The sequence below is a fragment of the Caballeronia sp. LZ001 genome (assembly GCF_031450875.1).
In the GTDB taxonomy this organism is placed as follows: domain Bacteria; phylum Pseudomonadota; class Gammaproteobacteria; order Burkholderiales; family Burkholderiaceae; genus Caballeronia.
Window position 1 is genome coordinate 1 of record NZ_JARTVX010000006.1, and the last position, 56,373, is coordinate 56,373.

55 protein-coding genes and 1 pseudogene are annotated in these 56,373 nt (G+C 59.1%); 22 read left to right on the top strand and 34 right to left on the bottom strand.

The genetic code is table 11. The features are described 5' to 3' along the window. Positions 1–419, bottom strand: a 419-nt coding sequence (locus P9292_RS40600) for a hypothetical protein (protein ID WP_309965449.1), incomplete at its 3' end; no start/stop codon positions are given. A 27-nt stretch (positions 420–446) separates the two neighbouring features. Here P9292_RS40600 and P9292_RS40605 point away from each other — a divergent pair. From P9292_RS40605 to P9292_RS40630, 6 genes are all read left to right on the top strand, one after another. Beyond that, a complete protein-coding gene (locus P9292_RS40605) occupies positions 447–776 on the top strand; it encodes a hypothetical protein (RefSeq protein WP_309965451.1) in 330 nt (109 codons plus the stop codon). Further along, positions 757–1,965 carry a DUF1173 family protein gene (locus tag P9292_RS40610; protein ID WP_309965454.1) on the top strand — a complete coding sequence of 403 codons (1,209 nt, stop codon included), beginning with the start codon at positions 757–759 and terminating at the stop codon, positions 1,963–1,965. Before P9292_RS40605 ends, P9292_RS40610 begins: the two co-directional genes overlap by 20 nt. 59 nt (positions 1,966–2,024) lie before the next feature. Next, positions 2,025–2,540 (top strand): hypothetical protein, encoded by a 516-nt coding sequence (locus tag P9292_RS40615; RefSeq protein ID WP_309965456.1) that lies wholly within the window; start codon positions 2,025–2,027, stop codon positions 2,538–2,540. Between the two features lie 334 nt (positions 2,541–2,874). Continuing rightward, a complete protein-coding gene (locus P9292_RS40620; RefSeq protein ID WP_309965459.1) occupies positions 2,875–3,303 on the top strand; it encodes a hypothetical protein in 429 nt (142 codons plus the stop codon). Between the two features lie 122 nt (positions 3,304–3,425). After that, complete coding sequence (locus P9292_RS40625; RefSeq protein ID WP_309965462.1) at positions 3,426–4,091, top strand: Lar family restriction alleviation protein; 666 nt, start codon at positions 3,426–3,428, stop codon at positions 4,089–4,091. An 82-nt stretch (positions 4,092–4,173) separates the two neighbouring features. After that, on the top strand, positions 4,174–4,314 hold the full coding sequence (locus P9292_RS40630) for a hypothetical protein (RefSeq protein WP_309851064.1): 141 nt from the start codon (positions 4,174–4,176) through the stop codon (positions 4,312–4,314). Positions 4,315–4,414: 100 nt separating this feature from the next. Here P9292_RS40630 and P9292_RS40635 read toward each other — a convergent pair whose 3' ends face one another. Beyond that, a complete protein-coding gene (locus P9292_RS40635) occupies positions 4,415–5,587 on the bottom strand; it encodes an integrase domain-containing protein (RefSeq protein WP_309965465.1) in 1,173 nt (390 codons plus the stop codon). 1,987 nt (positions 5,588–7,574) lie between these two features. Between P9292_RS40635 and P9292_RS40640 the strand changes: the two genes are divergently transcribed. Together P9292_RS40640 and P9292_RS40645 are read left to right on the top strand one after the other, a co-directional pair. Further along, positions 7,575–8,606, top strand: coding sequence for a PRTRC system protein D (locus P9292_RS40640; protein ID WP_309965468.1), 1,032 nt, complete (start codon positions 7,575–7,577; stop codon positions 8,604–8,606). Between the two features lie 448 nt (positions 8,607–9,054). Continuing rightward, positions 9,055–9,207 carry a hypothetical protein gene (locus P9292_RS40645; protein ID WP_309851076.1) on the top strand — a complete coding sequence of 51 codons (153 nt, stop codon included), beginning with the start codon at positions 9,055–9,057 and terminating at the stop codon, positions 9,205–9,207. 292 nt (positions 9,208–9,499) lie between these two features. Here the strand turns inward: P9292_RS40645 and P9292_RS40650 are convergent, their stop codons facing one another. From P9292_RS40650 to P9292_RS40675, 6 genes are all read right to left on the bottom strand, one after another. Beyond that, positions 9,500–9,724, bottom strand: coding sequence for a hypothetical protein (locus tag P9292_RS40650; protein ID WP_035968637.1), 225 nt, complete (start codon positions 9,722–9,724; stop codon positions 9,500–9,502). Between the two features lie 110 nt (positions 9,725–9,834). After that, positions 9,835–10,926, bottom strand: coding sequence for a primase-helicase zinc-binding domain-containing protein (locus P9292_RS40655; protein ID WP_309965471.1), 1,092 nt, complete (start codon positions 10,924–10,926; stop codon positions 9,835–9,837). 255 nt (positions 10,927–11,181) lie between these two features. Continuing rightward, positions 11,182–11,724 carry a single-stranded DNA-binding protein gene (ssb, locus tag P9292_RS40660; RefSeq protein ID WP_309966462.1) on the bottom strand — a complete coding sequence of 181 codons (543 nt, stop codon included), beginning with the start codon at positions 11,722–11,724 and terminating at the stop codon, positions 11,182–11,184. Between the two features lie 11 nt (positions 11,725–11,735). Then, positions 11,736–12,284 (bottom strand): hypothetical protein, encoded by a 549-nt coding sequence (locus P9292_RS40665; RefSeq protein WP_309965474.1) that lies wholly within the window; start codon positions 12,282–12,284, stop codon positions 11,736–11,738. 247 nt (positions 12,285–12,531) lie between these two features. Next, positions 12,532–12,966 (bottom strand): hypothetical protein, encoded by a 435-nt coding sequence (locus tag P9292_RS40670; protein ID WP_309965477.1) that lies wholly within the window; start codon positions 12,964–12,966, stop codon positions 12,532–12,534. Between the two features lie 108 nt (positions 12,967–13,074). Then, a complete protein-coding gene (locus P9292_RS40675; protein ID WP_309965480.1) occupies positions 13,075–13,374 on the bottom strand; it encodes a hypothetical protein in 300 nt (99 codons plus the stop codon). A gap of 380 nt (positions 13,375–13,754) precedes the next feature. On the opposite strand from P9292_RS40675, the gene P9292_RS40680 reads away from it, so the two are divergent. From P9292_RS40680 to P9292_RS40705, 6 genes are all read left to right on the top strand, one after another. After that, entirely contained in the window at positions 13,755–14,435 is a 681-nt protein-coding gene (locus tag P9292_RS40680) for a nuclease-related domain-containing protein (RefSeq protein WP_309965483.1), read from the top strand. A 292-nt stretch (positions 14,436–14,727) separates the two neighbouring features. Continuing rightward, positions 14,728–15,963, top strand: a complete 1,236-nt coding sequence (locus P9292_RS40685) for a hypothetical protein (RefSeq protein ID WP_309965487.1) — start codon at positions 14,728–14,730, stop codon at positions 15,961–15,963. Positions 15,964–16,031: 68 nt separating this feature from the next. Next, positions 16,032–17,216 carry a FlhC family transcriptional regulator gene (locus P9292_RS40690; protein ID WP_309965490.1) on the top strand — a complete coding sequence of 395 codons (1,185 nt, stop codon included), beginning with the start codon at positions 16,032–16,034 and terminating at the stop codon, positions 17,214–17,216. A gap of 29 nt (positions 17,217–17,245) precedes the next feature. After that, positions 17,246–17,416 (top strand): hypothetical protein, encoded by a 171-nt coding sequence (locus P9292_RS40695; RefSeq protein WP_244818499.1) that lies wholly within the window; start codon positions 17,246–17,248, stop codon positions 17,414–17,416. Positions 17,417–17,419: 3 nt separating this feature from the next. Beyond that, positions 17,420–17,791, top strand: coding sequence for a hypothetical protein (locus P9292_RS40700; protein ID WP_309965494.1), 372 nt, complete (start codon positions 17,420–17,422; stop codon positions 17,789–17,791). A 213-nt stretch (positions 17,792–18,004) separates the two neighbouring features. Next, positions 18,005–18,988 carry a CAP domain-containing protein gene (locus tag P9292_RS40705; RefSeq protein ID WP_309965497.1) on the top strand — a complete coding sequence of 328 codons (984 nt, stop codon included), beginning with the start codon at positions 18,005–18,007 and terminating at the stop codon, positions 18,986–18,988. 850 nt (positions 18,989–19,838) lie between these two features. Here the strand turns inward: P9292_RS40705 and P9292_RS40710 are convergent. Genes P9292_RS40710 through P9292_RS40775 form a run of 14 tightly spaced genes read right to left on the bottom strand, consistent with a single transcriptional unit; the run spans position 19,839 to position 34,934 of the window. Then, positions 19,839–21,161, bottom strand: a complete 1,323-nt coding sequence (locus P9292_RS40710; protein WP_309965501.1) for a hypothetical protein — start codon at positions 21,159–21,161, stop codon at positions 19,839–19,841. A 15-nt stretch (positions 21,162–21,176) separates the two neighbouring features. Then, complete coding sequence (locus P9292_RS40715) at positions 21,177–21,821, bottom strand: hypothetical protein (protein ID WP_309965505.1); 645 nt, start codon at positions 21,819–21,821, stop codon at positions 21,177–21,179. Between the two features lie 10 nt (positions 21,822–21,831). Continuing rightward, entirely contained in the window at positions 21,832–22,950 is a 1,119-nt protein-coding gene (locus tag P9292_RS40720) for a type II secretion system protein (RefSeq protein WP_309965508.1), read from the bottom strand. Positions 22,951–22,961: 11 nt separating this feature from the next. Beyond that, positions 22,962–25,424 carry an ATPase, T2SS/T4P/T4SS family gene (locus tag P9292_RS40725; protein WP_309965511.1) on the bottom strand — a complete coding sequence of 821 codons (2,463 nt, stop codon included), beginning with the start codon at positions 25,422–25,424 and terminating at the stop codon, positions 22,962–22,964. Positions 25,425–25,427: 3 nt separating this feature from the next. After that, entirely contained in the window at positions 25,428–25,988 is a 561-nt protein-coding gene (locus P9292_RS40730; protein ID WP_309965515.1) for a hypothetical protein, read from the bottom strand. A 34-nt stretch (positions 25,989–26,022) separates the two neighbouring features. Beyond that, positions 26,023–27,303, bottom strand: coding sequence for a hypothetical protein (locus P9292_RS40735; RefSeq protein WP_309965518.1), 1,281 nt, complete (start codon positions 27,301–27,303; stop codon positions 26,023–26,025). Between the two features lie 19 nt (positions 27,304–27,322). After that, on the bottom strand, positions 27,323–28,954 hold the full coding sequence (locus tag P9292_RS40740) for a type II secretory pathway protein (RefSeq protein WP_309965521.1): 1,632 nt from the start codon (positions 28,952–28,954) through the stop codon (positions 27,323–27,325). 5 nt (positions 28,955–28,959) lie between these two features. Then, positions 28,960–29,628 carry a toxin co-regulated pilus biosynthesis Q family protein gene (locus P9292_RS40745; RefSeq protein ID WP_309965524.1) on the bottom strand — a complete coding sequence of 223 codons (669 nt, stop codon included), beginning with the start codon at positions 29,626–29,628 and terminating at the stop codon, positions 28,960–28,962. A 5-nt stretch (positions 29,629–29,633) separates the two neighbouring features. Beyond that, positions 29,634–30,056 (bottom strand): lytic transglycosylase domain-containing protein, encoded by a 423-nt coding sequence (locus tag P9292_RS40750; RefSeq protein WP_309965527.1) that lies wholly within the window; start codon positions 30,054–30,056, stop codon positions 29,634–29,636. Further along, positions 30,053–31,312: a TrbG/VirB9 family P-type conjugative transfer protein gene (locus P9292_RS40755; RefSeq protein ID WP_309965530.1), complete on the bottom strand. Its 1,260-nt coding sequence runs from the start codon at positions 31,310–31,312 to the stop codon at positions 30,053–30,055. The genes P9292_RS40750 and P9292_RS40755 overlap by 4 nt, the downstream gene beginning before the upstream one ends. Further along, on the bottom strand, positions 31,309–32,109 hold the full coding sequence (locus P9292_RS40760; RefSeq protein WP_309965532.1) for a transglycosylase SLT domain-containing protein: 801 nt from the start codon (positions 32,107–32,109) through the stop codon (positions 31,309–31,311). The genes P9292_RS40755 and P9292_RS40760 overlap by 4 nt, the downstream gene beginning before the upstream one ends. Beyond that, entirely contained in the window at positions 32,102–33,352 is a 1,251-nt protein-coding gene (locus tag P9292_RS40765) for a TrbI/VirB10 family protein (RefSeq protein ID WP_309965535.1), read from the bottom strand. Before P9292_RS40765 ends, P9292_RS40760 begins: the two co-directional genes overlap by 8 nt. A 2-nt stretch (positions 33,353–33,354) precedes the next feature. Further along, positions 33,355–34,227 carry a TrbG/VirB9 family P-type conjugative transfer protein gene (locus P9292_RS40770; protein ID WP_309965538.1) on the bottom strand — a complete coding sequence of 291 codons (873 nt, stop codon included), beginning with the start codon at positions 34,225–34,227 and terminating at the stop codon, positions 33,355–33,357. A gap of 2 nt (positions 34,228–34,229) precedes the next feature. Further along, a complete protein-coding gene (locus P9292_RS40775) occupies positions 34,230–34,934 on the bottom strand; it encodes a type IV secretion system protein (protein ID WP_309965541.1) in 705 nt (234 codons plus the stop codon). A gap of 1,473 nt (positions 34,935–36,407) precedes the next feature. On the opposite strand from P9292_RS40775, the gene P9292_RS40780 reads away from it, so the two are divergent. Beyond that, the gene (locus tag P9292_RS40780; protein ID WP_309966465.1) at positions 36,408–37,712 is read left to right on the top strand and encodes a RepB family plasmid replication initiator protein; all 1,305 of its coding nucleotides are present in this window, start codon (positions 36,408–36,410) and stop codon (positions 37,710–37,712) included. 14 nt (positions 37,713–37,726) lie between these two features. Here the strand turns inward: P9292_RS40780 and P9292_RS40785 are convergent, their stop codons facing one another. Further along, positions 37,727–38,761, bottom strand: a complete 1,035-nt coding sequence (locus P9292_RS40785) for a ParB/RepB/Spo0J family partition protein (protein ID WP_309965545.1) — start codon at positions 38,759–38,761, stop codon at positions 37,727–37,729. A gap of 3 nt (positions 38,762–38,764) precedes the next feature. Then, complete coding sequence (locus tag P9292_RS40790) at positions 38,765–39,418, bottom strand: AAA family ATPase (RefSeq protein ID WP_309965548.1); 654 nt, start codon at positions 39,416–39,418, stop codon at positions 38,765–38,767. Between the two features lie 1,065 nt (positions 39,419–40,483). Between P9292_RS40790 and P9292_RS40795 the strand changes: the two genes are divergently transcribed. Further along, the gene (locus P9292_RS40795) at positions 40,484–41,392 is read left to right on the top strand and encodes a hypothetical protein (protein ID WP_309965550.1); all 909 of its coding nucleotides are present in this window, start codon (positions 40,484–40,486) and stop codon (positions 41,390–41,392) included. 955 nt (positions 41,393–42,347) lie between these two features. Then, positions 42,348–42,647: a DUF4148 domain-containing protein gene (locus P9292_RS40800; RefSeq protein ID WP_309965552.1), complete on the top strand. Its 300-nt coding sequence runs from the start codon at positions 42,348–42,350 to the stop codon at positions 42,645–42,647. 158 nt (positions 42,648–42,805) lie between these two features. Here the strand turns inward: P9292_RS40800 and P9292_RS40805 are convergent, their stop codons facing one another. The 4 genes from P9292_RS40805 to P9292_RS40820 all read right to left on the bottom strand — a co-directional run bounded on the left by P9292_RS40805 (position 42,806) and on the right by P9292_RS40820 (position 46,397). Further along, a complete protein-coding gene (locus tag P9292_RS40805) occupies positions 42,806–43,105 on the bottom strand; it encodes a type II toxin-antitoxin system RelE/ParE family toxin (protein ID WP_309965556.1) in 300 nt (99 codons plus the stop codon). Then, entirely contained in the window at positions 43,102–43,551 is a 450-nt protein-coding gene (locus P9292_RS43410) for a type II toxin-antitoxin system ParD family antitoxin (RefSeq protein ID WP_409015575.1), read from the bottom strand. The genes P9292_RS40805 and P9292_RS43410 overlap by 4 nt, the downstream gene beginning before the upstream one ends. Before the next feature lie 428 nt (positions 43,552–43,979). Beyond that, positions 43,980–45,803: a site-specific integrase gene (locus P9292_RS40815; RefSeq protein ID WP_309965559.1), complete on the bottom strand. Its 1,824-nt coding sequence runs from the start codon at positions 45,801–45,803 to the stop codon at positions 43,980–43,982. A 378-nt stretch (positions 45,804–46,181) separates the two neighbouring features. Then, positions 46,182–46,397, bottom strand: a complete 216-nt coding sequence (locus tag P9292_RS40820) for a hypothetical protein (RefSeq protein WP_309965561.1) — start codon at positions 46,395–46,397, stop codon at positions 46,182–46,184. A 337-nt stretch (positions 46,398–46,734) separates the two neighbouring features. Between P9292_RS40820 and P9292_RS40825 the strand changes: the two genes are divergently transcribed. Beyond that, positions 46,735–47,013 (top strand): HU family DNA-binding protein, encoded by a 279-nt coding sequence (locus P9292_RS40825; RefSeq protein ID WP_309965565.1) that lies wholly within the window; start codon positions 46,735–46,737, stop codon positions 47,011–47,013. A 39-nt stretch (positions 47,014–47,052) separates the two neighbouring features. Here the strand turns inward: P9292_RS40825 and P9292_RS40830 are convergent, their stop codons facing one another. Further along, positions 47,053–47,253, bottom strand: coding sequence for a hypothetical protein (locus P9292_RS40830; protein ID WP_309965569.1), 201 nt, complete (start codon positions 47,251–47,253; stop codon positions 47,053–47,055). Positions 47,254–47,350: 97 nt separating this feature from the next. On the opposite strand from P9292_RS40830, the gene P9292_RS40835 reads away from it, so the two are divergent. Both P9292_RS40835 and P9292_RS40840 read left to right on the top strand, forming a co-directional pair. Further along, a complete protein-coding gene (locus P9292_RS40835; RefSeq protein WP_309965572.1) occupies positions 47,351–47,788 on the top strand; it encodes an SET domain-containing protein-lysine N-methyltransferase in 438 nt (145 codons plus the stop codon). Positions 47,789–47,964: 176 nt separating this feature from the next. Next, a complete protein-coding gene (locus tag P9292_RS40840) occupies positions 47,965–49,161 on the top strand; it encodes a hypothetical protein (RefSeq protein WP_309965576.1) in 1,197 nt (398 codons plus the stop codon). Positions 49,162–49,219: 58 nt separating this feature from the next. Here P9292_RS40840 and P9292_RS40845 read toward each other — a convergent pair whose 3' ends face one another. The 5 genes from P9292_RS40845 to P9292_RS40865 all read right to left on the bottom strand — a co-directional run bounded on the left by P9292_RS40845 (position 49,220) and on the right by P9292_RS40865 (position 54,019). Further along, the gene (locus tag P9292_RS40845) at positions 49,220–50,584 is read right to left on the bottom strand and encodes a hypothetical protein (protein WP_309965579.1); all 1,365 of its coding nucleotides are present in this window, start codon (positions 50,582–50,584) and stop codon (positions 49,220–49,222) included. A 488-nt stretch (positions 50,585–51,072) separates the two neighbouring features. Then, a complete protein-coding gene (locus tag P9292_RS40850) occupies positions 51,073–51,684 on the bottom strand; it encodes a hypothetical protein (RefSeq protein ID WP_309965581.1) in 612 nt (203 codons plus the stop codon). A gap of 47 nt (positions 51,685–51,731) precedes the next feature. Then, positions 51,732–51,968, bottom strand: a complete 237-nt coding sequence (locus tag P9292_RS40855; RefSeq protein WP_309965584.1) for a hypothetical protein — start codon at positions 51,966–51,968, stop codon at positions 51,732–51,734. Positions 51,969–52,257: 289 nt separating this feature from the next. After that, positions 52,258–53,025, bottom strand: coding sequence for a hypothetical protein (locus P9292_RS40860; RefSeq protein WP_309965587.1), 768 nt, complete (start codon positions 53,023–53,025; stop codon positions 52,258–52,260). Positions 53,026–53,149: 124 nt separating this feature from the next. After that, a complete protein-coding gene (locus P9292_RS40865) occupies positions 53,150–54,019 on the bottom strand; it encodes a hypothetical protein (protein WP_309965590.1) in 870 nt (289 codons plus the stop codon). Positions 54,020–55,002: 983 nt separating this feature from the next. On the opposite strand from P9292_RS40865, the gene P9292_RS40870 reads away from it, so the two are divergent. Together P9292_RS40870 and P9292_RS40875 are read left to right on the top strand one after the other, a co-directional pair. After that, positions 55,003–55,680, top strand: coding sequence for a DUF6880 family protein (locus P9292_RS40870; protein WP_309965593.1), 678 nt, complete (start codon positions 55,003–55,005; stop codon positions 55,678–55,680). Positions 55,681–55,778: 98 nt separating this feature from the next. Then, a pseudogene (locus P9292_RS40875) lies at positions 55,779–55,993 on the top strand (NAD(P)H-dependent oxidoreductase); the annotation flags it as partial. Positions 55,994–56,373: the final 380 nt, after the last annotated feature.

A 56,373-nucleotide genomic window follows, 5' to 3' on the forward strand; every position in this document is an offset into this window, starting at 1 on the left:
CCACTGTTGCCGTCCTCATCGCTTCGTGCGCGACCTCGGTTGCGGCGATCGGCCTTGTTGTGCACGGATTCAAACTCGAGCGAACAGCCGTACCGGTCGTTGCGGGCACAGGCCTCGTAGAGCGCATGCAAGGCGTCGCTGATGCGCTCCAGCATGTTCCGGCCAACGCGCAGGCGACTGTGCTCCAAAACTATGGGTTTCGCGACCGTCAGTCGTTCGACGACGCGCTGGATTCGCAGCGTGTCGAACTCGCGAGAGCGCAGAGCGTCCGCGCCGAAGCGCTCGCAAGCAACGAAAAAGGGTTGGCCGCACTGCTCATCGCACTCGTATTCACAGGAGTCGTCGCGGCGATGGGCGCGCTCGTCCTTTGCGACAAGGCTTTGGCGAAAGCACCAACTTGCAACTGAGGCAGCTCGCATCCGCCTCTTCGCCCGTGACTAAGGACGATGGACCTCATCATTATCAGCTTCGAAGACGTCAGAGATGACCCGGCAGGCGCACGCGCAGATGCAGAGCCGGCCGCTGGATTCCCGGACTCATGGCTGGACGCACTGATCGGCGCTGGCGCGGTATTTTCCCGTGACTATGCCGCTCCTGGCGCCGTATCGACCGTCGGCGTGCAGTTTCCCAGCACTTTCCACGCAGAGCAGTTCTGCTCGAGCGTGCGCCAGATGGCCAGTCTGCTGGGCACTCGCGCCCATGTTCACAAGGTCCCCAGCCACCAGGCGCGTTCCACCCTGCGCGAGGCCGAAAGACATGGTTCACGTCTCCTTTGACAACCTCACCGTTTCACTTGAGGACGTTCAGAACAGCCCCGCACGCTACGCGCGCCAGCTTGAGCGTGCCAAGAAGTCGCCGGGCTATGCGGTGTGTCGATGCAACGCTGCGGGTGCGGACCAACCGCTGCGTCTCGTGGTTCGTAGCTACGGCGCGCTCTTTCATCTTGCGCGATGGCCCGACGAAGGGCCGCACCACAACTCGATGTGCCCTTTCTATGCGGCGGCGGCTGCGATCGGCAAGAGCAAGTCCGACGCCGCTGATGCAATTCAGCACACTCCTGCGGGTTTGAACGTCAAGCTCGACGCCTCCCTATTTGTCAAAACAGTCGAAACCTCTCCCCGCCTGTCAGCGAACACTTCAGGCACCGGCAGGACGCGCCGTGCGGCGCCGCTGCTCGGCTTCCTGCAGCGTCTTTGGATCGAGGCGGATTTGCATACCTGGACGGGTGCCTCTGCGCGCAGTTGGGGACAATGCAACGCTCACCTCGTCGCCGCACTTGGAGACGGCAAACTCAACGGTAAGTCGATGCAGAGCGTCCTGCATGTCATGCGTCGCTATGATGAAAACGAAGCGCGATCCATCGTCGCGGAGTTCGATGACTTTCTCGGGCGGATTGAAACGACGCCCACGGCGTCGCAACGTGGCTTGGTCCTTGGCGAGTTGGGCACGGTCGATGCTTCCAAGTATGGCTTCGTCGTCAAGCTTCGCCAGACGAAGCGCACCTTCTTCGCCTCAAAGCAGTTGATTGCGATGGCGGCCGCATCATTTCGATCTGCATGGGCCATGGTCGGCGACGCGAGCGCGCGGATCGCGGTGTTAGCGGTCATCGAGCGGACCAAAGAAGGGAATCTTCGAATCCTCGACATCGCCCTGCAGTTGTGCAACAGCAGCTTCTTACCTTGCGACTCCAGCTACGAAGTCGCGATGGCCAACCGGCTGGTCGCGGAGCGCCGTCGGTTCACCAAGCCGCTCAGGCTGGAGAACGGCGATGCACTGCTGCCGGACTTTGAACTGACGGACACCGAGGCCCTGACCGCGATCGAAGTCTATGGCATGCAGGGCAACCCGCAGTACCTTGAGCGCAAAAAGGAAAAGCAGGTGCGGTACGCGCGCACCGCAGCGCCTTGTGTCGAGTGGATACCACCGGCAGAACTAGCGTCCGTACGACTGCCGGCCGCCGCTTGACTTGACAGCGGGCATCACCGCGATACCTTGTCCCAGTCTTCAACTTCCTGAGACAACACGTGAGCTCGAACTCTTTCTTTTTGAAACACGCGACGGCTCGCGATGCCGACTGGCAGGTGAGTTACCCCGCGCTCGCAATGGCAAGTTCGATCGACCCGGTCGATGAGCGGCGCAAGCAGATCGTTGTCGCGGCCGCCGACGACACCCATGTGCGCATGGTGTTCTTCAGCACGCTTGGCGCGATCCTCGACTTCCGGGCGTCGTGGGCAGAGATCGATAGCTCAGCGCGTAGCTGGCTAGCCTTTACCGTTCGTTGGAACAGGTGGTGGCTGCCGGATGGCGGACACGCGCGTGCACTTGAACAACAAGCGTCGACGCCGACCGATTTACGGCTCGCGCATTGTTCGATTGAGGGGCGTCTCATCGACGACGCGGCCTTTCGGCGATATCTCGATAATGTTGAGCGGCACTATCGGCGAGATGCGAGAATTGCTCGGGTTTTGTTCTCCGACAACCTACGCGGCGAAATCGAGGGTGGCCCGCTTACCGGCGCGGCGCCACTCGTTGACTCCTGAATGAGCACCATCCTTCCATTTACGCGTCTCTCTACCAACGATGCGCGCAGTGACGGCAACGACTGCGCGCATCGTCATATTCGGCTGGCCAAACACGGCGGCACCGTCTCTTGCTCTGACTGCGGCACGGCCGTGGCGCCCTTCTCCGCGCTTTCAATGCTCGCTGAGTAGTATGGTCTCGCTCTCTCGCAGATCGAGCACCTCAAGAATCGTCTGGCTCTTGCTGATGCCCGGATTCTCGAGCTTTCCAAAACCCTCGACGCCATCGATAACCTGAAAAGAGCACCGAAACAGCCTTCAACGGAGACTTGACCGAGCGTCAATCGGTGGTGCAATGGGCTATCAGCAACAACAGAGCACCAGCACCATGAAGCAGACGTTTGCATGCGGCCACACCGGCAAGGGGAAGTTCTGCCACACCTGCGCCAACGCAGAAAAAGAGAATGCGGAGCAACGCCTCGCGATGGAACAAAAGCGTGCGGCGAAAAGAAGTTTGACTGCCGACGACGCCATCGACCTGTCGATGGTTCGCCATCTGTCGTCCGTTCAACGCGAGGCACGCGATCTCCTCGCGAAGGTCAGCAACGGAATCCATCCCTTCTCGCTCGACGGCAAATTCCTGAAGTCGTCCGCCGGCAGGCTCCTATCGGTCCCCGTTGGCAGATCGTATCGGTTACTTTTCGACGCCCCATCTTTGAGGCCTATCCGCTTGGTCAGCCACGAGGATTACAACGCAATCGCCGCCAATCGCGTCGCCGCGTAGTCTGAAAGGTGTTGTAAAGTTCGGGGTTGTTTCCTAATTTGGCCGGGAAACGAGCGTCGTTATAATGCATCCGCCCACACCCTTTTCGCCGACGATCGGCGAACGCCCCGGACCACGCTGCCATGACTGACGAGCTCTTCCCCTGCGACCATTGCGGCGGAAAATGGGCCTTTGGCTACTCGCACCGACTATTAAAGCGCCTATCAGCGCCCGCGAGTGACTATCTGAGCGCCGACGACCGAGCTGCTCCGCAGATGAACGACCTCGAAGCGCGCTCACTCTTTGCGATCCCGCAAGAAAAGGTTTGCTGCATCTTTTGCGAAGACTGCGGCATGCAAACGCCTTGGATCGCAATCGGCGACGACCGGCACGCGGCCCTAGAGAAGGCGGGCGCGATCTGGAACGCTCGGACGCGGCGCCCCCCTGCCAAGGAAGGCGATCTCCTCAAGCTGATCAGGAAAGAAGTCAGCGCCCTCGATGCCCCGTTCCTGATCAACCTATTGGCACGGACGGACGGCGACTGGGAGAAGCGCGGCCCAATTTTCGCCATGCTGGCTGCGAAAATCGTCGACAGCAAGATCACCTTGAGCGATTTCTGGCCTGTCGACACAGTGCTCAACGATGCTGCGAGATACCGGAAGCTCCAGCAACTTGCGAAACGCGTCTACATCGACGGCATAGCCTCGATTCAGTTTCCGCGCATTCCTGCGACGGGCGGTGATGAGGGCAGTTTCGAAAACAGCGTGAACCTCGCAGTTGACGATATGCCGGACCGCAATCGCTGGTAACTTGACTTGCGGCTTATGCGTCCATACTGGTTTGGTGCTGGCCAGTTCGGCGCCAGCAGCAACCCACCACCACAGGAAACGCATGTCCCCCATCGACTACCTTCGCGCCGCTTACCGCCTGCGCGCAAAGCTCGCACCGCAGCTCACGGTGGCGCTCGCCTTGGCCGCCATTCTCACCTATCACGCTATGACAAGCCGGTCATTGGATTGGCTGTTAAATTGAGCCAAAACGCGGGACCGGACACGGGGCATTATCAGTAATAATTCACTTTGCGCGAGACGTTTCCGTTCAAGTCATTGAAAACAAATGACAATCACGAATTTTACGCGTGTGACAACCCGGGTCTTTTTGCATTGGCACACTCGCGGCTACGTTCCAGGATTCGATAGACGCTCTGCCTAGAGATCTGAAGGAAGTTCGCAGCAGCTTTTTTGTTGCCGTTGAACTTAGCGATGGCATCACACACCTGATCGAATGTGACGTCGGGCGCCTTTTGCTGCTGCACTCTATGGGTCGACAGGTACGCGTTCGCTATCGATGGACGGCTATGACCGGCCGCCTCGACCACCTGCCGCCTGGCCTCCTCGTGCTTCTCCTTCGGCGCAATCTCGCCTGTCCCCTTAACCGGCGCTTTCACGCCTGCCAGCGCTTCGTACATCGTGTGGAAGTTCTGATGTCGTAGGCCGTGGGCAGTTATTCCGAGCGCGCTCTTGCGTACGCCGTGCTTGCGGAGCACTCGGTAAAACCGGTCTTTCCACTGCTGCTTCGTATATCCCAGAGGGATCGTCGTCTTGGAAACCGGATTGATCAGGGCTGCCGCCTCCTTCAGTACGTCTAGGCCGTCACCGATCGGAACGACCCGGTTCCGACCGCCTTTCGTCCCCCGAGTGACGCGAAGAAGCATACCGTCATCGCCGACTGACTCAAGAGGGCGCAAGAGGAAGCTTTCCTCGACGCGCAAACCGAAGGTCAACTGCAGGCGGAGTTGTACAGCCACATACTTGTCGGTATGTGCGATCTCCGCCATCTTCTCGATCGAATCGACTCCGTTGCCCTCCCACGACTTGTCTTCGGCGGCAATGTACGAGCGCACGAGACCGTGCTCTTTGCGGTCAACGTAACTCTCCAACGGGCCGATCAGGTTTGGCTTGTGCATCCACTCGGCGAGTGCGCGAAGATAGGTCAGCTTGTTTTCGATTGTTCCGCCCGTCAGCTTCTTACGAACCCAGATGTACACAAGTGCCTCGACGTGCTTCTGCTTCACGGCCCACGGAGATTTCAGTGCGTATCCGTTCTCGCGAAGCTCCACGAATGCGTGGCAGATCTTCTGAATCCGATATGCCTGCGTCTTCAACGACAGCGAGTTTTTACTAACGCGAGTCCGGCTGTGCACGCGAGCGACGTTGTCCTCAAGAAGCCGTTCCAGTTCGATTTTGAAGTCCTCTGGCAAACTGTAGCGGCGAAGTTCAGAGCGGACGTTGACGGTGACCGACATTAGCAATTCCCCTGTGCGTTCCTGATCAAGTGATTAGTTGCATAGCAGAGCGCCCGTCCTGTCTCGAACGATTGGCGCAACTCAGGCGACCGCGCAATATGGCCGGATATATCAATCACGCCTGCCGCCGCAGATTCCCAACCGGCCGCCGCTGCGTGCCTAAGCGCAGCTCGTCTCGCGCTCACATCGTCAAAACCGTATCGCACGGACAACTGCCACATGGACCACGCTAGGTCAGCCTCAAGCGGATGATTGACCCACGGCTCCTGGGCGGCTTTGTGCGCAACTGTGGCGGTGCCGCCACCCGCCGTCAGCGAGACGAACCGTCCGTGCGGCTCGATCCGCCTGAGCGACGGCTCGAGCAAGATATCTCGGGCACTGAAGCGGTGTGCCTGCGAAACGTCTGTCGTCCACGGAGAACCACGCTCGATCGCTGCTCCGAATGCACGCAAAAACAGCGGCGGCGCAGGCGCTAAGACCTCTATCCAAGGTGTGGCTATTGTCCACGCAGCCAAACTTTCCGGCGAGACGGAGGAGTGCTTACACAGCGAGGTAAAGGCGCCCGCAGGCACGCCCGACGCGTGATTACATTCGTCGAGCTTCGCTAGAAAGCCATCTATGTCGACCGTATGGCGCTCAAAGCGATGGGCCCGGTCTAGGTTTAGCGTCAGCCCATAATGCCGTTCGGCCGAGTGGAATACGTCTAGGAAAACTGGTCCCATTACGCGGTGGTACGAGCCGACAACATATGAGCCCGTAACTGCCTTCCGAAGCACGAATTCGTCCAACTGCTCCTGCATCGTTTCCTCGCTGTATTGCGCTTGGTCCGCGGACACTGACATGCGCCCGATCCCTTTGTCGCCGGGCGAGAACCGCAGGGAGCCTATCTCCTCGTCTCTTCGCGCAGCGCGCCGCGTCACCCCGCCGGGTCCACCCTTCCTCGCCTTCAGCGATTCCATTCGATCAGCCCCGCACGTGGAAGAAACGTGCATCGACCGTCCGTGTTGCTGCGTGCTGCCGGTCTCACGCTTCGCGTGTTGACCGCCGCCGACTAGCTGCCGGTAGACATCAACGCTGGTCCGCTTCGCGGAACCTCTCGCCGTTGATTGCTCTCCCCGCTGCTGCCGGCAGTCCAACCGCGAGCATTTCGCTTCGCGATCGGGCTGTGCCGCTGCTACGGCTACCGCGCCGGCCTTAGCACTGATGCGCTGAGGCCAATTGCTCGGTAATTGCCCTTGCGCTGTTTTGTTCCGGTTGCGCCGACCGTTCGTCTTCCGTACAGGGAGCAGTCGCCTTTCTGGCTTGCTCGCTCCCCCATCCCCAAGCGCGTTGAATCCGCCGCGGTGTGTCGGGCCTCATGCAACGTACCCAGCTTCGTGTGCTGTAAGGATGCGTCCATGCTCGTTGAATGCGTCGGTGATCGCAGCAGCAGACTGTGTCCGTGTCCGCTCGCACCTCGACTCAACTTGCTTTCTCGGGCTGAACTGCCCGCAAACCCAATGGATATCGCGTGTCCGTGTTCCTCAACTTGGCTCACGGTGCGTTTGATTTGATTGAGAAAAAGGCCGCATGATTTTGCGGCCTGTGACAGAGGGGATTTTCGCTAGGCAAAGCGGTCCCCTCGATGGTCCGTATAGGAGGTCGATGCGCTGGTCGCGCGGTTGGTGATTGGAATATTAGCCGCTCGGAAGCCAACGCATTTTTCGAAAGCTGCCTAAATGTAGCGAGCTTTTGCTTCCTTGACTCTCTGTGGCGATCTGTAGAGTTGGACGCGTGTGAGGTGGACTTTTCTCACCGAATTCGTCCCGATAACTAACAGATTGAGGCAAGGCCCAGCATCCGTTCTTGCTTCTCACCGTTGAGGTGGAGATATCTGACAGTTATCCAAACGTTGGTAGAGAGAACGCCATCATCACCGCCTATCTGCCACTTTTCTGTCAGATAACGGGCAGATGAGTGCGGCCTATTGAAATGCTCTGGAGAGAGAATGAACGCAATGAAAGTACATGCACCCGTCCTTGCTGTCGACGTTGGATATGGCAACACCAAGGTCGCCTTTCGCAATGGTTCAGACGTCTCAACATTTATGTTTCCGTCGCTGACGCCGCCGTACAAGGCACATACGATCGCCAAGGAGAGCGCCGGATTGATCACGACGCCGAAGACGATCGCCGTGGAGGTCGAAGGTAAGCGCTATCAGGTTGGTCCGGGCGTCTTGTTGAGCTCGCGCAACGGCGATGCGGGCGCGACGCTCAACGACGACTACTGCACGACTTCCAGCTATGCCGCGTTGCTGGCAGGCGCGTTTAATTTCGCCAACATTGCATCGGTCGACCGCTTGGTCCTCGGTCTGCCGATGCGCAACTTCCACACCCACGTTGCGCACCTGCGCAGTGCCTTCGCCGGCAAAAATGCGTTCGGCGAGGTGGATTTCGATGTCGGGAGCGTCATCGTGCTGCCGCAGCCTCTGGGTGCATTGGTCAACTTCTCGCGGTATCACGAGTTCGACAAAGAGGACCCGCACCTCATTATTGACGTTGGCTACTTCACCACGGACTGGGTAGTCGCGACGGGGCTGACGATCGACGAAGAGCGCAGCGGAGGTCATCACAGCGGCGCTTCTCACTATTACGAAGCTATCGCGGCTGTCATCAAGGAGAAGCTGCATATCGACACTCAGGGAATTGAGCGGATCGATAAGGCGTTGCGCACCGGGTCCACGTTGCTGCTCAACGGGAACGATTACGACCTTCGCGAGTTTCTGCCCGGAGCGCAAACGGTCATAGACGCTGCGGTAAAAGCGATCCAAGCGGGTGTGAAAAACACCGTGGATATTCGCTCAATCGTTCTCACGGGTGGGGGTGCGGCTCTCTACAAGTCCGAGATACAAGCGCGTTTTCCGCATTTGAGGATCGACCACATGCCAGATCCGTGTTTCACGAACGTCAAGGGGTTTCTTGCCGCTGGCGAGGCAACGATGCTGCGCGATAAGAAGCGCAAGGAAGGAGTGCCCGCATGACAGGCGCTTTGGAGATCAAGGTAACAATCAGCGAAGTAGTGACGCCAGCGTTGTTCGACGCTCTGGTTGCGATCTCCAACCCGAGGCAGCGTGCGGCGCTGTTGAAGCGCCTTGCCGAAGATGCGCTGCGGGGCAACGTTTCGGTCAGTTACCAGCCGGGGACGCGTGCTGCGCCTGGCTGCGACCGGGCAGCCAATCGCCTGCCCAACGATTCTTACGTCCGCTCGCGACGCGGTCGTTACAGCTGCACCGAGTCAACCCGTCGGCGACGGCGAGCCAGACTTCGACTACGCATTCCTGGCTGAAAATCTGAACCTGGGATGACGCAGCGATCGGCAAGGGCGTCGGTGCTCTTCACGATCGCTTTCTTCGCGACCGCTTGACAATGCGAGAATGCTGACAAGATAGGAACGTATAGTTCAGGCCTGCATAGGCGACGGAGGGAGAAATGGGCTTTTTAGAAATGTTGGCTCACGCCGACTGGACGCGCGGCGTTCGCATGTGGATCTTTGTGGCCGCCGCGCTGGCTGCGTGGGAGGCTGCTTATCTGTTTCATCGCGCCTTGTCCCGCTCAGCCGAAGGAGCCGATGATGTACGCTAGATTCATGGCGCTGCCGTTTTTCACGCGACGCATCATTATCGTGATGGCGTCTTTCTTCGTGATGTGGGTTTGTGCGTACCTGCCAAAGAGCGGCTTTACTCAGGTGTTGATTGGGTCCAGTGCGTTCGTGATGTGTTGGGCAACTGGCATCCTCGTTCCGTTCCTGAAGGTTACGTTTTTCGTCTTACGGTGGCGTTTGTGGTACGTGGTGCGCTACAAGTAGTCGCTGATTCCTAGCCGCCAAATAAAAAAGCCCCGACCAAACGGTCGGGGCTTTTGTCTTCACGGGGCATCAATGCAGCAGAGATACACCTTGTGCGCTCGCCTGTCGACGAATGCAGTAAAACCAAGCAGTGTCCAGCGTGACGCCCTGCTTCTCCAGTCGGGCATGACCGCCTCGTTTGCGGTCGATCACATCGTAGGCTTCCGCCTCAGACTTTCCAACTCTGACCGAGCCGTTCTCGACACCGGACGTTGCGACGATTTCATACCGGCCAACAATCATGCTAAAGCTCATTTCCTCTTCTCCATTGGAAAAGCTCGGGCGGATTGCGGCCCCGGCTGGGGACGAATCCCCACCGGGCAAAAAGTTACTGTTAGCGGCCAGGCGGCCGCGGAATCAAATACTCAAACGTGCAGTGCTTCACGTTCGTCGCGGCGCACCACCATTGGAACGGACGGGCGATGCGCTGCCTGAGATGCACACCACTCGTCGGCAAAATCGGTTTCCCGCTTTTTAGGCCGGTGAACCATAGCCGTGTAGCCTTCAGCTCGCAGCCGCTTCGCAAGCTTCAATGCGGCATCGACCCCCGGCGATTTACCGGTGCGGGGATCGACCGCATCGAAGTCCGCGAAAATGTGGACGACGCGGATGCCGAGCCCGTCCGGCACAACGAAATCGGCGAGAAGGATTCGATTCAGGCAGTACCAGACCGGCACACCGAAGAACATGTGCGCGGCATACGCCGTCTCGAGACCTTCCGCGACGCCGATTTCCCCATCGACTGGATCCATCAGCCGGACTGCGCCGCCGTTGAGCTTATGAAGCGTCACGTCGTTCAGCTTGGCCGGAAGGATCTCGCCATCGTTAGTGACGATCGACGCCTTCGCCGGTTTCGTGCGTTCAAGGAACGTGCGGTGCAGCGTTCCGAGTCGGCCGTCCGGCAATGTGAATCGAGCAAGGATGCCGGGCCACTGACCGATGACTTTCTTCTCGTGCCGGTAATCGAGCATCGCCATACGTAGCGCCGCGGACGGCGCTACTGTCAGACCCGGCACTCGTTCGCGCAGGTACCGCGGAACGAGACCATCGGAACCGACCAGCGTCGCTCGATCCCACATTGAGTCGAGGCGCTTGCGCGCCCACTCGGGATCCACCTTTCGGCCGGGCGCCGGGGCTGCCGGGGCTGCCGGTTGTGCTCGGTTCTGCCGCGCATCGGCCAGGCTGCCGCCTTCGAATTTGATCATGAGTTCGCGGAAGGTCATTCCGGCGGACTTGCAGATGAGCTCGAAGCCGTCGCCGGCTTTTCGGTCGCCGTCGTTGCATTTGCGGCAGACCCAGTCGCCGCGACCGCGGTTGTTGTCGTAAGTGAAGCGGTCATTTCCACCGCAGATGGGACAGGGTGCGCCCTTCCCGGTCAATGAGCTTGCGGGCACTCCATACTTCTGGAGCAACGCAACCCACTGTTCCGGGGACAGCTTGATGTCCTTGATATTCATTGGCACTCCAGTAGTGGTGTGGTTGAGGTCGATGCCTGAACAGGCGGTGAAACCGTGCTGAAAAAAGCCGTCCGCCTCGCGCATGACGAGCACGGCGGGCGGCTTTTTTCAGCAGGGGAAGCGAAACGTGGGTGTGGCGACGTCTGAGGTCGCGTCGCGCAGGGAAGAGATGCTTCGCGGCTCCACCGACCGTTTCCGGGTCGACGAAGCAACGAAGGTGAGAAGAAACAGGAAGAGAGGTGAGCGGTTACGGGATCAAACGGCGGACCATTCACGTCCCTTTAAGTACGGTCGGAACGGAATATCATCGTCCATATCTCCGAAGCCTCCGCCTCCACCATACGACGTCGATTGCGGTTCGCGATTCGCCGACGTCGGGTTGCTCGGTCGCGGCTGCCGCGACCGTTCTTGACGTGCGGGGCGCTGGCTATCGAAACCGTCATTGGACGAACGATCACCGGTAGAGCGGCCGCCGAGCATTTGCATCTGGTCTGCGACGATTTCCGTCGAATACCGTTCTTGCCCGGCTTGGTCCGTGTACTTGCGCGTGCGGATTCTGCCTTCGATGTACACCGACGAGCCCTTCTTGAGATACTCGTTGACGATTTCAGCCAGCCGACCGAAGAACGAAACGCGATGCCACTCGGTCTGCTCCTTCATTTCACCCGAGGACTTGTCCTTGTAGCGATCCGTCGTTGCCAGTCGAATGTTTGCCACCGCGTCGCCGCTCGGCAGATAACGCGTTTCCGGGTCGGCTCCGAGGTTGCCAACGAGGATGACCTTGTTTACTGATGCCATAAAAAGCTCCTTTAAGATTTCTTGGAAATCGCCCAAAGCCACTTGTCCCAGAGCACTTGCGCGCCGCTGGCATCGAGCTTGGGTCGACCACGTTTATCGACGGCAGGTACCTTGATCTTGCCAAGGCGCCTGACCTCTATGCGATCGCCGACTTTGCAATGTGCCTCTGCAATCGCGTCGCGAAGACCCTCGCCTTGCAGCACGTCCACACCTGTACGGTGCTCAAGTGTGATGCAGAAGGATTCGTAGGTCCGCCCCGGTCGCTTGCCGTCCGGGAACTCCCGCTCGCCCCACTCTTTCAGCACGCCATATCGCGCGCGCTCACTGGGTCGATGCGATGGCTCGGCGGCCCGCGCTGGCGACGACGCTACGGTCTCGACGATTTGTCTTGTCGGTCGCGCGTCGCTCGCGGCGGCTGGACGGGTTGGCGCAACCGAACGCTCGGAAGGCGCCTCTGTCGGCTGAACGTCCCGGACGGCAGCCGCAATCGCTTCTGTGAGCGGACCCTGGTGCTCTCGCAGCACTTCCCAGTGCGGAGCGAGCGCCGGAATCAGCTTCATTCCGACTGCGGTTGGCCGTAGCTCATAGTCGAACGCCGGGCGAAACTGCACCACGACAACTCCCTCGTCGCGAAAGAGCATCGGTTGACCAGCGATCGCGATTTGCCGCTCGTTCGCTCCGCCTTTTCCGACTTCGACGGGGGATGATTGCTTTGCGGGGTAGCTATTCCGGGCCTGCGTCGCCGACCGCACTCCGAAGAGCGTTCCCAGCAGCCGGCCGAATGTTGATGTGCTCATAGTCGACCTCCTAGAGCAGCGTGCCGAAGCACTCGCGACGCACTTCTTCCATGTCCCGTTTGAGCAAAGGGTTGCTCGAAATGACGTCCTGCAGGATCTCGGGATCGACGCCGTTGATCTGGCACACGAACCGATACGGCAAGGCGCCCATCCAGAACTCCATGACCCATCCGAGCGTGGCCCGGTAGTCTTCAAGTTCCATCTTTTTTCGGTTTTTGAGTCGCTCGCTGAACAACGCAGCGCAGTCCATTAACGACTCGGGCATGTTGTCGCCGCGTCTGCTGTCAGTCGCGAGACTGATCAACGCGTCGACCATCTTGTCTTTAACGGCCCCGCTCCACAGGTGCGGATCCGGCAGCGGATCGGGCTTGGCCTGGACGCGTGTGATCGGTGCTTCGGGAGCGCCAAACATGTCCAGTTGCCATGCGGCTACTTCTGCTTGCATGGGAATCTCCGAATGAACGGGAACCCATGCCCGCAACGGGATGGTTTCCCGTTGGGGTGAGGGGTCAAGTCCGCCCGTGCGGGCAGTCTTGACATTCAGGCGTAGCGACTAGTCGTCGGTGCCTGTCTTAAGTGGAACGACCACTGCGGACTTGGCGTACTGACGTTTGATGGGCGTGACGTTGGCGTCGGCGGGAGCCGGAGCGACAACGGCGTGCGCGGGCGCCTTCGAATCCTCAGCTTTCTCCTCTTTCAGCGCCGCCTTGATGGATCTCTTGATCCAGACAGCGACGGCGGCAGAGACAAACAGAAAGGCGAAGAACGAATGCGCCGCAAACCACAGGGCGAAGCAAACAGCGACCAACCAGCCGGGCGACTTCATCGCCTTCATAACCAACTGCTTCGGCATTTTTCTCTCCAGAAAAAGACGCACTAAGGGATGTCCAGCCAATACGGCGCTGGATGATTTTCGATGCTCGGGTGAGCAGGGAAAAACGGCGCGCGGAGAGACGCTTTCGTCACGGCTCGAATGAAGGCGTGGCGGAAGCCGCTCAGAGCAGGGGAAATGGATGCGAGCGCGCGGCCTCGGTATGCGCAACTCGGGTCGATGCGTCGTGGACGCGGGGATAGATGCGAATTTACGCCCTGCCTGCGAGGTGCGTGCCTTCGAAAGCTCGCGATTTCATACCGCCTTTTGCTTTTTTCGACGCATCTGTGACTGCGAGCGGGCGGCCTTGACTTCGCGCATGCCCTGCCATGCTTGCAGCATTCATACCAGGGAGCCAGCACATGCTTATCAAACTACTGATCGCCGTCGGCGGCTACCACCTATATAGACGGTCTAAAGGACGGCGTCGCTCGCGCACTTCGCATTCGGCGCGCACAGCGCCACGTTGGGTGGACGCGATCGGCGCTGCTGGCGAGGCTGCGACGGAGGCGAAGCTGCGCAAATCCCTCCGCTGCCTGTGTGGCGAGGAGTTTTATCTGCACGATGGTCCGTTGGTGATCGAGCACGCACCGGGGACGGCCTTTCCAACGGCAGAGATCGATCACCTTGCGATCACGCCCTTCGGCATCTTCGTTTTTGAGATGAAAAACTGGTCCGGGCACATTGCGCCATCACTTATGCCCGGAAATCTCACTCGAACTTCGCAACACGGCGAACCGGAGAACAGGCGCTCCCCAATAGCGCAGAACCGCACCAAGCTCCGATTCGTTCGTGAACAACTGCCAGGCATGTGGCCGGTTGCCGGCGCGGGCGTTTTCACATCGCCCACGGCCGTGCTCGATTGGGACTTGCCGATCGATCTGCTATCGCTGGAGGAGTTGCCCTACTGGCTGCGACTCAAGCGCGATTCGTTCAAAGAAAGACCGCCCATAGACATCCGTCGCGCCACGGCGGCCGTGCTGATGTACGCCGACAACTTAGCAAACGCTCATATTGCCCGCAAAGCATGGGTGGCTGCTTAACCAAAACTTTCGAACGAAATCAAGCCCTACTTTAGGAAATTTATTCCACATAAACGTTAAAGTGTCACACATCTGAACCGTTAAACGATTGCTTACACGCGCTTGTAGGGCTTTTGTCTGCAACGGCTTGCGCGAAAGAGGGGGCGAAATATACGTCTTTCACCCCCAGAAGGTGTAACGAAGAATTTACGATTGGTTACTTAGATGATCGATCGTTCGATAGGTGGCGGGGATGAGAGCCCTGCTTATGAAGGGCAGCGCCCGTCAGCGCTGCACACAACGGAGAGAAAAAATGCTGTCAGGCGAGACGTCCGGAAACGTTCCGAATAAGTTCAATCCCAATCTACCGGTTCCGTTCGGTGACGATTCCATGTCCGACTTCATCGTCCCGCGCGACGATAACAAAGGGATCACCCGGGCCACCATCGAAAAAGCCGCTAAAGACTCGTTTGGCGGAGAGGACGAGCTCGTCGCGAAGCTGACGGACTCCATGATGGCCGTTTCCGAGTCGCGGGAACGCATCTCCGCCGAGATGATTGCGCTAGGCAATCAACTTTTTCACGCCCACTACCTCATCCGTAACAATATGGTGGCTAAGGGCGGCGACTCGATTTCGATCCACCGCAAAGCCGCGCGCATGGCGTACAACTTCTTTGAGAGCTCGCTGAAGATCAAGGAGTCGGCAGCCCGCCAGTACATGCGATGCTGGGAACGCTTCGGTAACAACGAAGAGGCAATCCGCATCTTTAACGTAGGCGAGCTCGACATGCTAGCCGCAGCACACGTCACCGACGCGCAGATCAACGAGATCATGCTGGCGAAGGAAAGCAAGCCCGACATGAGACGCGCAGACGTGAAAAAGCTCCTCGACACGCTTCAAAAGCAAGAAAAGGCGCTCGTTGATAGCCAAAAGCAAGTAGACAACGTGACGTCCGTCCTTGAGGACACGAAGACCGCACTCGACCTTGCGCAGCGCGAGGCGCAGCATCTTAAGGATGAACTGGACACCAAGGCCCGGGCCCTGGCCGCAAAGCAGCAGCAACTGGACGGCCTGGACGACCTCTACAACCGTCGCACCGCGGGGATGAGCGACATGCAGAAAGACCTCGCAGATAAGGACAGGGAGATCGCCCGCCTGCTCGATGAGGTCATGAACAAGAAGCCGGAAGTTCAGGTGAAGGAGGTTCTTGTAACCCCTCCCGGATTCTCATCGCTGTCGGAAGCGTTGGAGGCGAAGACAGCCGAATTCAAGAAGACGACGCAAGCCTTGGACGCACTGAAGCACGAAGTAACCGAGGTCGAGAAGAACCGCGAGAAAGCCAAGGCTGCGCTCGCTGCCGCGGAAAAGGTGCAAAAGACGATGGAAGGCGTTTCCGCCGCATTTGAATCCTTCGCTGGAAAGCTCACCGCAGCGCAGCTGGCCGTTCAGGCAAGCGACAGCCCTGCCGAGCACCGCCCGATGTTCGAGACGTTGTCCGCGATGATGCGCAAATCGCAGAGCGAACTCGACGCATGGCTCGCTAAGTAAAAGGGCTGAGGCCGACCACGTGGACGTGCGCCGCAAGGCGCACAGGAATAGAAATAATGAAAACGACAATGTCGAAGAATACTCTGGACGCGATTGAGACCAACATCGCCTTACCGGCTTTCTTGGCCGAAAAGATCCAGCGCGAAAACTATTCGCTCACTGACGCCATGCACAAGGTGCTTGCGCGGTATCCCGACGCGGAAGGCGTGCTGGGCCTATCGCTGGACAACATGGAACTGTTCGACACGCACGCCGATCCGAAGGCGACGCTGATGAACATGCCGTTCCTCGCCTTGTCCCCTACCCTGCCGGACCCTAGAGACTGGGATACGTTTGTCAACGGCGTCCTGCGTTCGCGAAAGGTGGAAGAGCTGACGGATAAGATGCCCGAAGTCGATGGCATGACCGACCGGGACATATTTCACAACAACAGCTCTTATGTGACGCTGCTTAAGGACGTGCTGCACATGAACGTCCTGGCGGCACCGCTGCTAGGTCTCTCGCTCGAACTCGCGCACTACCTCAAGGGCCTGCCGATGCGTCGCATCCAATCGGCGATCGGCGAGATCAAGTTCCCGCTCTATAGATGGCGGTTCGACGACAACATGTTCTGGACAGAATACCGCACGGGATGGCTGTCAAACGAGGCGGTCGCCCATTACCTCATGCGTACGGCTCAGCTCCCGCCGTCCACCTTGCCATTCAAGCACGCGTGGTCAGACCTCCGGCTGGACCGGGCACAACGCGATGTCTACGCGCGGGCGCTTATGACACAAGGCTGCCGCGCTGCAACTGCGACCAATCTGTTCACGCTGAACGCAACAAAAGCACGGAACACCTACCGGGAGATCCACGGCGTCAGTTCACCGTGCGGTTGCAACCCGACGTCGCTTATCTGGTACGTCGAGCACCCGACACATCGCCTGCAGGGAACGTTCTTGGCATGGCTTTATCGCGCGGCGCTGGCCAACGGCGGCAACATCCCTGAAGCGCTTATCGCCTCTATCGACGTCGCCGAGAAGATGTTCGGCAACGAGTTGGTCATTAGCCCCGACCGCGCGATCCACCTCACCCGAGCAATGGCGATCCACTCCCGGCTAACGATGACCCCGTGCCGGACCTGTAAGACGGAGTACATCCTCTCCAACGAGCAAGGAAGGATCGAACTGGCGAAAGACTTCTTCTGTCCGGGCTGCAGCTACAGTCTTAAGTCGCGCTCCGCCAAAAAGCAGGCGAAGTCAAAGAACGAGTAACGATAACCACAACGGAGGTAGTTCGATTAATGTCCGAACAGTTTAGCGTTGAAGCTGGACTCGTCGTTTTCTCACGCGACGGCCGTGTGCAGTTTGGCTGGCTGGACCTTCAAACCGGCGCGTACTACGGCGAGGCCGATGGTCTGTGCATTGCCGATGCGATCGGCGCGATCGAATTTCACTCTGACGTGACGCACTGAGCCATGCAGGACTTCGCTTACCTCTTTCCAGACAGCGTCGCCGCATGGCTTGAGGGCCGCGGCGACGCCCGATTCCAACGGTACGAAAGGCACTACCGCGCAGATCGGGCAACGGTGCAGTCGCAGGACGCGTTCGACCTTGAGCAAAGCAACGTTCGCTTCGCGCAAAGATTCGGGTCAGGCAGGCGGCAGTTCGCGGCCGTGTCGAAAAGCAAGGCATTCGGCGCGCTCGCGACCTTCCTCATTCTCCTTTGGGGCGGGTCCGCACTTCTCTCTTCCGTCGGCGCGACACAGCCCGTCGACGTTGCTGCGGTCCTCGGTGTCGTCTTCATCGGCTTGCGGATGAAGCACCTTCGAGCCCGCAGACAGCAGTGATAGCAAACGGTTGCGATCAAGCAACGGTGCGGAATTGCAACCCGTTGCTGGGGTATTACAATGCCCGCGCCGCCATTGGCCAACGGCAATTCCCTAACGAGGAAAGCGGTTTCGAGACGGACTTCCAAGACGCCTTGACTTCGAACACCGCTCAATAAGATGAAAGTAAGCAGATCGCGGGGGCGACTGCAACAACTAGATCGGAAACAACAAATGATGATTCAGAAAAACTTCAAACTCTCGATGGCCGCGATCGCTGCATCGCTGCTGGTGGCTGCTTGCGGTGGTGGTGGTGGCGGCAGCAGCAATGCGTCGTCTGCAACCGGCGCAAGCACACCCGCGCCGACAACTCCGGCGAACTTGACGACGCCCCAGTACCCGGCTGGCAGCTTCCAACTGGCCGCGTTCAACCTGCTCAACCAACAGCGCCAGCAATGCGGTTTCCCGGCCCTACAGGAAAATACTGCGCTCGATCAGGCGGCGGCAGCACACGCGCAATATGAAGCAACAAACAACGTAGTTAGCGACACGGAGATCGCGGGCAATCCCGACTTCACGGGCGCCGGCTACGTTGAGCGCGCAGCGCACTCCGGTTATACGCAGAATAGTGGGTTTGTTGGTGTGTCGGGCGGAATCTATACGAGTCAGAGCTGGTCCGAAACGGAGTACGGGCAGCAATCCATCTACAGCCTGGTTTCGGGTGTCTATCACATCGACGTTGCTGTCGCGCCGACTAATTCGATTGGTATCGGAAAGGCTGCAACGACGTATAACGGTTATCCAAACGTGTGGTACTCCATGACGCTGGCAAAATATCAGCCGGTCACGACGAATGGGCCGTTGACCTTCCCCTGTCAAGGGACAACCGGTGTTGCATACTCAGCCTCCGGAGAGATGCCGACGCCGCCCGCTACCTCCGGCAACTGGGGTACGCCGGTCGCAGTTGCTGGCAACCCCACTGACACGGTTGTCATGCAGACAGGCACGATGACCGATTCGTTGTCGCACGTGATTGCCTTGCAGGTTCTCGACGCGGCCAAAGACCCGAACAAGATACTGCCGCCGTGGATGGGTGTCGCGTACCCGGCGACGCCCCTGTCCCCGAACTCGCAATACACCGTCTCGCTCGTGGGTACGATCAACGGCGTCGCGTTCTCGCGTACCTTCAACTTCGTGACCGGAAACATCGTCGGCTAACAAGAACGTGGCATGAAATGGAAAGCCGCTAGTTGATCTAGCGGCTTTTTTACTTTGCTGCGCTTGATACTGGCGCTGAGCATTCCGAACCGTATTCTGTCACTGCGTCCCAATCGTTGCCACGAAAACGCCTCGCAATACAGCAGCGCGAGGCGTCGGATACTACTGCCTTGCATGGCGAGCCACGGTCTCTACCCTCCACCAGCGCCGTCATAAGGCTGGTTAATGGCGCGTACATACGGATTATTCGCTGCGGGCACCCAATTAGCCGTGGCGATGACGAAGCTACAAACGACCGTCCAACTATTTCCAGAATACCCGCCGACCTCCCAATAAGGCCCCGCGGACGAGTCGTAGTAATACGATGTTGCCGGGCCAGCGTACGAATTGTATGTATGCCTTCGTGACACGTTCTCGGGCGAAAGCGTTATACCGTCTTGCTGAGCGCGGGCCGCACACTGGCTTCCAGGCGGGGGCAATTGCGTGGCAGTCGGTCTGCACACCTGTCCGACCCAGGCCGAGCCGTTCCACGATGGAGCAACTTGTTGTTCGGACCCGCTCGGGCAGGCCGGAGGTGGTGGCGGTGGTGGCGGCACATTGCACGAATAGACCCATGTACTGCCGTTCCAGGAAGGTCCGCTTGCAAAGCCATACGCACAGGAAGGCTGCGGCGTCACGCACTGATACCGCACGCCGATCTTCTGCCATGAATAGCCAGCGTTACAGCCAGGGGCAATCGGCACTCCGATCGGCAAATAAACGTCGGCGGCCTCGGCCCCGTTTCCGATACTGGCGGCGCACGCGACAGCGAGCACCGCACATGCAATCCCGGTGTTTCTCATTTCTTCTCTTATTGATTGGGATAAGAACAACCAACGTCGATCTCCGCCTGAAGTCCCAACTGGTCGGGTACCAAGCTGTTAGCACCGTCCGCGAGCACGTTGTAGATTTGAAGCACCCACTGACTGCCGTTCCAGCCCATTGTGAAGCGCGCACCAGCAAGCGGAGGATTGTGATTTGCATAGTCGGTCGTCATGGTCTGCGGAGTGATCCGATACCAGGCCGTTCCGCCTGCCCCGCATGCAGGAGGATTGACACCCCATCCGTTGTAGTAGCCGCTGTGGTGGGCGTCACTGCTGTGATTAGTGACCAACGTGCTGACCCCCACCCAGTCGCCCCACTTATTGCACACGTACATGAGGTTGTTGCGGATCGTGACGCTATTCCAGCCGCAATTGCCCGCGCCTGCGTTTATGTTCGCGACGTTTATGTTGGCAACGTTCGCGCCTGCCGTATTCACCGTCAAAGCGTTGCCGTTCAAAGCTCCGCTCGAGTTGACGTCCCCAACATTGAGCGGAGCAGGACCCGTCCCTTGGTAGTTCTGGATAAACAGGGTTCCCCTTGTGCGCACCGCCGCATTCGTGTCATCACCGTAGTAGATTGCACCATTGGCAATTTGCACGCTGTTGCCTGCCTGCAGTTTTAGCGTCTTGGCGCTCACGTTGCCTGCGTTCTGGATGTCCTGATTGTTGGCGTTCATCGTGCCAGTCAACGGCAGCGCACCATCACGCCGGTAATACGGCGAATTACCATCCGCGCCGAAGCCGTTAATCGCCAATACCATCCCGGCTTTACTGCCTACCGGATTAGGCAACGTCCACCCGCCGTGAATACCAGTCACCGTCGCAGGCGCTCGGTTTGTCGAGTAGCCGAACTGCGCACCTCCGGCCGCAGCGAGAACACCGGCACCGGCGATGTCGGCAGTCTTATTCTTCATGCTCACCAGCGGCAAGCTCGGATAGATCTGCGAGGCGATATGGCAATTACCTGCAGAGGTCGAACAATTGTCGGGTACGATGGATAGAGCGATCTGGTAGGTGCCACCCCAGGATGGACCGTTCTTGAAAGCAACCTTGTTATTCGACTGCGCGCTCAGTTGCGCCAGCGTCGGCGCAGCGATTAGCGTAGACGTCGTCTGCGAAAACCCCGCTGGAATAAGCGCGGCATAGTTGTTGGTGATATAGCTGCCAAGCGCCGCATTGATCGACGCAATGTTTTGCCCTTCGATCTGCAAGAGGTTCTGGCGCTTCGCAGCGATGTCTTCCTTGATTCCCTGTACTGTCAGCAAGGCCGCGCCAACCAGGACGATCAACATCTCAAGAATGCTTCCCATGTCGGCGGCCCGCGCTTAAGTACGGGTGGTCCAGAGGCCCATCGACGCCATTGAGCCGTTCGACGCGCAGGCGGTTGCGACCGTCGCCGGGTTGAACGCGACCGTCGGTGAAAAGACGGTCGTGCCATTGACCGTTACCTGCGTATAGACGGTGATCAGAGCAGCGGCGCTCAGCGAGCACACCGTCGAGGTGACCGGATACGTCAACACCAGCGCGTCGTTCGAGGTGACAAGCGTATTAACGGCTGCCGTGACAGTCCCGTTGAACATCCCCTTCACCGAAGAATTGTCCGACGCGACGCGCGAACCCGCCGAATCGAAGGCATGGTTTTGCGCCAGGACAGTCAGCGTCTCGGAGGAAAAATCGGCATCGTTCTGCGTCGCGTTCAGGATGCCAGTGTGGAACATCTGCGCCTCGCTTTTGAACTGCGACGCATGGATCAGGTCGAGGACGTACTTCCCGCCGGCATAGACCGCCAGCGCGAGCAACGCGGCACCCGCCATCACTGCACCCGCTTCGATCATCGACAGCTCCCCGGACTGCCTGGTCGCACGCGCCGCTTTCAGCATGCGTGCGCGGCGGGCCTTGATCGCGTCCATCTCATTCGCGGCGGTTGTATTCGGGTCCATCCGGACGGCTTCTCGTTTATCGTTGGTCATTTTTATTTCCTTAGTAGCTTGTAGCGGCGGGATTTCCCGATGTGAGATTGACGGCGCCGGTCACGACATACGAGCCGATGCCAAGGGTTAGGAACAATGCCGCCGCGAAGCCCAGCAGCATGTAGTGCGTCAACCGAGCATTTCGCTTGACGGCTTCAACGACGCGATCGAGCGATTCACGCCCAAGGCTTTTGATCGCGGCCTCAAACTGGTCACGGCCCGCAGCGTCCGTAATAGTGTCGACGATCGCGAGCGAGAAAATGCCCGTGTCGAGCGCCCGCATCGGCTCGTCTGAGCGAGCCGTCAGGCGTCGGTCCATGATCTTCAAATGCCAGCGCAGCCACGGGTCGGCAGTCTTCAACAGCCGCTCCAGCGCTGCGCGCAGAGTCATGTTCGAATCAAACAGGCCTGCCAGAGAAACGATCAATAGCGCCGCGCGCAGATCGCGGCGATTGCGCCACAGCAACGGCATGCGGTCGAACTTGTCGCGTAGCGGCCCTGTCCAACGTTTCAGGGTCGAGAAGTACGCAAACACCAGACCGATCATCGCTGTGAGCGTGAGCCACCAATACTCGAAGCAGAACGTATCGACGTGGTACAGGAACCGCCCAAGATCCGGCCATTGGTCGAGGGGCCTTACGTCGAGCACCTGCGGGAATATGACGCCACCGAACAGCATGCAGTACGCGTACATGTAGACGAGCAGCAGCGCCGGATAAGCCATCTGCACCGAGGTGGTCGACGACAGGACGCGCTTGGCCTTCGCCGCCATTTCGGCCAACTCGAATCCGCGCACAACCGCGTCTTCGCGCGACGACTCGTCCGCGATGTCGAAAAGCGCGTATTCATCGCCCGGAATGAACGGTTTGATCGCCATTGCGAAGCTCTCCCCGCGCTGCATCGCCTCACGGATACGCGCGAACACGCGCCATTCGAGCTTTCCTCGCGAGCGACTGCGCTTCTCGTAGGTTTCGAGCCGATCGAAAAGCGTCTCGGTGTTACGCAGCCCTTTCGCTGCGATATCAAGACGCGTCTCGCGATAAAAGTCCTCGCGGACCTTCTGGAAGCGCCAGAGCGCGGCGACCAACTGCTGCCGAGGCGGCAGCATCTTTGCGAACGTCGTGAACATAGCGGGACAAGTTAGACCATCAGACCATCGACGCCGGGCATCACGCGGTACTGCGCGAACGACTGCATCGAGCGATTGATGAATTGTGGGTCAATCAAACCCCGAGAAGCCTTGAAAAGAGCGTGTTCATATAGCGTCTTTCCGGTCATGTCGGCGTTATCGAACCCGGTACGGCGCTCACCGCGCCAAACTTGGCGTGCGCCGGCCCAATTGCGTTGGGCAACGCGGTCCAGGAATTCGGGCGTTGGCCGATAGAGTTCTGCGGCCAGCGACGGGCGTTTAGTCCCACCGGCCACCTTCCCGTTGCGCGTGAACAGACCGTCGAGGCGGCAGTGTGCGCACCCGTCGTAGTTTCGGCATGCCATGCGCGACGTGTCGAGGCCGAACTTGGTGCGAAGCACTTTGAGGTCGGCCTTCTGCATGACGTCTTCGGCCGGTAGCTTGCAGTGCTCGCACAGCGTCGGGATCAGCTTCTGATTGCCGACCGCGTTGATGAAGCCTTCGGACGCCAGTTCGTCGATCGGCAGTTGTAGCCGCCCGCCTGCCATACGCATGACGGCCGCGATGATGTCACCGGCGTGCAGAGAAAAGCGCACCGGGTGACCGGTCAGCGCGAGTTCCGCAACCAGCCCCATCACCACTCGGTCTCGCACTTCACCGATGGTCAGATCGTCCGGGTCTTGCCGCATGAGCGTACGGATGACTTCCGCGTATTTCCGGTTTGCCTCATCGTCGGTCTCGTCCGGACGCCGGATGATGGAGTAGTCCGAGAGCCACGGCATCGGGTATTCGGACGGCTCGTTCACGGCGAACTGCTTTTTCAGTTCGCGATGCGGCAACATGTAGGACAGCGCGCGAAGCGTCGTCGTCTTTCCCGAGCCGGTCTCACCGGTAAGCGCCGTGATGCCGCCGCTGACGTAGTTGAGCGTGTCGATCAGCTCGAGCTGGCTCGTTTCAAGGCCCGTATCCTTGGGCAGGAGCACCGAGTAGTTCTTGAAGTTGCCGTCGAGCAGACGCAAGGTGACGTCATAACCGCCAACGAGCGGGGACGATTGCCAACGAAGATTGACCGTGTCCGTCTTCACAACGAGCGGAATCATCGCGGACTGCGGCGCGCTCGGCTGGAAGCTGTTGCCAGAGTTGGTGTTCTTCTGCACGAGGTCGCTGTATGCCGCGAACAGCGCACGCCGCACGATGCCCTTGGGCATGCGGTTGAACGTGTACATATCGCCGTTCACGCGGAAACGGACTTCGACTTCGTTGTGGAATTCGCGCGGCTCGAAGTGGATATCGCTCGCGCCATAACCGTGCGCGGCCTCGATGATGTCGCGGAAAATGCCGATCGCCCGGCTGGACTCGCGCGCGGCCGAGTTCGAAGATGCGGCCGTCTTCGCGGCGTATATCGAAGCAATGACAGCCTCAGTCGCGACCATTTCTTCGCGCACGAGGATGTCGTTATTCCCGAGATCCTTGATGAACGTTGCGTACTGCGCCTTATCCGCGAAACGCGCGGTTGCCACCGTGATGGCGACGCCGGGTTGCAGCTCTACCACGACGAATTCTTTGCGTGCGGCCGCAGGGATGCGCAGCGCAGCATTGTCGTCAGCTACCGTGAGAATCCGCTTGAAGTCCGGGAGCGAGTCAGGAGACACCAGTTCCGGTCGCCCCGATGAAAGCCCGCCGGCCGCTACCTGCGAATCGTCGTCCGATCCCGGTTCCGATTCGGCGACGTTCGTCCACGAATCCTTGGCGCGTTCCTTCGCCGCCTCTGGCTGACGCTGTTCAACGCGAGGATCATCTTTCGCGGCTGTCGACGCAGGCATGACGACATGTGCGGGCGGCTCCGCTTCAGCCGGCCGTCGGACTTCGGCTTGCGGCTGTCGCTCATTGTTGCGCGACCCGCTGTCGCCGCGCGCTACCGCGTCTGACGTCGCATCCGAGGTGGCTGCAACGCTATTCTCTGCAGTTCCCGACGAGATAGGTGCCGATTGAGATTGCGCGTCGACCGAAGCGGCTTGCTCGGTGACGGTTGCCTCGACTCCCGACTGAGCACGCTCGACGTTGTCCATTGCAGCGCGCATGCTGGCGTAGGTGGGACGCTCAAACGCGGGCGGCACGAACGGCTGGAACACCGGTTCGTCTCTGTCGGGACGCTCTGGAGCGTGCGATCCATGTTCCGCTCGTTGCTGCGGCGCGTACCGGTCATCGTCAAGCTCAGTGCTATCGACGTCTTCAATGTCGCCGCCCGAGAGTGCACGTCCAAGGAACATAATCTGGGGATTCACCGCGCGGCTCGCTGCCGACTGCCGTTGCTCATTTCCGCGTACTTTCTCGCGCACGGGTTTTGGCATCTTCAACTGCGGCTCGGCACTGCTGCCCGGCTCGACGAAACTCGAACGTAGCGTCCTGAAGCGCTTGAGGAACCCTCCGCGGGCTTCCGGCGTGTCCTGCTCTTCTTGTGCAAACAGACCCATTTCTTATTTCCCGAACGGTACGAAAGTGGAAGCGGTCGACGAGACTCCACCGGGCGGAAGCGGCGATGAGAGATCGGTGATCGCCCGGACGGCCGGGCCGTCCGAAATCACAGGCACATCAGCCGGTGCCGCGATGGTCTCTGTCCAGTGGCGCTTGCCATCGACGAGGTTGACGCTAAAGCCGTCGATGGACGCGACCGTCCAGCCGTTGAGCAAGCGGGTTCCGCGGCGTGCGGCATAGGTCGTGCCTTGGTAGTCGTAGAGCACGTACGAACCAGACACATCGGAGTACGCGCCAACGAACGTGGCCGGAAACATGCGCTTGGGCGGAAGACTAGGTTGTCGCTCGATCTTGGGTGCGACAGGCGCGGGCGCGGCCGCGACCGGAGCAGGCGCGGCACCAAGTGGCGAACTCAGTCCAACACCCCCGGATGCGGGCGCTGCATTGCCTTCGCCCCCCTGGCCTTTGCGCATCGAATCGACCAACTTCTCGCGGGCGAGCTTGTCGATGTCGTCCAGCGTGAGATGGCTTTCCTCGGAGAGAGCCGCGCCCGCGACGAACATGAGCGCGCCAAAGCATGTGGCGCGAACTGGCCACTTAGTTGAGAACATAATATTTACCCTTAGCAGTGAAATGCACGCCTGTACCGTCGTCCTTCATGTCGACGTCCAGGGTGTCCAGCGCCATGTTGTCCGGCAGGTGCGAGATCAACGCGCTTTGCCATTTATATCCGTCGATTTGCCACGTGCCCCGCTGCACGAGCGGCCCTTGAACTTCGCTTGCCATCGGTTGTCGCGGAATGAGCCGCTCAGCAGGCTTGATATCAACGACGTAGCCGTGGCTATCCAGCGTTTCGGGCTTGCTCGAAAGCCGCTGCGGGTCCGTCTGCAAAGCCTTAATAAGCGCCTGTTGCGTCGGCCACCCTTTCGCTTGCGCCAGTGCGACGCGCTCGGCCACCGAGACCTCGGGACCGCGCGTCGTCAGATGCAAGCCATCTGGATTGAAGACGATCGGACGCAGTGACTCGGGCGCGCGTGCGTCGAACTCCTTGAAGGTGCCGCCCTGCCGCTTGTAGGTCACGACACACGGGCCCGCGACCGTGCATGTCGCTTTCTGGAACTGCCATCCGGCGACATTCGTTTCCTGAGCACCGAAGGCTCCCAACATCTTCGGTACGAGTTGGTTCGCCAGCGGCGCGGGTGCGGCGAGCGTCCGTGTCACCGCCGACTGATAGTCCCGCATGAAGGTCGGTGGGGGCGCAGGCGGAGGCGGCGGCGGATTGAGCGCGTCGATCAATTGCTTACCACCGAAGAATGCGGCCGCCAGAATTACAAGCAGCGGAACAGCCGTCGGCACAGCGACCGGGATCTTCTTGATGACCCCGACCTTGCGCGCGACAAGCAGCTCGCGAATATGAAACGACTCATCGACCGCGTGCAGTTGTGCGCCGTGGCCAAGCGTGGCGAGTTCTAGCCCGGCCTTCGCACACCGATCCTCAATTTGCTCGCGTCGCTCAGCGAGCGCGTTTAGGGCCACCTCCTCGTCCATTGAAACAGCGCCGCGCTGCACAAGTACAAGGTGCACGCGCTCATCGTTCTGGATCAGGACAAGGACTGCGGGGCGCCGGCGTACGCGGTCAAGCTGGGCAATACGTGCAGCGGCGGAATACAGCTTGCCACCCTTGCGCTGCGCAGGCTCAAGCTCGCAGTAACCTACGATCCTCTCGTCGTTGGCCTTGAACTCGGTAAAGTGCGTCGCTCCAGACTCGTGCGCGTAGTGCCGTCGCTCTGCGCGCGAACCCTTTGCCGAATAGGCACGCCATTCCAGCCCGAATGCGAGTTTCGCGCCCTTCTCTCCTGGTATCGATTCAAAGTGCATGGGTATGCTTACCTCGCACTCACATCGAGGGGACAACAGCCGCGGTCAGCATGATTACCTGGAACGTCCTGCCTTTGTTCCAAGCGCCGGACAGACCACCGATGCCGTTGTTGTTGCTGCCGTCGTACCGATTGCTCACCGCGCCGTACAGCACGACGGTCTGACCGTCCGACAACGCGATCGTCTGATCGTCCTTGTTGCCGAGGATGTCCGGCAACTGGATCTGCTGCAGCGTGTCACCCGAACCGGTGCTGATGGTCGTGAACGGGCCGTTGAGCTTCGAGCTATCGCTCCAGTACGACAGGATGATCTGGTTGTGATCGTTGACGGACGGCAGGATGTTCACAAAGTCACCGACCGTGACCGATCCCGGCTGCAAGCCCGGAACACCGGCCGTGCCGCCCGAAATCGAACCCAGGCTCGGGGTCGTTGCGGCCAGGTAGCCCTTCGTTTCGAACGAACCAATCGACACCGGCAGGCCGTTCAACGTCAGCTTCGTCTGCGTGTTGTCTTGAACCGTCTTGCCGAACGCGTTGAGGCCGCTGACGATGGCGTTCGTGCCTTCCATCGGCGAACCAGGCTTCAGGACGGAGAGACCGACGGTGCCACCAATTGCCGTCGCCAGAGATGTAGGCGAAGCGACCGTCACCGAATAACGCTTGAGGCCGTCCGAGATGCGGTTAAACACAATGTCCGCACTCACACCGACCTGAGAGCTGTTGCTCAGATCCACTTGCAACGTGCGAACGCGAAGCGCGACCTGCCGCGTGGAAATTGCGTTCTCACGCGCGAGCAGCGCACCCATGCGATCGACCGCTTCCTTGGTATCACGTACCATCACAAGGCGGCTTTGGGGATTGACCACCACCTCGCCGAGCGGCGATTTGAGCTTCTCAAGCTCGGATTGGATGATTGCGATTTGATCGAACGTGCCGTCGCGGCCGGTAGACGTGACAGCGGAGAACGAGCCGGTATTGCCCGTTGTCCCGCCGGTCGTGCCGCCCGACGCTTGATTACCCGTCGAGGTATCCGTGCCCTTGGACATCGTCGACTTGATCGACACCTTGCCGGGGATTGCTGCGATCGTGAACGTCTTGGTGACGAAGCGGCTGATGGAAATGGTGTTGCCATCGAACGTCCAGTCGAGGCCTAGGTTTTCCGTCACGCCACGCATATACTCGCCCACCTTGCAGTTGCATGCTTGCGCGTAGACCGGCTCCACGTTCGGCTTCGCGATGGCTTGCAGCTGCGTCGGTACGGTTGGGGCGCCAGCGCCGCCGTTCGTCCTTGGAATCAGCGCGTCGCGCGGGATGAAGACGTCCGGGCTCAAATGCACCGGATAACCGGTCGCGGTTGAGACAAGCGTCGCGATCTTTGACAGCGGCAGATTGCCGGGGAACACCACCGTCTTCTCGCGGAAGATCGCCGGCAGCGTCGCTTCATACGCGACGGGCACCAGCCGATCGCCGAGGAACGCGGTCGGCACTTCTTCAACGAGCGACATGGACTCCGGGCCATTGCCCATCGCACGCGTGGCTTCAGCGTTCGTCGCGTCATAGGCATGGTTGACATCGGATTGCGACACGGCACAGCCAGTCAGCGAGGCGGCCACGAGAATGGCAACGGCAGATTTGATTTTCGTGAGGCGCATGGCGATTACTCTTGGCAGTTGGCTGCGCGTGCGACGACGCGAATTACGTTGTTGGTGTGCTTGCAGACGCGCGTGGGCGTGCGCATGTGATTCGTCGCCTGCATCACTTGCGTGAGCACCGACTTGAAGTCGCCCGAGAACGTCGCGTTGAACTCAAGCGGCAAGTCGTCGTCGATCTTCCATGCAAGTTGCCAGCCCTGCTGCTGCAGCCAGCGGTCGAGCGCGTTGCGCAGGTTGATGTCCTGCGGCGTGATCGTGAAGCTTAGGATTCCGCCGGCCGCTGTCGCACCACCTTGCGACGGCACAACAACCGGGGCAACGTCCAACGAGCCGACAGGTGACGGCGCGGCAGCACCAGGAAGCGCCGAAGGCGCCGCGCCGCCGATCGCTGGCTTGCGCGCGGCGGGAGCGGCAGGAGCCGCAGGAGCAGCGGTAAGAATTGGGGCCGCGGCAGCAACGTGCGCAGCCGGTGTCACCATGGCAATTTGGACCACCGGGGCCTTTGCGACCGGTGCGGAAAGCAATTGCCAACCGTCGCCCGGCGGAGGTGCGAGGCGGGACTGGTCAGGATCGGCTGCGACGAGACCCGATACGGTCGTCAGTGCCAAACACGCGAACAAGTGGGCCACCATGCGCGCGGTGCGTTGCGTCTGAATAGAAAAAGTAGGCGTCATGTTGGTCAGTTCGCGCGTTGCAGGCGGCGGTAAATGTTGTTGGCGTAGACGAGTTGCTTGTTCGAGGAGACTGCGTTATAGGCACCGACGGCTTTCCAAGTCGGACCAAATTGCTTAATGTTCGAAGCCAAAATCCATGTGCCTACGTAGGCGTTCACACACGCATCGAACAGGTGTTGTCGCGTGATACCGAAGCGAGCGAGCTTCGGAAGCCAGGACGAGTTGATTTGCATCAGGCCAATGTCCTCGCTGCCGTCGGTATTGCGGCTGGTCACATACGGGTGCATTCCGGACTCTTGCTGCGCAATCGCGCGCACGACTTGAACGCTCACGCGGTGATAGCTCGCCGCGTCGTCAAGGCAATCCGCGCGCGCGTTCAGGGAGACGGCTGTGAAGAGCAATGCCGAGAAAAGGAACAGTCGGCTCATGATGCGGGCCGATCAAAAAACCGAACATCGTGCTTGCGCAGCACATTCACGACGTTCCCGTCAGCGTTCACGATGAACTGATCAGCCGTGCCGTTGAACTTGTAGTAGCGACCTTTTTGCTCGCCCGAGCCCATGTGCGCCACGTCTGCGACCGTCACCTTGCCGACGGTATCGGCGAACTTGAAGAAGGTCGAGCCGTCCTGATCGAACACGCTCTGCAAAGCGGCATTGTTCGCAGTGTCGAACTCATAGACCGTTCCGGCAACGCGGGCGACTTCGACCTTGTCCGTGCCGTTGGAAACAGTGAAGCGCTCCGCGCGGTTGAACGTAACCACGTCGGTCGCGTCATCCCACTTCGGACGCAGCGATTTGCCATCCTGACCGATCACCTTCAAATCGGCCGCGGGCTTGGCCGAAAACTTGATCTGGATATGACTGTCATCACCGTCGCGGATTGCTACTGCGCCCAGCTTGGCTGCGAGGACTGACGCCGACGCTGCAGTTGCTTCCGTTTCGACTTTCTTCGCGAGATCGGCGATGGGGTCGGCCGCAGCGCATGCGCTAGACACTGGCGTCGGAGCTGCTGCGATCTGAGATACCGGCGCAACATAGTTCACCGCCACCGACTGCGGAGCCGAGCGGCGAAGTGTTACATGATGAGAGTTGAAATCGACGTCCGCGTACAGGTCCGAGGCGGCGACCAAGCGATCGAGCGATTGCATCCAGTTCTCGCCGTCGCGCGTACCGAAGCTCGTCGAAGCGGTCAGATCGATGTCCTTCTGCGCTGAACCCGTCCATCCCTGCGGCACCAGCGCTTTCACCAGTTGCGCAAGCGGCAGCGTGGCGTTCAGGGGCCGCGTACTTTCCAGGCTGCTGCGCGGTCCGATAAGCGCGAGCCGACCGGAAAATCCGCTGAATCCGGCAGGTGTCTCGGTGCGCGCCTTGTCGCCAATGAATCGATTCGCTTTCTTCCAGTATGCGGTGGCGCTCGAACCGCCGGCCGAGTAACGGATCACCTCGGGCGTGCCCGGCACAACGATGTACGGACCCTGACTGTGGCCACCGTCGACGCGCAGCACCTGGCCGGCACGCGGTTGGAAGTACGTGTCGCTGCCATCGTTGAAAACAAGTGCCGGTCGCTCCAGCACATTGCCCGCGATCTCATAGTCAAAGTCGAGCGGGTCTGTGCCAGCGGCCGCCGCATTGAGCGTGACTGCGGCAAGCGCAATAGTGAGAAGAGAGAGCGTGTGCTTCATAGACCGCGTTCTATTTGAGAGAGGTGCTTTACAAAGCGAGCGACATACTCGCGGCCCGGTGCGGGATTGGCGCTGTGGTAATACGCGACGGCCTTCACGGCAGAGTGCGTGAGCCGATAGTTCTCGTTGAGGATGTCTTCAGCGACCCGGATATTAGTCGCCGGCGCGAGCGCATCCCAAGCATTCGCGAAGCGCTTACTGTGGTATCCCCAGTTCACTTGCATCAGGCCAATGTCGAAGTTCGAACGGCCGTTGCTGATGAGGTATCGGATGGCTCGGTACGCATCCTCGCGCGTGCGGAAGTAAAAGCCGCGACCGGCGACGTTCAGCGTCCACGGCCATGCGCGACCGTTGTAGGCCGACTCGTTCAGCGCGATACCCGCGAGAATCTTGGGATCGACCGACGTGTGCATGACGTCGAATGGCGTTTGCGCGGACGCGCAGGCCCAGCCGCCTCGCCGCTCTGCGATGCTCGCTTGTGCGTCATCGGTAAGATTCGCGGGGCGCAACCACCCGGCTTTCACGAAAAGGCTTTCCAGGCTGACCGGCGACCCATAGATGCTCACGGCGAGGCCGCCAGCAGCAGCTCCGACTGTTTGGCCTTCGAAACGGTTAGCCCATGCGAGGAACGGCTTCAGCCCGCAGGTGTAGACCGGTTCGCCCGGCAGTTCGACGATTGCCCGCTTTACGCCGTCGTCGAGCACGATCCGCGTCGGGCTGATGATCGAATCGATGATTGCAGCATGGGCGCCGAACGCCATGACAGACAGGCATGCCGCCGCGAGAGCCTTACTCATGGTACGGCTCCATCACGATGTCTTGGGTGACCTGCACCAGAAACTTCTGGCCGGGCTCCACCGTGATCGTCGGCGGGATATTCTGGTTGCGCTGCATGACGGTCTGGGCCGTCGCTGCCGCCACCTGCCCTGCCGTGTCACCATAAGTAGTGACGCCGTTCGGCGTCGCGGTCGTCGCCGTCTGCGAACTGCTGTCGAAGGCCTTCAGCAGAATCGCAGTAATGAAGCCCGCGCCGAAGATTTTCAGGAAGTGGTTGTTTACGTCGCCCGAAAACCCGGCGTAGCCGTTCTGGTCCGCACCCTGCATGCCGTTGAGCGGCACGCCCTTGCCGTTGGGCAGACGCAGACTCGTCGACGCGACCAGCAGGCGCTCTTGGCCGACTTTGACGTCCGCGCTGTACATGCCATTGATGAACGCGCCCTTCGGGATCATCAAGCAGTCGCCGCGCAGGCTGTCATAGATGTCCTCGTCCACCATCAATGAAACGCGACCCGGCTTGTCCGAGTTCAGCCCCTCCACCGTCTTGACGTGGATGACGTGCGGCGGCGTCAAGGTGCAACCGGTCGACCGGCCATTGAAGGTCGTGCGTTCGATGCCGCCCTGCGAAGCCGCATCGCGCAGGAAGGCGCGATCGCGGTCTTCGGGCGCTTGGCCCTGCTTCGCCAAAGCAATTGCCATCGCATCGGGCGTGTTGGCTCCGGCAGCGTTACGGGCAGCTCGCACCTCGTCCAACGAAGGGACGCCAGCGGGCAGTACGCCGGTCGCCGAGTTCGCCGAACGCGACGCGCCTGCCTTCTTGAAGATGGAGGACGTATAGATCGCGTCTTGCGCCGCCTGCCGCGAGAGCTCGCGCGTGTCCGTGCCCGAGCCTTTGACTTCTTCCTGGAAGTCCGCGCCGGTCAGCATCGGTTTGACAGCGGGCTTCGGAGCCGCTGCTTCAGACGCTGCGCGAGCGGCAGCCTCCGACGCCGCTGCGTCGCGCTGCTGACGGATCATCTGGTCGATGTCGTTGTTGTTCGCGGCAGTGGGCGCTTCCGTACTCGACTTGAGCGCGGTCGCCTTCTTGATGCGGGCCTCTTCGTCTGCCTTGTTCGTCGCCTGTAGCTGATAATAAAAGCCGAGGCCGCCGATCACGACCGCAGCCAGAATGCCGATACTCATAATCGCATTGCGCGGCGTCTTGCCCTTGACTAGCGTTTCTTGCTCCGCAGTAGGCGTAGCCGAGTCCGGTTTCTTCGCCACGATCAGAACACCCCGAACATGCGACGGCGGCCGCGCGTTACTGTAACCTCGTCCTTGCCCGAACGCAGAACGATCTCGTCGGCCAGACGCTGAAGGACAAGGAAGTCCCCACGGCGAATGAAGTTCGCTACGACGCGATCGCCATGATCGAGAATGAACGGAACCGGCCACTCCTGCGCGTTGGCAGGCATGCGCATCCAAACCGCATGGCCGTCATCAAAAACGGTTTCCGGCGTGAATTCAGCGCGGCCGTCGACGCTGTAGTCCCAGTTCAGCTTGTCGGGCGCGACGCTGATGCTTCCCAAATCAGCACCACCACGGTCGCCGTTTCCAGACGCATTTTCGCGAGCGCTGACGCGGGCGATCGGCGCGCGCGGATATTGGAAGCGCACCGTCTGATAGAACATTCCGCCTGCCGGTGAGGCGATGAGCGTGAAGTCGTACTCCCGCAGGTTCGTGGTCAGGTGCAACGTATTGACCAAATCGGCCTTATGCGGCTTGATGAACACGTGGTTCATCTTGTCGTCGTCGATCTCCCACTGGACGCTGTCGCCCATTGCCGGGTCGGCAATCAGCTTCTCGCCCTTCTCCAGTTCGATCGTCGTCAGCTTTAGCGGTGCGGTCAGCACGCGGTAAATTTGGTCGCGGCTGTACGGGAAGACGCCGACGCGCGCGTCGCCGGGCATCGTCAAAGGATCGGCGCCGCCGTTGAACGGATTGATCGGGCTCATGGGGTCGCCCGCAACCATCGCGGCATTAAACGCCGAGTCGCTTGCGCCTTTTTTGGCCGCAGCCGGTTGAGCAAGGAATGCTGCGCACGCAGCGAGAACGCACATGCCGATGACCGACCGTTTGTTGAGAATGGTTGCGGTCATGCTTATGCGGTCCGCTCGAGGCGGAAGAACGGAATGAAGATGCCGAAGGGGTTCGTCGTCAACGCCTGCTCAGCAGTAGGCGCGACGATTTGATAGCGCAACGTGAGTGCATATGACTTCACGTCCGGCTTGCCGGTCGCGCCAGCCTGCGAGGTGGTCGTCGTGAACTCGACGAGTACCGTCGAGTCTTCGAGCAACGCGATATTGCGCACGTCCACTTCGCGGATCAGTTTCGGGTTGGCCGTGATCTGCTGGAACGGTGTGTCGGCCTTCAGCCAGTCGCGGAACTGACCGGCCGCCACGCCGATCATCTGCGCCCTCACCCCGTTGATGTTAGCCGTCATGCGCGAACTCTCGAGCCGGTCCGTCAGCACGGGCTCGATCGTGAACCAACGAACCGCCATATCTTTGACCGTTGTGCGGACAGCTTGCGAGTCTGGCTTGTAGGCGACGAGCTCGGTCACGATCGGATGGCCGCCGGTGTCGGCAGAGACGCCTACGACGCGCGTGACCGAAGCCGGCGGTTGGCGCGTCCACACAGCGCCGGCCGCGATAAATGCGAGGCCGAACGAGATGAGCATCCAGCGATTAGCTTCGAGCGTGAGCCTCGTGCTCGTTTCGAAAATCACCTTGCTCGGATCTTCGTCGGCATATGAGCCGGGGGCCGTGGACAGCGCGGCCCGACGCTTGTTCTTGAAAAGACGCATGGCAACCCTTTGGAATGGTCACCATTGAAACAGCGCGAGCGGCCTTGATTTATCGGAAAGGTGGGTAGTTTTGTGCGTCATTGCACGGCTGCCGCCGACGACCCGGTAAGGCGGTCATGCGGGGGGAATTATCATGATGAAACGCATTTGCCAGAAAGGCGTGGTTTTTCGGCGTCTTTCCGCTGCACGACGATTTCGGAATGCGAGCCTTTTTTGCGGCGACCGCGGCGTCGTGTGTGACAGCTGCGGAAAGACCCGGATTGTCACACCTGTCTGTTTTCGGTTTCTGATTCAGAATCAGTGTGTTAGCCAGTGTCGCCCCAATAAAGTGAATTATCAGTGATAAGGCGCGCCGATGGCAACGCTGGTGACTGGCTGCTAAGGGAACGGGCAGCGCTACTAGGAAGCAGAGAACTCACTATCGTCCAACTTCCGACCGTGTGATGCTGCTTGATCGAACAACCACTGACCGTCGGTCACGTCATTCCCGCTATGCGTGTATGTCTGTCGAATGGGATTCGAGCTTCTGAGCGAGGACCTTCGGTGTGCGGGTGGCCACCGCTATGCGATTGATGAACGGTGCAGGTCAGCAAAAGCTCCCAAATCTGGTTACCTTTGCGAGACATCAAGGTGCGACCTTTGTGGCAAGCCGAGGAGTGTGTGTATGTCCAGTCAGTTTTTATTGAAACACGCCACGTGTTTACAGATTTAAAGACACTTTTACACCTTTAGTAAACCTTTAGCGCCCGGAGAACCTTAATGCACAAGGGTTTCCGGGCGATATGGTCCCAGCCTATGGGGCAGGCGGTAGCTATTGATGGGTAAAACAGGTTGTGGATATGGGAAATCCGGACCCCTGTTATGGGGGAAAAGGTCTCTGGATATGGGAAGAACGTAGCTCTTTATAGGATCGCGATCGGCTCCGGCGAACGGTAGTCGCGTATGGGAACATCGATGGGTAACGGTCTATGGGTTGAGCATTAGTCTCCGTTCGAGACTTAAGGTAGCCATCTCTGGGAAGGTCCATTGGTAGCCGTTTATGAGAGCCACTCGCCGGTTCCAACGAAATATCAAGCGGCGCAACCGCACCGTTCCCGACGTCGTGACGATTTGCGTTCATATGGTTACCGTCTGTGGGATCTCGAAGAGGTAGCCGGGCATGGTGCGACAATATGTGCGCCTTTGTCCGAACCGAAGGGAGGGTGGCAACCCATGGGAGAGTCGAAAGGTAGTGCACTATGGGGCGGGTTTGCTCGCACATTCCAAATTCCCTCGGTCTCAGCGCCATGGGAGCCCTTTTGTGGGGATTTCCCATAAATGCCTACCTTAGAGGCCGTGATCACGCGGCTCTCGGGCACTTAGGTAGCTAGATATGGTGCTAGGCAACGCTGGGCGCTGATTCGGTATCGAAGGCCTTGCGCTCACAGGACCTGAGGTATAAAGTCGGAGCGGTACTTGGTTACCTATCCCATTATGGCGCGCTCCAAATCGGTCGAAGGAAAAGAGAATCAGGCTTCTCTCTTCAATGCGGTTCAACCCCCTGACCTGCTGAGAAAAGCCGTTCAGGCAATTCACATCGCTCCCCGGTCCGGAAAGATCGGCTTGCAGCAACGAAAAATGTTTAGTTCCCTTATTAAGAACGCGATCAAACAGGAATCTGTCGAGCCAGGTCGATCCAGCTTCACAATCACCATCAGCGCTTTGTCACAGGACAGCGGCCTAAACAGCAATAACACGCAGTATGTTAAGGACACCGTAAATTCGCTTATCAGTACGGTTGTGAACTGGGATTATCTTTCGGCCGACAGCAGCACGGTCTGGCGCGCTTCTGGCCTGCTTGCTGGCGCTGAACTAAAGCAGGCGACCCTGAAATACAGCTTTTCTGAACAGATTCGTGGCGAGTTGCTCAATCCCGAGGTTTTCGCGTTGATCGACATGCGTATCGCGCGAGAGTTTCGACGTTCCCATTCGCTTGCGTTGTGGGAGAACACCGTAAGGTACGAAGGTGTAGGCTTAACCGCGAAAATTCCGCTTAGCAAGTTTAGGGACTTGATCCTCGGGCAAGACAAGGGCGCGCAGACGTACCAGGAGTACAAGCTCTTCAAAAGCAAGGTGCTCTTGCCCTGCATTCGCGAGGTCAATGAACTTTCTGACCATATGCTTGAACTCATCGAACACAAGGCTGGGAGAAAAGTCGAGGCAGTGCAGTTTCGGGTGACCCGGAAGCAAAGCGTTACCCTTGATCTTGATGGTAACGGTCGGGACGATGGGCTGATAGAAGAAATGACCAAGCTGGGCGTCCCGCGTTCAGAGGCAAAAAGGCTGCTCTCCCAATACGGTGATCAGCGCGTTCGTTCGGCTATTTCGTACACGAACGGCCGGGTAAATAAACGAGGCGCACCACCGGTCGATAACATTCCCGCCTATTTTCGGAAGGCGTTGCTAAACGAGTACGGGCCAATCGCAGAGTCCGTTGAAGACATAGCGCGAAGACCGGCCAGCGGGAGGGCCGAGCAAGAGGCACAATTGCGTTCCCGCTATGACGCCTGGAAGATTGGAGAAGCGAAAGGATATTTCCAAGAGTTAGACTTCAACGACCAGTCGAAGTTGATCGAACGCTACAACGAGTCGGTCGACGCAAATAACTTAAAGCTGAACCCATCCAAAAAGCCCACGAAGCTCGCGGAAACAGGCTTTTTCAAATGGCTTTCGCACGATACGTGGGGTGAACCTACGGCCGACGATTTACTTGAGTACGTCTTGTCACAGGCTAAGTAGGACACGTGTAGTCCTCAAATGGCTTTGTGTCCGTCTTCGGCGAGCAGTTCCTTGAGCGCTTCTATATAGGTCTCTGCTCTCTCACGATCGTTGAGGGCAAGACTTACCTGAATGTTCCCGTTGCCCCACTCTTTGATTGCTCCAATCGAAGAGCCGTCGGCGTCAGAAACCTTATATTGCCGCGAGAATGTTCGTCTCGGTGCGCGTTCTTGAGATAGCCCCTCCCGGATCGCCTTTACCTTCTGAAATGACAAGCCCTCGTCAACGATCTTCTGCACAAGATCGCGTGTCTTGCTCTCCCCTGCCAACTTGAAGTACAGGGTGAGTTCGTACGAGATGTTGATACCCAGTTGCTGAGGATAGAGCGAAATGAACTCGTGAATCGACGAGGGGAGTTCGAGAACCGCCAGCGTTTTGCTGACCTTGGACTTGCCCTCCTCAACGAGCAGAGCTAGGTCGTCATTGGTCTTGGCGTAACCTTCGTCCAAAAGCTTTCTGTAACCCATTGCAACGTCGAGTACAGTTTCCTGTTCTCGCTCGTTGTTCGCTGCCCGAGCGAGCCGATAGAAGTCTATAGCTTCGAGACCCTCGAGCAACTTCAAGTCCAAGGTGTGCACGCGGTTACGAAGTGCGCCCTGCTTGCGGTAATGCCCATCGATCAGTATCGCGCGCTCCAGATCGGTGGGATGGCGTGCTGCCAGCGCCGGAACTAATTGCCCATCCTTTGCCATCGACGCCGCGCGAGCAGAGATTAGCTCTTCGCGATACACAGTCCGGCTGTTCAGAGGATTGTCGTCGATTTTATCGATTGGCCACGCGGCATATGTTGCCTTGACCTTGCCGGCCTTTTCCAAAGTTTCAATATAGGAGTTCGCCGGGGCAGACTTTTCAGAAAGCGGCTGACCAGCAGGCGTGTTGTCCAGCAACGTCGTCCTACCACCAAGCGCGGCCTCAACACGGTCGAACCGCGAGGACACGACTCCGTCTCTTAGCTTTTGGTCCCTTGTCACGCCGGCGTTCAGCGCAGCGGAGAAATTCTTTTTTGTCATGGATTACTCCCCTACGATTTCAAGGACTTCATCAACGAAAGCGTTAATTTCCTTATGAGCGGCCTTCGCTCCGCGTATCTGCAAAACCGTAGTCCCAGAGACCTCGGCCTCCTTATATGCTGTTCGAAAACCCAGTCGTGTTCTTAACATGCTGATTTCTTCGTCTTGTGCGGCTGCTTCGAAAATCTGCTGAACAATCGTTACTTTTTGATCCATGTTGGCAACGGACCACAACTTGAGCTCGGGGTTTGACACTTGCGCGGTCAGGCCCAGCTTCTTGGCTTCTTGAACCGCCCACAGATTTCCGCCAGATGCTCCGACTGGGATTAGACCGAGATCCGAGATTAGAAGTGCAACGGAAGGTGCACTGGACCGAATGGCTGGCGGGCAATCAATGACTATGTATTGGAAGTCCTCGACGAATTTCGCAATCTCGCGATCAGGGCGTGGACTGAGCGAAAGGTTGGTCAGCGCGGCTGGGAACGGTCGGTCATCCGATGCGGCACCGACGGACAGCGTTGCGGTGCCTTGTTCATCCAGATCAACTAGAAGCGTCTTGTAACCGCGCAATCCCAAAACGCCAGCCAAGTTGCAGGATGTGGTTGTCTTACCAGAACCGCCCTTTTGATTGAAGACGGTGATTATTTTTGCGGCCATCGAATCGATTCCTTGCAGGAGAAGTCCCGCGCGAGCCCGGTTTCTACGTAGAAACCGGGATCCGGCAATGATATGGATACCAACAAAAAGTTTCAATAGAAATATTGTTCCCCCTGCAAAAGCACAAAGGCACGTAGACGAGTTAAACGGGCGGACTCACTGCGCGAGGCTCGACCTTATGGAGTAGTGAGAATAGCCCGTTCAAGGAGGGTGCGTGAAGGCTGGCCGCCAAGGGCTCGAGAAATTTCTCTTGCACTGATGGCCTGACTACTTTCAATGTATTCGTGGAGATTGCAAGTCTGCACTCGGAGTCCAAGCGCGGTCGGCGGCAGCCTCTCCGTTTAGAAGGGCCAGATAAAAGATTGTCGCTAGTCACTTCTGTGACTAGTCACAACGATACCCTTCACCATGGGGTCGTTGAGAGTTTCTGCGTAGAAACTGGCGTGTTCACCTGACGCGAAGGCACGCCTCAGCCTTCAAGGGGTGGGCCGACCAGTTAAGTGTCGGCCCCACGCCATGACTGATGATCGTTGAGCACCGATGGCATCGCGCGTCACAATGAGATGCCAACTTTCTTCTGTTTTCTTTCGATTAATGCTTGCCGGAATCGTCATGCAACGTGGTAATTGCACGGCCCCCGGTTTCTACGTAGAAACTGCGTTAGGTCGCGGCGGCTGAGGCGTCGTTGGGGTGTTGGCAACAAATGTCCGCCGCGTCGCAGTCAATAATTCGTTCGAGCTGTCCGAGGTCCGGTGGCGCGCTGACGGTTCTCAGCCGGGGAATGGCCGGGGAAGGTAGCGTCGGGGTTAGCCGACATCATCAATGCGCTCACGAAGGCTGCGGCGCTCGCGCTGGTGGCCCCGCAGCCTGCGTCGCCGACCAAGGCACGTAGCATTTGCCTACCTTCAGCAATCGTCTTCGCAAGTTGAAAATGTAATCTTATTCAAGCATGTTGTGAAGACACGAAGCGTCCCCCAAGAGTCCTGGTGGGGCGATCCTCGCCAGCAATAGCTCCTGCTCGCCGCAAGAACCCGTCACCTTTCTGTTCGGCGAGGTGGAAACTACATGCTAAAGAGCGTCGCGCACGGTGCCGACAACCAGTCGAAACGGAGAACGGATTTGGAAACCTATGTCGGAAAGCCGTTGAGCCGAAATCCGCTCGCCCTTGCTACCGTGTATAAAGACGGCCTGGGACGCCTGTGGCGAAACCAAACGGAGGCTGCAGAGTCCCTGGCAGGGTTTGGGGTTAAACGGGAAGACGTTAATAGAGCACTGCGCGTCGCGGGGATGCCTGCAATCGTACTCCTCCTCTTTACTGAAACCGGGTTGATCGGCAGGGCCGCGCGAGAGCTTATTCGGATCGAACGCGGCATCGGGCGCGAGGCCCTAGAACAACGAGCAAGAGGGATTGGGAAAGAGGGAAAGTCCTGGTCCGAGATCATTAACGCGCTGGAGGATAAGCCGCCGCAGCCACCAGCGCGCGGACGCACGCCGCAAGTCGATCTTCCATTTGTACGGGCGAGACAGTTCGTCGAGGGCGTAACGGCCAACAAATGGCAAACGAAGGCTGATGCGGCGAAGCAGCAAGGCTGGGGAAAGCAACGGTTATCGAATGCGACGGCCCTCTCAAAGCTTCCAGCAGTGATCACAGGGTTGTTTGATGAGAAGCGTTTTTCTCATGGCAACGCAGAGACGCTACTCGCACTTGTCAGAATGCTAGGCGTCTCGAAGGTTGCTCGCAACGCCAAGCTCCTCTCGGAGCAGCCCGCACGCCGGTCGTCGGCTGCAATCTTGAGCTATCTCGCCGGTGGCCCTGCTGACACCGACTGCAAGGTAGAGGTGCGCGTCGTCGGTGACGCTGTTACTTTTTCCTTTAGCTTCAAAGCGCATTCAACGCGGCGAGATCTCATAGATGTCGACCATTTGCGAGCATTAGCGGCAGCACTGGTCAATTCGATTGAAATCATGCAATGACGCGCCCGGTTTCCACCTGGAAACCGTCTTTACTCCTGCGCAATTTTGCGTCTTACGGGTTCGCAACGCCAAGTTTTCGTCCGTACAGATTTGCCGCGCCCCGCGGAGATAAACTTTGCGGTGAATAGCGAGCAAACGCGGCGGCAACGCCTCAACGGCCGACCCGGTTTCCACATGGAAACTGCCATCGCCGATAGGACGCTTGCGCTTCGATTCGCTGCCCTGAGAACGCAGCAGCGCTTGGCATCCGTTTTTGCTCAGAAGAAATTGCCATAGCTCTCCTTTTCGCCGCAAATCTCTTGTGCGCTCATACTAAGGCCAAGCATGTGCCGATGACATACGAGCGGGGCGAGGAACCAGCCTCCCTAGAGGCCTGTGGAGAAGTAGATATACTGAACTGGTCTCACCGCTGGCAAGAGCGGCAACGGCGCCGCCGGCTGGGTGACCATGAAGCAAAATGCGGTTACGATACTGTATATATGTACAGTGATCGTCCGTAACCATGCCTCTTCCGACCTTCCTGCCTGTCAGCTACCACGAACTCAGGCTCCTGTGGAGTCGCTACCGAGGGCGCGACGCTGATGTCCAACGCCTCGTACTGGAGGTACAGCGATTTCGCGGCGTTGTCGACGACGCATATCAGCTTCAACAGGTAATTGAGAAGTGCTGGCGAGAGGAGGGGCACGGCCAACTGGTTGCGCTTGAAAAGCTGCGCCTTCTACTTAACAACGAAAGGGCCCGCTAGCGCGAGGCGAGAGCGGCAACCCCAGCCCGACGTTCGCCGGTGGACCTCTCACAGAGAGCGGACGATAAGAGGGCTTTGACTAGGGTTATCCCGTACGGAGCAACAATTTGTTGTTCGCTCGCTCATTAATCTTACGCAGACGCTTACCTATACTGAGGTCACTGAAACGCAAACAGGGCTGTTTGCGACAAAGATCTGGAGGTAAGCATCATGAAACTCGCAACTCTCATCGTCGCTGCTGCGCTCGCTGTTCCGGCAGTCTCGTCCTTTGCGCAAAGCCAGCCGGTCACCCGCGCGCAAGTGAAGGCGGAACTGGTGCAGCTCCAACGTGCTGGTTACAACCCGAGCACGGAGCGGACGACCTACCCGGCAGAGATCCAAGCTGCCGAAGCCAAGGTCGCCGCACAAAACGGCCAGAATAGCTACGGTGGCGTTGGCGACACTGTCTCGGCATCGGGCGGCCCCGCTCACACCGGCAATAGCATCGCGCCTGTCTATTTCGGTCACTGATCGACTGAGCGAGCTAAGTAGCTCGCGCTAGGCACAAAAGAACTGGCCGCTGCCGGGATACCGCAGACGGCCAGTTTCCTTATTAGCACCACCTCCGCCTCCGGCGTAGCCGATGGCTGCCTAGCACTTAGCTCGTCCTGGGCTTTTTTGGTTTGTGTCTAGGGGAAAAGGATAGCGGCGATGTCTCGGGCGCTGTGCAGGATGTGAATGACGTCGATGCGCTCGGGGTGCCCGGTGACGCGGTAGAAAATCCGGTAGCTGCCGTGAACGCGATGCCGCACGCCGCGATGTTCGTAGCGAGGCACGAGCGGGTAGGCGAGGGGCATGTCTGCGAGGCTCATGCACTTCTCGCGCAGCTCCCGAACGAAGCTCAAGGCACGGCGGGGATTGTTGCGGGCGATGTAATCGCCGATAGCCTCAAGCTCGGCCCCGGCGTCAGGAAGGATGCGAACAATCATTCCTTGCCGTTCACCATCGCCTGATACTTGGCTTCCAGCCGGTCGAACACCTCTTCGGCGGGTTTTCCTTGACCCGCGTCTGAATCGGCGATGCCTCGCTCGATCACGGTATCGAGCGCGGCAAGCTGCGTCTCACGATCCTGAATCAATCGCACGCCTTCGCGGAGCACTTCGCTTTTCGAGCCGTAGCGTCCTGACTCAACCAGCTTCGTGATATAGCCCTCGAGCTGTTGTCCAAGGTCTGCGCTAATCATGGTTCTGCCCTCCGAGTAGGTGCTAATAGTGCAACGCTTATCAACTATTATCAAGCGGGTGTGCGCGGGATTTGGAGGCTTCCTCTCAACCGTCGCGCGTATCTGTTCCGGCGTCATGTGTTTCATCTTGCCGTTCTGACAGACGCCCTCGATAAAGAAAGCGCCGTTCGGGCCTTTCTTGTCGATTGCCATCTTGCGCGCGTCTTTGAGGCACACGCCTGAATCGCGGACCTTCGCGTATTCAACAAACTTGCCCGCGAACGTGCCGCTGTCTACGTCGTTGGACGCGTATGCGCTGATAGCGAGCGTGCTCACGAAGGCAGCAAAAAATAGGTATTTCCCTTATCGTCCTTCGGCGCCGGTGCTGGTTGCCGGTAATTCATCAGATCATTCGAGTCAGTATGACCGGGGCACATCAAGGATGGAAGCAGGGCGTTGATCCTTCGTCAGTTTCCAAGGCCAGCGGTCGTCCTCGTGCGGCGAGCGAAAGACCGTCGGTCGGTCGAGCAAGGCAAGCATCCCCGCAACGTTAGCTCTCAGGAGTCGCTTGTTTTGCTTCCAACGCATCCGGTGGCATCGATCCCCGGGTCATACCACTAGCCCCGGAACTCAACCGATGCTCACTTCTCGCCGAGGCGGTCGTCTGTCTTTGGTCGAGCGTAGAAAGCCGCAGCTTCGCGCAACATCCGCTGCTTCTCGGCTTGAATGTAGATCGACGTCGTTTGCAGCGACGCGTGTCCGAGGATCCTCTGAACCACGTCGAGCGGCACGTCCTCAGCCGCGGCGTGCGTGCCGAAAGTGTGCCGGAACGCGTGCGGGGATGTCCCCGCCAGTAGCTTGATTTCCTCCACTGACAAGTCCTTACTCATCTCGGCAATCAGCCGCTTCATCGCCCACTCGATCATCTTGTTGATGCCGTCGACGTGGTAGGCGAGGGCGGTTCCGTCGGCGTACTTCTTTTGGCCCCGCATTGTCCGAGGAATAAAGAGCGTCGATAACAGGGGGCCGTCTTTCGCCGTTTCGAATTCCAGCCCGCGATCGCGCCAATGCGCCGTCAACGCCGCAATGGTCGCGGGGCTGACCGGAACTGTCCGTTGTTTGTTGCGCTTGCCCACGACGGACAGTTGCCAGATCGCTTCTTCGTCGTCGCCGTGATGCGTCGGGGACATCGCTTCGCGCCTCGCGTTGACCAGCTCTTCTCGACGCAGGCCCGAGTCGCCGCTCAGGAGCAGCGCAACCCGGATCGAGCGCCAATAGGCGCCGTCTACCCGGCCGCACTGCGCGTCGATGTGGGCGCGGATGCGCTGCCACAGCGCGGGTGTCAGGGCGCGTTCCACCTTGATCAGGTCTTCACGTTGTACAACGATCGGATCGGAGACGGCCGTCCACGGATTGCCGGCGAGGTAGCGCACGTTGACGAGCCACGCAAAAGCCGCGCGCAAGGCCCGCACCGCATACCTCTGGCTTTCTGGACTCAGTTCCGCGGTCGCGAATGGCTTCCAGCGGCCGCTGACGCGCGACGCGCGGGGACCCACGAAGTCGGGCGCGGGCGCGCGCAAGAAGTCTTTGTAGGCCTCGCAGTCGTCGGCCAGCAGCGAGCTCAGGGGTTTGCGCCTGACGGTGACCGACCAGAGCAGGAAACGCTCGAGTTCCTTGGTGTAGGCGCGGAGCGTCTTCGGTTGATCGCGGTAGTGATGGAGGTACGCCCGCACGGCGTCCAGATCGTGGCTCGCCCGGATGTACGGAAAGCTGCTATGGCGGTTTATGCCGTCGGCGCCGACGAGTTCGTGCGCCAGGCTCAGCCGTTCAAGGGGCACAAGGGCGCGCGAATCCGTATCGATCGTTACGAGTTCCGCCTCGGACACGCGGAGAGGATCGTCCAGCACGACGTCCGCTGCGACGTGCAGCCCGAGTTCGGCCTCATGCCGCCGCAGCCACGAGACGACCCGCTGCGCACGGCCCGGCCCGATGCGCGGCACCCCCCGCCACCAGCTTCCGCCGCGCCGGTTACAGAAGTCCACCAGATCGGCGAGTGTGCCGATACCCGCGTCTTTCAGCCGCCGTGCCACCAGCGGCCGGAACCACATGCCGACGCCGTGCGCCGGTTCGGGCCTGGCGACGGCCAACAACGCCGCCTGTTCGACCATCTTGAGCGTCACGGCCGTCAGCTTTGCGCTGCCGTGCGCTTTGGCCGAGGCCTTCAGGTGATCGGCCAGCACCGACGAGCCGTGCTCGAGCGCCAGCTCGACCAACTCCGCCTGCATGCGCCGCAGGAACGACTCGACCCAGCCGGGCGTCGCCTCGTTTCCATCGCCGTCCTCGGAGAAATACAGCCGCGTGATTGTCGCGGCGGGCACGCGCTGGACGAACGCCCGCAACGCGGCGAAGTGATTACGCGTGTACGCGGCGCGACTTTTCGTGACGATTTGCGGCTTGTTGGCCATGGCGGCGGCTTCTTGTCGTTGTTCGGAGGCCCGACGGGACGGGGCATAGACGCCGTACCGCGTATTTTACCCATTAAACGTAATCCTGGTAATACGAGTTATCAGGATTAGACGAATCTGTTGCACGAACCGAATCCGCTCTCTGACGTTTGCCAGCATGGGCAAAGCGCAGCATTAAACGCATGCGTGCTAATACGACTTATCACGCATGAAGAGTTGCACGAGAAGTCATCGTGCGTACCAAGACCGGCGCCAGACGTGCCCTGGGGCCGCCTCTAGAGGGCGGCGAGCATAGTCCCGGTATGCCCTGTAGCGCCGGAGGCGACGACCATGTATGAACCGAGAACCAGCAGGGTACGCGAGTTCCAAGCCGCATCCTCAACTGGTCGTGACGATTAATCGTTCGCTAGGGCTGGATGATTCAATCAGGACCTTCAACTTGGAGGCGACGGCCATCTGCGCGGGGAGAAGATGCCGCGTTTCGAGAATCCGAGTGACACGGCGCCTCCAGTAAGTCAGGGGCAGCATTGGGTTGCGGGCGACGATTTCCAGTGCGACCGCGCGCAGCAGATGCCCAAGATCTGCGTCGATCATAGAATATTCAAAAGCGGCAGAGGAAGGGTGGGGCTGAGGTTCCATGCCTTTATATCGGCATCGGAGCGAATTCCTATGCGTCTGCCGAGAGGATTCGAATGATTGGTGTGCAAGCATGTTGCGGGTCATGCTCGCGGCGATCGCCTTAACGGGGCGGGGCTTTATCAGTGTCACCCGGTCTACGCACAACCCTAGCCGTTTGCCTTGCCGCACGCGACCCGGCCGGCGCGGGCCCGCCTGTCCTTGGTCCGTGCGTATCGTTTAATACATATCTCAGCGTTCGACCGTCACTTGCGTTGGGTAAGATGGCGGTCAGTTCAAACTACGAGAGAACACAATGAACAAGCAGGACCTGCTCGACGCCGTCGCGTCGCAAACCGGAAACAGCAAGGTTGCTGTCGACGAGACGCTCACCGCAGTCTTGGCGACGATTACAAAAGAGGTGAGCGCGGGGCGTGCCGTGCAGCTCATCGGGTTCGGCAGCTTCGGCCGCGGCGAGCGCGCGGCCCGCACGGGTCGCAACCCGCAAACCGGCGAGGCCGTGGAAATCGCTGCCGCAAGGACGGTCAAGTTCACCGCGGGGAAAGCCTTCAAGGACGCAATCAACGCGTCTTGAGCGCTAAATTTTCCAGATGTAGGCGAATGCACGGCCTTATCAGAACAACTGGCTTTCGAGCGGAAGTAGGTTGGCCAACTTGACGGCCGTCAGGCGCTCACGCCCATCGGGATGAATCGAGCGGATCATGATGCGCTGACCGCGCGCCTCACCTAAGATCTCGACGATGCGTTCGCCGTAGCGCGCAAGCGTGCCGCGCGACGGCTTTTCCTTCGTACGACGGCGGGTCGTTGAGCGCATAAGGGAGCAGTAGCAAGTGTCGCTCTGATTATGCCAAGCTTTTGGCCTGCCGCGTGCATCCGTCAACCCACATCGAAAATAGGCACCCCCTTTATATATGCGTCGCTTGTTCGTTCGTCGCTCCCCCGTTCATGGAAGGGGCGTGTTCGCAGTAGCCCGGATCAGGGCGGGCGAGACCATCCTTGAATACAAAGGTAAGCTGATCTCGTGGGCAGTGGCCCAGCATCGCTATGAACGCTCGGCCGCGGAGGACGGTCATACATTATTTTTCGACCTTGATGACGGGCGCGTGATCGACGGAGCGCAGGGTGGCAACTCGGCGCGCTGGGTGAACCATAGCTGTGAACCAAACTGTGAAGGTGAGCAACAGGGCAGTCGCGTGTTTTTTCAAGCGCTCCGAGATATCGAACCGGGCGAGGAGTTGTTCATCGATTATCGGCTCTTCGTCGAAGGCCGAAAGACGTTAGCGCTGAAAAAGCTCTACGCCTGTCGATGCGGCGGAGCGCGTTGCCGGGGCACCATGTTGGCACTTTAGGCGGCACACGTGCTTGCGGCTGACCTGAACGCCGCTGCAGGAAGCGGCACATCAGTTTGCCAGGTGATCGATCGGGAGCGAAGCGGCATCGGCCTTTGCAATGTTCGTTATCGGCGTCTAGATTTGTCATCCGCCTAGCTGTCCTCTCAATGCAGTTCTTAGTGTGGTGAAGTCGCATGCCAGCACATAAATGGACTTTCGCGCCTCGCTTCAGACGCTCGGCGTTCGGGTGGAAATCGGCGCTGCCGATCCAGCGCATCAGAGAAGCGATTACTGAAATCCGTTCTACCGCGCGCATCGACCCGGTGCTGGGCGCAGAGGGCGCCGTCCTGCTGCTTGAAAAATTGTCGCCCGCGCTTGAGCAGGTGGATAGTTCCTCGGGCGCTTTGGGCAGCGCCGTCAATCGCGCAATCGATGCGCTGGTGCCGGTGATCGCCGCGGCCGACGTGCCGCGAGCGGTCCGGGAGCGCTGGTTGGAACGGCTGTTCGAAGCATTACAAGAGGACCAGATGCCGTACATCGAGAGTTTGGGCGAACACTGGGGCACGTTATGTGTCACGCCCGAGCTCGCTTCTCGGTGGGCAGACCAATTGCTGCCGCTCACACGGCATGTTGTGCAGGCGGACGAGTACGGATTTTTCGTCGGGACGATACCTTGTCTGAGCGCGTTACACGCGGCCGGCCGCTTCGATGAGGTGCTGGAGCTTGTCAGCCATGACCGACTGAAATTTTGGTGGTATCGCCGGTGGGCAGTCGAGTCCCTCGTTTCGCTCGGTCGCCCCGGCGACGCGATTAGTCTGGCGGAATCGAGCCGTGGACTCAACGCCCCGGAAGGCGCCATCGCACGGCGTTGCGAGGCGATTCTTCTCGACTGTGGGATGGCCGAGGAGGCCTATCAGCGATACGCGCTCGCGGCTAATCGGGCAGGGACCTACCATGCGACCTTTCGGGCGATCGCAAAGAAGTATCCGGATCATACGTCGCAAAGCATTCTTGCCGATCTCATTGAATCGGAGCCAGGCTCGCTAGGCAAATGGTTCGCCGCTGCGAAAGGCGCGGGCTTGCTGGATATTGCGCTTTCGCTTGCAAAGGATTACCCAACAGACCCCAAAACGCTCACGCGCGCGGCGCGCGATTTCACAGTGAAGCAGCCGTCATTCGCAATGGCCTGCGGATTGTGCGCTTTGCGATGGATGGATGCCGGCTACGGATACGAAATAGCGCCTAGCGACGTTCTCGACGCTTACGATGCGACGGTCGAGGCCGCGGCGGCAGCGGGCATCCCGGCGCTGGACGTGCAGGCTCGAGTCCGACAACTCGTCGGAGGACCTTCCTCGATTATCGCGAAGGTGCTCGCAACGAAACTAGCCTGACCTCGAGACTGCGGGCACGACGAACGGGCGGCTGCATTGGAACCGACGCGCGACCGAGTCAAAGCAATACTGCTTTCTGCAGTAGCTCGAGTGCCGTGAACTCGTCGAGTCGACCTGTACGCGCTTTACCCGCCAGCGTCTTGAGCAGCGCTTCAGCTATTGGCGAGATACCGTCCAGACCCTGCAGTCTGGTTGCCAAATCCGGTGGAAGATCAGCGTTCGCGAGTGCTCGTACCGGCACGCGATCACCGTCATCTTCCACGGCGTGCGCGTCGATCGCGGCGGTTTGTTTCGGCTCGTTCGTCGGGGAAGGATTCGCGGCATTTGCACTTCTGAGCTGCGGCTCAGAGACAACCGGCTCCAATTCACTCGCAGACGCAGCGGACGGCGTCTCACTCACCCGAAGAGAAGGAGGCAATCCATCCGATGCGCCGGCGTCATCGGTGGCAGCGCGAGACACTTGTTCTTGAGCGCTCGCGCGAGCGCGTGACGCGGGTGCGAGTAAAGCTGAGACGGACTCGGGAATTTCTGCTTCGGAGCGCGGCTGGTCCAACCAGCCAGTTGGCAAACCAAGCCGGTCGGTAAAGCGGTTCGCTTCTGCCTCGTCCATCCGCTTTTTTCCGTGCAGTCGATGCGCCATGTTGGACCCAGTCAGTCCCATGACGAAACCGAGCTTGGCTTTCGATCCGTTGCGCCCGGTGAGCACATGAAGGTTCGCGCGTCGGATGCTCTCGACCGTGGCGCCATCGTCGAGGCTCATTTGTTGGGGCGATGTTGCTTCGATTGTTGCCCGTCGACCGGAAGCGGTTTTTGCAGCGGCTTTGCCGGTTGTCTGCTTGGCAAATTGAGCTTGACCGATCTTCGCATTGCTATGCGGGCTCTTCGCTTTCTGAGATGGCATTTGTACACCCTCGGACGAACCGTCCGCAACAAACAACTGTTCTGGTTTAACTGAAACGACCGGTGCCGATGCCGACACCGATGCCGATGCCGGTACCGTCTGCGTTTTGACGTCGTCGTCCAGGTCGTCGTCCGTTCGAACAAACTCGAGAGGCGATTTCAAGCGAGCAATGAGCTCGGGCGAAAGGGCAGGGTAGGGTTGATCGAAGAACCCATGAGGCAGACCGAGCGTGGTCTCCATGTGGAAGGCCGTCTCGGGCGTGAATCTTTCGCCCTTCGTAAGTTCCGCGATACGCGATAGAGTGGAATCCAGCGCCAATGCGATATTCTCAGCGCCGACCGCATTGACCAGAAACTGAAACGACCGCGTCTTGATTATTGAGGCCGTCGCAGCGGACTCTCCGGAAGGCGACGAAGAGGACGTACGGTTGCGGGATGAGAGATTGGGTTTAGACAGATGATGAGGCTGGCGGGTGTTCGCCTGTTCTCGATATCCCGCATTTCGCCCGCGGGTCCGACTCATAGCTTAAGCTCCGTTGCGGCGCATTGACTTTTCAACTTCGGATTATATGCGAAGGGTCGTCGGACCCTGCTATGCGAAACCCCCTCGCCCGTTAGCGCGGCGTCATGATATGTGGGGACGGTCGCGTTCTCGGCCTTTGCCGACATTCGGTGTTCAGCCGGCGTGGGGCTGCAGCATGCAGTATTGCTGCCATTCGCTATGCAGCGCAGTCGAATGTCGTTTCCCGGACCCGGCGGACGAGTCTTGACGACCGGTTGCGGACGTTGGGCCCGGGGAGACCTCTACGGCAGCTTTTAGGGTGCAACAGTCACTCATACCCTTCCAGCGGGTCGACAAGTTCTCAGTTAGCGCGGACGTTGGGATCCTTCTGGAATGAATCACCGCAGCTGCTGGCTAACGGTGCCGCTACTCAACAGATCGTTTGGCGGGCGTCAGGCGTCGTGGGAGGAAGCTGATCCAGCAGAATTCTGTCGCGTTGCGCCGGCAAGTCAGACCAGGCGGCTATGCCAAGGAGCAATGCTGAGAAACGTTCGCTCGTCAGCATCGGGATCGCGCAGTTCAAGCAACCCAATTTTCACGAGCGTCTTTACGTAACCAAACAGTTTCTGACCGTACTCGTTGAGGTGCGCACCAAACACGAACTCACAATACTCGTTCGCGGCATTCGGGCCGAAGACCTCCTCACCATTCTTCAGCACAATTATTTCTCCGTCGTCAATCAGTTCTTCCTCACCCCAGCGATTCGTAAACGTATCCGGCTCGTAGTCATCAATAGCAAACAGGTCGAGATAGGGATAGCTGTCTTCGGGATCGATTCCGCCATGCTGCGAATGCTCGTGAATTACATCCCATCCGTCATCAACATCTCCCTCGAAATCGGCGGCCCGTTCCGCTACTTTGAGCTCATGGCGCATCTTGCTGAGCCACTTTGTCCATAGCACGCCGATCTCGACCGAACGAGTCTCGGCCGTGCCGGCGGCGAAAATCAAGTTATAGTCACGGCGGATCAATCTGACATCGGCTAGATCAGCATCAAGGGCTTTGGACCATTGCGCCATATCCGCGTATCGCAGCAAGATTGCAAAAGCCTGCTCGTCCAAGGCGCTTGATGCTGGCACTGTCACGGTGGCGGTTTTCTGTTCAAGAGTCAGGATGTCGCGACCCCAGGACTCAGCGATGTGTCTGGCCGCTGAACGACATGCAGCGCCGTGATGACCACGGTGCGCGCGGGCGTCTCGTCGACCACAATGCCCGCACCGGTCTCCGGCTTCCCATGCGCATATGTCGCATCGATCATGACGACCACATTCAAATGATCGATAGGATCAATTCCGTATGCGCTCGCTACCCATACCGCAAGCAGAATGCCGAAGAAGAGTCTCATTTCTAGCTTCCGCTGGAATCCGGCTTTATGCCGAGCACGCGTTGAAGCCACGCGCCGAAGGGCTTGAGGAAACCAGCGATCGAGATGACGAAGCCAATTGTTACCAAGAGACTCGACATCACGGCCGCGCCGGTTGTGATCAATGGCGAACTTCTTAGGGCGTCAAGTCCGGTTGGCATGATCGAGTGAGCCTTCGTGCCGCGCTCATGCGTCTCGACGTCGAGCGTCGCCGATCTGGCGGAGCCACTGGCGTACACGCCGATGCCGTCGCGCGCGAGTTCGAGTGTGCTTATTTCGACATCGTCGACATCGAGGCGCAGATCCGTTCCGTGATACAGCGGGATTTCACTGTTTGGAAGATCCAGAAACTGGATTCCGCCGTCGAGTAGACCGGCCGCGACGCCATCTCTGTTTTGCGCGCCTTTTTTAAGCCGATCCGGTCGACCCGCAAGCGCTTCGCAATGTCGCGACCGCAGCTCGCAAGCGGCAGAGGAATCGATGCGCTGTCCGCACGATCGGGAGTCGATGGGCGGTTCAGCACGACCTGGCATTCGGCGAGTGTGAAACGCATTTCTTCAGGGCCCTGGCCGGCATGGAACTGAAAGGTCGGCGCAGAATTCGCGATCGCTAAACGCTTGCCGTCGTCCTGCCGCGTATAGAGTGACGCGCCGCTTCCTGATTGAACCGAGAGCGTCGCGGCACGAGTCGGAAGCAGGATGTTGTAGCGAAACGGTGTCACGTCGTCGGCGCGGATCTGCACTACGTCGCCTGCCTGAAGCGATATGTCTATGCGATCGGGCGGGCTTCCGGGCGGCACGTCGCCGGGAGAACGCGAGAATCGCTCGGTCCCGCCGTCCGCGGAATCGACCGGCGTTCCCCATGCCGTCCAATCCGACGACTCAAGAGTGATTGTGCGGTCGCCCGCAACACGGAAAGCGAAGAACGATGTCTTTGCATGCAAGCGAAAGTCCGCGTCATTGGCGGGCATTGAGAGGTAGATCGTCGCGCCGAGAAGAATAAATCCACATCGATGCCAATGCTCAGCGCTTTGATCCATGCGGTTGGGGGACGCTCAGGCGCGCCTGCGTGTGCCTGCATCTCGACCGCCGGGGGCGCGCCAGTCGTCGGCGTATCGTCCGCACCGGCGGGTGCGCCCGCTACGGAAGATGCGTCGTCGGTATTCACGGGACCTCCTTTGGTACTACGATGGTCCCGTAGAAAGCTGGCATGGCCACGTGTAATTCGTCGTCGAACGCGGTAATGGATAGGCGATATCTGCCGGGCTTGAGGCTGGCTGGCAGCCGGATCGCGGATATCAGATTCGCGTTTGCCGCTGCGCTGGCCTTGGCGCTGATCTTGTCGCCGTTGAGGGAGGTCAGGGTCGCCGTAACATCGACCGCACGGGTGGCGCTGCGCACGAACAGGGCAAGTTCACGATCTCCCGATGCGGTAGCAAGGGCGCGAACGGGCCAGTACACGGTATCAGCGATATCTGCGCAACGATGCGAGCATGCGCTCAGCGCGATAGTTGAAACGTCAAGGGCGCCGTTGGCCGAATGTTCCACTGCCTGCTTGAGCACGTCCATCGGCCAAACGACGGGACTCTGAAGCGGCACCACTTCCTCGTCCATCTGATAGCGCGCTCTTGATGTCACGCTCATGGCGCGCAGATACGCGCTCTCGTGCGAGTCTCCGACCGCTTCGACCGTCAGTGTCTGATTCCGCCGCAGGTCGAATGCAATGGCGCCTTGCTGATATCCGACTAGAGAAACACCGTCGGTCAGGGCGACAAAATTCTTGAGTTCGCCCTCACAGCGCTGCCCACGCATCTTATAGCCGTAAGATTCGTCGCTTGCGGAATGAGGGTCGGCGAGACATCGAGGTTCAGCGTTGCTCGAATTCGGCGCAACGAAGTAAAGCCAGCCGATGAACAACAAACCGTAACGAGGCCGCCAGAGATAGCCCATGATTTTCCCCGTCGGCAAAAACGCCATGAGGTGGAAAATGTAGATCCGCGTGAATCCGCTCGTACCCGCTTGCACCGCGCCCACTCACCGGTTCTCACCGGCGCGCGTCAGCAAGCTGCAAGTGCTTTGCGTGCCGCCAGCAGGAATCGTAGCAGCTTGTCTCACCGGGAGCGAGCGATGATCGGAAGACTTGTGAAGCTTTGCCCAACGGGCTTTGGGGGAATGCGGTGTCCAATTGGCGAAAGTCCCTCCTTGGTCTTGCTCGAGGCGACAACGCCATAGTGCGCGAACGCCCGCCATCTGCAGGTCCCATTCAACGTCATCGCCACCGTTAACCCGTCCGCGACGGCCGGAATGACCGGTCGTTGAGCTCTGACACCGGCCATTCAGGCCACCGAGCTGCGGCCGTCTGCAAAGGGTCGCGAAGACTTATTCGCTTTTACCAGAATCCAACATTCACCTGTGCCGTGTCGCCAACGACAGCAAAGCGAAGTGGAGCAGCCGTGGTGACAGAACGGCGAATGTCGGCTAAGGCCGAGCAACAGTCCTTGCACACGTGTTGCCGTCGTACCGGTGCGAACCGTACGCGAGAAATTTTAAGAAGTGTAGGATGGTTGCGATTTCGTCTGTCAGGTTTTGGCGGAAAACGGGCGGTTAAGGGGAGAATAGCTAGTGTGTCAAGACCGTAGGTGACAGCCTGCAGTGCTGTACTTAAGAGGGGAGCAGGCCGCCCGAAGTCGGCTTTCAGGAGCAAGCTCCAAACCTCGCGGTGCTGCTGCGTTCAAAGGCGCGCTGTTGAGCGACTGTCGAAAAGTCACCCGTCAAAAGTCGCTGGTACGTATTGAGCAGATGAGCGGAAGCAAACCGTCCGATGACGCATCGTTGCTTATCTAAGGCGCTGTCAAAACTGGATGTGGAGCGACCATCCGGATGAGAGACCGTGTTGCCTGATGCTGTCTACCAAAGTCTGGCTCGCGCATAAGGACCGGCACTTAAGCGTAGCGCGAGTAGGATTTGCTCACCGTTTCCCCTTACCTGTTGCCTTAGCAGCATTCATTGGAGGAGCAATGTCGAAAGAAGAGAGTCCGATCGAGGCCGAAGCGTTAGCGGCGGTCGGGACGGAACGCTTGGCGACTCTGCTTGCAGAGGTGGCCATGACGAACCCGGGCGTACGGCGGCGGTTGCAATTCGAAGTGTCTTCACAACGAGGCGAGGACGTTGCACCCTCCGTGGACCAATGGATCTGTGAAATCGGCGAACAGACGTCGTTTCTCGATGCACAGGAGGTCGACGAAACGGCCGAAGAACTCGACGCGATGCGCGTTGCCATTGTCTCGGATATCTCCGGGGCGGCGCCAAATCTAGCGCCGGAACTGATGTGGCGGTTGTTCACGCTAGCCGGAACCATATTTGAACGGACCACTGAGGAAGGATGCGAACTTAGCTGCATTTTCGATAAAGCTTGTTTCGATCTGGTCGATCTGAGCGTCAAAGCAGATGTAGAGCCAGCAATATTCGCCGAGAGAGTTGTTGCGGCGATTGTGACCAACAACTACGGAGAATACCGTGCCCTGATTCGGGCTATCGCGTCAGCACAGCCCCGGGCACCTGCCTACGGCTCCGAGCTGAAGAACTCGCTCCAGCGATCGCTGGACAAACCATCCGGATCGGTAAATAGTCTGGACAGCAAGCGCCGCGTCTTCCATCAAGCCTTGCTGGAACTCGGATCCTTCTGTGCAACGTAGACCCCGGCTTTCGACAAAAAGCCCCGGAAAAGCGTTGCCTGGCAAGGTTTTCTGGGATTTCAGATTTGGGGGTAGGGCAGAAATACGCAAGGTGGTCGAAACTGCGCAAGCTGTCCGAGTGGTCCATCGATCAGGTGTAGTGCAGCCCCGACCGTCACGGGACGTCACGACCGTGTCTAAGACCCAAATCGACTGGTTATCGCTGCAATCTGCAGGAATAAGGCCGACGCGGGGTCGCACGTTTTCGACCATGAAGGTCTGTGGCGGATCGCAGTTGTTCAACGTGGTGAATGCGCTGCGCGTGCTCGGCCGCTGTAGGGCGAGAAAAGTCTGTCAACGTAGAATCCCGGCGTTGCAACGGATGACAGGTTCGAAGTGACCATGTTGCTCGCACTCCGACCGAAATAAAATGGTCAATTCGCATGAGTTCGTCTTAAACTCGTCAACTCACGTCTTAGACTTCGAATCCCGTCCGTAAGGTCCTGATCTTATGAAACTTCCATGAAGATTTCGGATTCCGTCTCGATAGGCTGCCGCCCGCATGGCGCGCACCAACTCGAAGCCATCAGGCGCGAAGTTGGCGCGGTGGTTGACCTTTAATCGTCGTCCCATATCGATCAGTGGGTGCTGTTGGAGGCTGACCCGCCCAGTCTCGGTTTGCGAATGCCTCGGACTCGTTCAGTTCAATGGGCA

Excerpts from the sequence above, each read along its gene's own strand:
- P9292_RS40605 (WP_309965451.1), top strand. The coding sequence starts at position 447 with ATGGACCTCATCATTATCAGCTTCGAAGACGTCAGAGATGACCCGGCA.
- P9292_RS40610 (WP_309965454.1), top strand. The coding sequence starts at position 757 with ATGGTTCACGTCTCCTTTGACAACCTCACCGTTTCACTTGAGGACGTT.
- P9292_RS40620 (WP_309965459.1), top strand. The coding sequence starts at position 2,875 with ATGGGCTATCAGCAACAACAGAGCACCAGCACCATGAAGCAGACGTTT.
- P9292_RS40625 (WP_309965462.1), top strand. The coding sequence starts at position 3,426 with ATGACTGACGAGCTCTTCCCCTGCGACCATTGCGGCGGAAAATGGGCC.
- P9292_RS40630 (WP_309851064.1), top strand. The coding sequence starts at position 4,174 with ATGTCCCCCATCGACTACCTTCGCGCCGCTTACCGCCTGCGCGCAAAG.
- P9292_RS40635 (WP_309965465.1), bottom strand. The coding sequence starts at position 5,587 with ATGTCGGTCACCGTCAACGTCCGCTCTGAACTTCGCCGCTACAGTTTG.
- P9292_RS40640 (WP_309965468.1), top strand. The coding sequence starts at position 7,575 with ATGAACGCAATGAAAGTACATGCACCCGTCCTTGCTGTCGACGTTGGA.
- P9292_RS40645 (WP_309851076.1), top strand. The coding sequence starts at position 9,055 with ATGGGCTTTTTAGAAATGTTGGCTCACGCCGACTGGACGCGCGGCGTT.
- P9292_RS40650 (WP_035968637.1), bottom strand. The coding sequence starts at position 9,724 with ATGAGCTTTAGCATGATTGTTGGCCGGTATGAAATCGTCGCAACGTCC.
- P9292_RS40655 (WP_309965471.1), bottom strand. The coding sequence starts at position 10,926 with ATGAATATCAAGGACATCAAGCTGTCCCCGGAACAGTGGGTTGCGTTG.
- ssb (WP_309966462.1), bottom strand. The coding sequence starts at position 11,724 with ATGGCATCAGTAAACAAGGTCATCCTCGTTGGCAACCTCGGAGCCGAC.
- P9292_RS40665 (WP_309965474.1), bottom strand. The coding sequence starts at position 12,284 with ATGAAGCTGATTCCGGCGCTCGCTCCGCACTGGGAAGTGCTGCGAGAG.
- P9292_RS40670 (WP_309965477.1), bottom strand. The coding sequence starts at position 12,966 with ATGCAAGCAGAAGTAGCCGCATGGCAACTGGACATGTTTGGCGCTCCC.
- P9292_RS40675 (WP_309965480.1), bottom strand. The coding sequence starts at position 13,374 with ATGCCGAAGCAGTTGGTTATGAAGGCGATGAAGTCGCCCGGCTGGTTG.
- P9292_RS40680 (WP_309965483.1), top strand. The coding sequence starts at position 13,755 with ATGCTTATCAAACTACTGATCGCCGTCGGCGGCTACCACCTATATAGA.
- P9292_RS40685 (WP_309965487.1), top strand. The coding sequence starts at position 14,728 with ATGCTGTCAGGCGAGACGTCCGGAAACGTTCCGAATAAGTTCAATCCC.
- P9292_RS40690 (WP_309965490.1), top strand. The coding sequence starts at position 16,032 with ATGTCGAAGAATACTCTGGACGCGATTGAGACCAACATCGCCTTACCG.
- P9292_RS40695 (WP_244818499.1), top strand. The coding sequence starts at position 17,246 with ATGTCCGAACAGTTTAGCGTTGAAGCTGGACTCGTCGTTTTCTCACGC.
- P9292_RS40700 (WP_309965494.1), top strand. The coding sequence starts at position 17,420 with ATGCAGGACTTCGCTTACCTCTTTCCAGACAGCGTCGCCGCATGGCTT.
- P9292_RS40705 (WP_309965497.1), top strand. The coding sequence starts at position 18,005 with ATGATGATTCAGAAAAACTTCAAACTCTCGATGGCCGCGATCGCTGCA.
- P9292_RS40710 (WP_309965501.1), bottom strand. The coding sequence starts at position 21,161 with ATGGGAAGCATTCTTGAGATGTTGATCGTCCTGGTTGGCGCGGCCTTG.
- P9292_RS40715 (WP_309965505.1), bottom strand. The coding sequence starts at position 21,821 with ATGACCAACGATAAACGAGAAGCCGTCCGGATGGACCCGAATACAACC.
- P9292_RS40720 (WP_309965508.1), bottom strand. The coding sequence starts at position 22,950 with ATGTTCACGACGTTCGCAAAGATGCTGCCGCCTCGGCAGCAGTTGGTC.
- P9292_RS40725 (WP_309965511.1), bottom strand. The coding sequence starts at position 25,424 with ATGGGTCTGTTTGCACAAGAAGAGCAGGACACGCCGGAAGCCCGCGGA.
- P9292_RS40730 (WP_309965515.1), bottom strand. The coding sequence starts at position 25,988 with ATGTTCGTCGCGGGCGCGGCTCTCTCCGAGGAAAGCCATCTCACGCTG.
- P9292_RS40735 (WP_309965518.1), bottom strand. The coding sequence starts at position 27,303 with ATGCACTTTGAATCGATACCAGGAGAGAAGGGCGCGAAACTCGCATTC.
- P9292_RS40740 (WP_309965521.1), bottom strand. The coding sequence starts at position 28,954 with ATGCGCCTCACGAAAATCAAATCTGCCGTTGCCATTCTCGTGGCCGCC.
- P9292_RS40745 (WP_309965524.1), bottom strand. The coding sequence starts at position 29,628 with ATGACGCCTACTTTTTCTATTCAGACGCAACGCACCGCGCGCATGGTG.
- P9292_RS40750 (WP_309965527.1), bottom strand. The coding sequence starts at position 30,056 with ATGAGCCGACTGTTCCTTTTCTCGGCATTGCTCTTCACAGCCGTCTCC.
- P9292_RS40755 (WP_309965530.1), bottom strand. The coding sequence starts at position 31,312 with ATGAAGCACACGCTCTCTCTTCTCACTATTGCGCTTGCCGCAGTCACG.
- P9292_RS40760 (WP_309965532.1), bottom strand. The coding sequence starts at position 32,109 with ATGAGTAAGGCTCTCGCGGCGGCATGCCTGTCTGTCATGGCGTTCGGC.
- P9292_RS40770 (WP_309965538.1), bottom strand. The coding sequence starts at position 34,227 with ATGACCGCAACCATTCTCAACAAACGGTCGGTCATCGGCATGTGCGTT.
- P9292_RS40775 (WP_309965541.1), bottom strand. The coding sequence starts at position 34,934 with ATGCGTCTTTTCAAGAACAAGCGTCGGGCCGCGCTGTCCACGGCCCCC.
- P9292_RS40780 (WP_309966465.1), top strand. The coding sequence starts at position 36,408 with ATGGCGCGCTCCAAATCGGTCGAAGGAAAAGAGAATCAGGCTTCTCTC.
- P9292_RS40785 (WP_309965545.1), bottom strand. The coding sequence starts at position 38,761 with ATGACAAAAAAGAATTTCTCCGCTGCGCTGAACGCCGGCGTGACAAGG.
- P9292_RS40790 (WP_309965548.1), bottom strand. The coding sequence starts at position 39,418 with ATGGCCGCAAAAATAATCACCGTCTTCAATCAAAAGGGCGGTTCTGGT.
- P9292_RS40795 (WP_309965550.1), top strand. The coding sequence starts at position 40,484 with ATGCTAAAGAGCGTCGCGCACGGTGCCGACAACCAGTCGAAACGGAGA.
- P9292_RS40800 (WP_309965552.1), top strand. The coding sequence starts at position 42,348 with ATGAAACTCGCAACTCTCATCGTCGCTGCTGCGCTCGCTGTTCCGGCA.
- P9292_RS40805 (WP_309965556.1), bottom strand. The coding sequence starts at position 43,105 with ATGATTGTTCGCATCCTTCCTGACGCCGGGGCCGAGCTTGAGGCTATC.
- P9292_RS43410 (WP_409015575.1), bottom strand. The coding sequence starts at position 43,551 with ATGGCAATCGACAAGAAAGGCCCGAACGGCGCTTTCTTTATCGAGGGC.
- P9292_RS40815 (WP_309965559.1), bottom strand. The coding sequence starts at position 45,803 with ATGGCCAACAAGCCGCAAATCGTCACGAAAAGTCGCGCCGCGTACACG.
- P9292_RS40820 (WP_309965561.1), bottom strand. The coding sequence starts at position 46,397 with ATGATCGACGCAGATCTTGGGCATCTGCTGCGCGCGGTCGCACTGGAA.
- P9292_RS40825 (WP_309965565.1), top strand. The coding sequence starts at position 46,735 with ATGAACAAGCAGGACCTGCTCGACGCCGTCGCGTCGCAAACCGGAAAC.
- P9292_RS40830 (WP_309965569.1), bottom strand. The coding sequence starts at position 47,253 with ATGCGCTCAACGACCCGCCGTCGTACGAAGGAAAAGCCGTCGCGCGGC.
- P9292_RS40835 (WP_309965572.1), top strand. The coding sequence starts at position 47,351 with ATGCGTCGCTTGTTCGTTCGTCGCTCCCCCGTTCATGGAAGGGGCGTG.
- P9292_RS40840 (WP_309965576.1), top strand. The coding sequence starts at position 47,965 with ATGCCAGCACATAAATGGACTTTCGCGCCTCGCTTCAGACGCTCGGCG.
- P9292_RS40845 (WP_309965579.1), bottom strand. The coding sequence starts at position 50,584 with ATGAGTCGGACCCGCGGGCGAAATGCGGGATATCGAGAACAGGCGAAC.
- P9292_RS40855 (WP_309965584.1), bottom strand. The coding sequence starts at position 51,968 with ATGAGACTCTTCTTCGGCATTCTGCTTGCGGTATGGGTAGCGAGCGCA.
- P9292_RS40860 (WP_309965587.1), bottom strand. The coding sequence starts at position 53,025 with ATGGATCAAAGCGCTGAGCATTGGCATCGATGTGGATTTATTCTTCTC.
- P9292_RS40870 (WP_309965593.1), top strand. The coding sequence starts at position 55,003 with ATGTCGAAAGAAGAGAGTCCGATCGAGGCCGAAGCGTTAGCGGCGGTC.